The 56,795-nt window shown below is 71.4% G+C and carries 50 protein-coding genes (1 of these 50 running past the window's edge); 2 read left to right on the top strand and 48 right to left on the bottom strand.

All coding sequences use genetic code 11. The features are described 5' to 3' along the window. The 5 genes from IH26_RS0145285 to IH26_RS0145265 all read right to left on the bottom strand — a co-directional run. Positions 1-1,952 carry the 5' portion of a GAP1-N2 domain-containing protein gene (locus tag IH26_RS0145285; protein ID WP_157437734.1) on the bottom strand. 283 nt of this gene lie to the left of the window's left edge, so 1,952 of the gene's 2,235 nt are visible here — the first part of the coding sequence; its start codon is at positions 1,950-1,952; its stop codon lies beyond the left edge, outside the window. Positions 1,953-1,956: 4 nt separating this feature from the next. Continuing rightward, entirely contained in the window at positions 1,957-3,111 is a 1,155-nt protein-coding gene (locus IH26_RS0145280; protein ID WP_157437733.1) for a TRAFAC clade GTPase domain-containing protein, read from the bottom strand. Positions 3,112-3,255: 144 nt separating this feature from the next. Continuing rightward, on the bottom strand, positions 3,256-4,128 hold the full coding sequence (locus IH26_RS0145275) for a hypothetical protein (protein ID WP_157437732.1): 873 nt from the start codon (positions 4,126-4,128) through the stop codon (positions 3,256-3,258). Between the two features lie 397 nt (positions 4,129-4,525). Continuing rightward, positions 4,526-5,326: a hypothetical protein gene (locus tag IH26_RS0145270; protein WP_245665978.1), complete on the bottom strand. Its 801-nt coding sequence runs from the start codon at positions 5,324-5,326 to the stop codon at positions 4,526-4,528. Between the two features lie 116 nt (positions 5,327-5,442). After that, positions 5,443-5,787, bottom strand: a complete 345-nt coding sequence (locus IH26_RS0145265; protein WP_030442493.1) for a histone-like nucleoid-structuring protein Lsr2 — start codon at positions 5,785-5,787, stop codon at positions 5,443-5,445. An 837-nt stretch (positions 5,788-6,624) separates the two neighbouring features. On the opposite strand from IH26_RS0145265, the gene IH26_RS0145260 reads away from it, so the two are divergent. Continuing rightward, complete coding sequence (locus IH26_RS0145260) at positions 6,625-7,341, top strand: hypothetical protein (RefSeq protein WP_157437731.1); 717 nt, start codon at positions 6,625-6,627, stop codon at positions 7,339-7,341. A 166-nt stretch (positions 7,342-7,507) separates the two neighbouring features. On the opposite strand, the gene IH26_RS0145255 is transcribed toward IH26_RS0145260, so the two are convergent. From IH26_RS0145255 to IH26_RS0145140, 24 genes are all read right to left on the bottom strand, one after another. Then, on the bottom strand, positions 7,508-8,098 hold the full coding sequence (locus tag IH26_RS0145255; RefSeq protein WP_030442491.1) for a hypothetical protein: 591 nt from the start codon (positions 8,096-8,098) through the stop codon (positions 7,508-7,510). Between the two features lie 511 nt (positions 8,099-8,609). Next, positions 8,610-9,440, bottom strand: a complete 831-nt coding sequence (locus IH26_RS0145250) for a hypothetical protein (RefSeq protein WP_030442490.1) — start codon at positions 9,438-9,440, stop codon at positions 8,610-8,612. Positions 9,441-9,800: 360 nt separating this feature from the next. Beyond that, entirely contained in the window at positions 9,801-10,469 is a 669-nt protein-coding gene (locus tag IH26_RS54830) for a prepilin peptidase (protein WP_051809708.1), read from the bottom strand. 43 nt (positions 10,470-10,512) lie between these two features. Further along, entirely contained in the window at positions 10,513-11,637 is a 1,125-nt protein-coding gene (locus IH26_RS58965) for a DUF2637 domain-containing protein (protein ID WP_084599699.1), read from the bottom strand. Next, positions 11,634-14,822, bottom strand: coding sequence for a BTAD domain-containing putative transcriptional regulator (locus IH26_RS0145235; protein ID WP_030442487.1), 3,189 nt, complete (start codon positions 14,820-14,822; stop codon positions 11,634-11,636). Before IH26_RS0145235 ends, IH26_RS58965 begins: the two co-directional genes overlap by 4 nt. Before the next feature lie 31 nt (positions 14,823-14,853). Further along, positions 14,854-15,348, bottom strand: coding sequence for a pilus assembly protein TadG-related protein (locus IH26_RS0145230; RefSeq protein WP_425394460.1), 495 nt, complete (start codon positions 15,346-15,348; stop codon positions 14,854-14,856). Then, the gene (locus IH26_RS0145225; protein WP_030442485.1) at positions 15,345-15,791 is read right to left on the bottom strand and encodes a TadE/TadG family type IV pilus assembly protein; all 447 of its coding nucleotides are present in this window, start codon (positions 15,789-15,791) and stop codon (positions 15,345-15,347) included. The genes IH26_RS0145230 and IH26_RS0145225 overlap by 4 nt, the downstream gene beginning before the upstream one ends. Beyond that, positions 15,788-16,297 carry a TadE family protein gene (locus tag IH26_RS0145220; protein WP_342668360.1) on the bottom strand — a complete coding sequence of 170 codons (510 nt, stop codon included), beginning with the start codon at positions 16,295-16,297 and terminating at the stop codon, positions 15,788-15,790. The genes IH26_RS0145225 and IH26_RS0145220 overlap by 4 nt, the downstream gene beginning before the upstream one ends. A gap of 6 nt (positions 16,298-16,303) precedes the next feature. Further along, positions 16,304-16,519: a hypothetical protein gene (locus tag IH26_RS0145215; RefSeq protein WP_030442483.1), complete on the bottom strand. Its 216-nt coding sequence runs from the start codon at positions 16,517-16,519 to the stop codon at positions 16,304-16,306. 139 nt (positions 16,520-16,658) lie between these two features. Continuing rightward, positions 16,659-17,531 (bottom strand): type II secretion system F family protein, encoded by an 873-nt coding sequence (locus IH26_RS0145210; RefSeq protein ID WP_030442482.1) that lies wholly within the window; start codon positions 17,529-17,531, stop codon positions 16,659-16,661. Next, positions 17,528-18,385, bottom strand: coding sequence for a type II secretion system F family protein (locus IH26_RS0145205; protein ID WP_030442481.1), 858 nt, complete (start codon positions 18,383-18,385; stop codon positions 17,528-17,530). Before IH26_RS0145205 ends, IH26_RS0145210 begins: the two co-directional genes overlap by 4 nt. A gap of 3 nt (positions 18,386-18,388) precedes the next feature. Further along, a complete protein-coding gene (locus IH26_RS0145200; RefSeq protein WP_030442480.1) occupies positions 18,389-19,735 on the bottom strand; it encodes a TadA family conjugal transfer-associated ATPase in 1,347 nt (448 codons plus the stop codon). After that, positions 19,732-20,463 carry a CpaE/TadZ family protein gene (locus tag IH26_RS0145195; protein WP_030442479.1) on the bottom strand — a complete coding sequence of 244 codons (732 nt, stop codon included), beginning with the start codon at positions 20,461-20,463 and terminating at the stop codon, positions 19,732-19,734. The genes IH26_RS0145200 and IH26_RS0145195 overlap by 4 nt, the downstream gene beginning before the upstream one ends. A 23-nt stretch (positions 20,464-20,486) precedes the next feature. Further along, entirely contained in the window at positions 20,487-21,185 is a 699-nt protein-coding gene (locus IH26_RS0145190) for an SAF domain-containing protein (protein WP_034217432.1), read from the bottom strand. Continuing rightward, positions 21,182-22,036 carry a hypothetical protein gene (locus tag IH26_RS60610; protein WP_030442477.1) on the bottom strand — a complete coding sequence of 285 codons (855 nt, stop codon included), beginning with the start codon at positions 22,034-22,036 and terminating at the stop codon, positions 21,182-21,184. The genes IH26_RS0145190 and IH26_RS60610 overlap by 4 nt, the downstream gene beginning before the upstream one ends. Further along, positions 22,030-22,398: a hypothetical protein gene (locus IH26_RS0145180; RefSeq protein ID WP_030442476.1), complete on the bottom strand. Its 369-nt coding sequence runs from the start codon at positions 22,396-22,398 to the stop codon at positions 22,030-22,032. Before IH26_RS0145180 ends, IH26_RS60610 begins: the two co-directional genes overlap by 7 nt. Before the next feature lie 368 nt (positions 22,399-22,766). Continuing rightward, on the bottom strand, positions 22,767-24,209 hold the full coding sequence (locus IH26_RS0145175; RefSeq protein ID WP_063763869.1) for an MFS transporter: 1,443 nt from the start codon (positions 24,207-24,209) through the stop codon (positions 22,767-22,769). Between the two features lie 278 nt (positions 24,210-24,487). Then, the gene (locus IH26_RS0145170; RefSeq protein WP_157437729.1) at positions 24,488-25,108 is read right to left on the bottom strand and encodes a hypothetical protein; all 621 of its coding nucleotides are present in this window, start codon (positions 25,106-25,108) and stop codon (positions 24,488-24,490) included. After that, positions 25,105-26,256, bottom strand: a complete 1,152-nt coding sequence (locus IH26_RS0145165; RefSeq protein WP_157437728.1) for a histidine decarboxylase — start codon at positions 26,254-26,256, stop codon at positions 25,105-25,107. Before IH26_RS0145165 ends, IH26_RS0145170 begins: the two co-directional genes overlap by 4 nt. Beyond that, a complete protein-coding gene (locus IH26_RS0145160) occupies positions 26,253-27,515 on the bottom strand; it encodes a cytochrome P450 (RefSeq protein WP_169789915.1) in 1,263 nt (420 codons plus the stop codon). Before IH26_RS0145160 ends, IH26_RS0145165 begins: the two co-directional genes overlap by 4 nt. 575 nt (positions 27,516-28,090) lie before the next feature. Next, positions 28,091-28,363 (bottom strand): hypothetical protein, encoded by a 273-nt coding sequence (locus tag IH26_RS60605; protein ID WP_157437726.1) that lies wholly within the window; start codon positions 28,361-28,363, stop codon positions 28,091-28,093. Positions 28,364-29,954: 1,591 nt separating this feature from the next. Beyond that, positions 29,955-30,296, bottom strand: coding sequence for a helix-turn-helix domain-containing protein (locus IH26_RS0145150; protein WP_157437724.1), 342 nt, complete (start codon positions 30,294-30,296; stop codon positions 29,955-29,957). A gap of 168 nt (positions 30,297-30,464) precedes the next feature. After that, a complete protein-coding gene (locus tag IH26_RS0145145; protein WP_030442469.1) occupies positions 30,465-31,730 on the bottom strand; it encodes a styrene monooxygenase/indole monooxygenase family protein in 1,266 nt (421 codons plus the stop codon). 78 nt (positions 31,731-31,808) lie between these two features. After that, the gene (locus tag IH26_RS0145140) at positions 31,809-32,756 is read right to left on the bottom strand and encodes an SAM-dependent methyltransferase (protein ID WP_030442468.1); all 948 of its coding nucleotides are present in this window, start codon (positions 32,754-32,756) and stop codon (positions 31,809-31,811) included. 163 nt (positions 32,757-32,919) lie between these two features. Between IH26_RS0145140 and IH26_RS0145135 the strand changes: the two genes are divergently transcribed. After that, a complete protein-coding gene (locus tag IH26_RS0145135) occupies positions 32,920-35,256 on the top strand; it encodes a LuxR C-terminal-related transcriptional regulator (RefSeq protein ID WP_030442467.1) in 2,337 nt (778 codons plus the stop codon). A gap of 728 nt (positions 35,257-35,984) precedes the next feature. Here IH26_RS0145135 and IH26_RS0145125 read toward each other — a convergent pair. The 19 genes from IH26_RS0145125 to IH26_RS0145030 all read right to left on the bottom strand — a co-directional run bounded on the left by IH26_RS0145125 (position 35,985) and on the right by IH26_RS0145030 (position 56,398). After that, a complete protein-coding gene (locus IH26_RS0145125; protein WP_030442465.1) occupies positions 35,985-37,583 on the bottom strand; it encodes a vWA domain-containing protein in 1,599 nt (532 codons plus the stop codon). 24 nt (positions 37,584-37,607) lie between these two features. Further along, a complete protein-coding gene (locus tag IH26_RS0145120; RefSeq protein ID WP_051809705.1) occupies positions 37,608-38,753 on the bottom strand; it encodes an AAA family ATPase in 1,146 nt (381 codons plus the stop codon). Between the two features lie 417 nt (positions 38,754-39,170). Continuing rightward, positions 39,171-41,468, bottom strand: a complete 2,298-nt coding sequence (locus tag IH26_RS64130) for a DEAD/DEAH box helicase (RefSeq protein WP_030442463.1) — start codon at positions 41,466-41,468, stop codon at positions 39,171-39,173. A 475-nt stretch (positions 41,469-41,943) separates the two neighbouring features. Further along, positions 41,944-42,933: a DUF4192 domain-containing protein gene (locus IH26_RS61710; protein WP_030442462.1), complete on the bottom strand. Its 990-nt coding sequence runs from the start codon at positions 42,931-42,933 to the stop codon at positions 41,944-41,946. Further along, positions 42,933-43,373 (bottom strand): hypothetical protein, encoded by a 441-nt coding sequence (locus IH26_RS61705; protein ID WP_030442461.1) that lies wholly within the window; start codon positions 43,371-43,373, stop codon positions 42,933-42,935. The genes IH26_RS61710 and IH26_RS61705 overlap by 1 nt, the downstream gene beginning before the upstream one ends. 48 nt (positions 43,374-43,421) lie before the next feature. Further along, the gene (locus IH26_RS56715; RefSeq protein WP_051809703.1) at positions 43,422-44,918 is read right to left on the bottom strand and encodes a hypothetical protein; all 1,497 of its coding nucleotides are present in this window, start codon (positions 44,916-44,918) and stop codon (positions 43,422-43,424) included. Positions 44,919-45,184: 266 nt separating this feature from the next. Beyond that, positions 45,185-45,643: a hypothetical protein gene (locus IH26_RS0145095; protein WP_030442459.1), complete on the bottom strand. Its 459-nt coding sequence runs from the start codon at positions 45,641-45,643 to the stop codon at positions 45,185-45,187. 142 nt (positions 45,644-45,785) lie between these two features. Continuing rightward, a complete protein-coding gene (locus tag IH26_RS0145090) occupies positions 45,786-46,064 on the bottom strand; it encodes a hypothetical protein (RefSeq protein ID WP_030442458.1) in 279 nt (92 codons plus the stop codon). 305 nt (positions 46,065-46,369) lie between these two features. After that, a complete protein-coding gene (locus tag IH26_RS0145080; RefSeq protein WP_030442457.1) occupies positions 46,370-46,939 on the bottom strand; it encodes a DUF262 domain-containing protein in 570 nt (189 codons plus the stop codon). Between the two features lie 190 nt (positions 46,940-47,129). Further along, entirely contained in the window at positions 47,130-47,618 is a 489-nt protein-coding gene (locus IH26_RS0145075) for a restriction system modified-DNA reader domain-containing protein (protein ID WP_030442456.1), read from the bottom strand. A gap of 632 nt (positions 47,619-48,250) precedes the next feature. Further along, complete coding sequence (locus tag IH26_RS0145070) at positions 48,251-48,862, bottom strand: hypothetical protein (RefSeq protein ID WP_157437720.1); 612 nt, start codon at positions 48,860-48,862, stop codon at positions 48,251-48,253. Between the two features lie 416 nt (positions 48,863-49,278). Continuing rightward, positions 49,279-49,662 carry a hypothetical protein gene (locus IH26_RS0145065; protein WP_030442454.1) on the bottom strand — a complete coding sequence of 128 codons (384 nt, stop codon included), beginning with the start codon at positions 49,660-49,662 and terminating at the stop codon, positions 49,279-49,281. A gap of 146 nt (positions 49,663-49,808) precedes the next feature. After that, the gene (locus tag IH26_RS62420; protein ID WP_063763868.1) at positions 49,809-50,504 is read right to left on the bottom strand and encodes a DUF4314 domain-containing protein; all 696 of its coding nucleotides are present in this window, start codon (positions 50,502-50,504) and stop codon (positions 49,809-49,811) included. Next, on the bottom strand, positions 50,501-50,917 hold the full coding sequence (locus IH26_RS56705; RefSeq protein ID WP_051809701.1) for a hypothetical protein: 417 nt from the start codon (positions 50,915-50,917) through the stop codon (positions 50,501-50,503). Before IH26_RS56705 ends, IH26_RS62420 begins: the two co-directional genes overlap by 4 nt. Before the next feature lie 107 nt (positions 50,918-51,024). Then, entirely contained in the window at positions 51,025-51,765 is a 741-nt protein-coding gene (locus IH26_RS0145050; RefSeq protein WP_030442451.1) for a hypothetical protein, read from the bottom strand. A 455-nt stretch (positions 51,766-52,220) separates the two neighbouring features. Further along, positions 52,221-53,834 carry a DUF4314 domain-containing protein gene (locus IH26_RS0145045; protein ID WP_051809699.1) on the bottom strand — a complete coding sequence of 538 codons (1,614 nt, stop codon included), beginning with the start codon at positions 53,832-53,834 and terminating at the stop codon, positions 52,221-52,223. A gap of 351 nt (positions 53,835-54,185) precedes the next feature. Continuing rightward, entirely contained in the window at positions 54,186-54,587 is a 402-nt protein-coding gene (locus IH26_RS0145040; RefSeq protein ID WP_051809697.1) for a hypothetical protein, read from the bottom strand. 454 nt (positions 54,588-55,041) lie between these two features. After that, positions 55,042-55,599 (bottom strand): hypothetical protein, encoded by a 558-nt coding sequence (locus tag IH26_RS0145035; RefSeq protein ID WP_157437718.1) that lies wholly within the window; start codon positions 55,597-55,599, stop codon positions 55,042-55,044. Positions 55,600-56,077: 478 nt separating this feature from the next. Beyond that, the gene (locus IH26_RS0145030) at positions 56,078-56,398 is read right to left on the bottom strand and encodes a hypothetical protein (RefSeq protein WP_030442447.1); all 321 of its coding nucleotides are present in this window, start codon (positions 56,396-56,398) and stop codon (positions 56,078-56,080) included. Between the last annotated feature and the right edge of the window lie 397 nt (positions 56,399-56,795).

Raw genomic sequence — 56,795 nt, 5'->3', positions numbered from 1 at the left:
ATCTGCTCCGAGTCGGCCTTCAGCGTCGAGGCCAGCGTATTGGCCGCGAACGCCACGTCCGTGGGCCGGACCGCCTGCGCCACCAGGGTGTACAACGCGAATCGACTGGCCAGTTCGCGGTCTTCCGGCGGTAGCCGGTGCACACCGGCGGCGATGTCGGCCCCACCGGCGGAGAGCATCCGGAAATAGCCGTGCCAGGCGTGGTCGGGCGGGCCCAGCTCCGGCCGGCAGATCTCGGTCAGAGGGCACGGCCGCGCTCGCGGATCGTCGATCTGATGGACCAATTGACGCCGTAGGGCCGTGTCGCGCAGCGATGACCAGCCGGCGGCGACCGGTCGGCGCAGGACGGGCGCGACGGTGGCCGCGGCTCGCCAAGCCTGGCTGTCGTCTAGCCGTGACGCCACCCGTCCGGCCAGGTCGATCCACCGGTCGGCTCGTGCGGCATCGACCCACATCGAGAGCAGCCCGAGCGCCTTCTCGGCGGGGAGGGAGTCGAGGAGCAGTTCCAGTACGGAGGCCGGCGAAGTGTCGCGGACCGCGCGGGCATAGGCTGCCCTCGCGTGGACCGCCTCGGCCGCCGGGCCGCGTTCGACCTGGCCCGTGTTCAAGGCCTCGAGCAGCAGGCGCGACCACAGATCGGCCGGCATCGAGGCCTGTCCCGCGAGGACGAGGACGTCCGGCGCGCCGGCGCGGACCATCGCCGCCTCCAGGCTCGTCCGATCGTGGGCCTGGGGCTCCGCCCAGATGGCCGCGAGCAACTCGGGCGGCCAGCTTGCGATTCGCGACAGGTCGGCGCGCGCTAGCTGGATTAGTTCGCGGATCAGAGCCGTAGCACCCGGGCCGGACGAGGCCCGGATGATGTCGGCCGCCACGGCGAGTCCGCGTTTCGTAGTGCCCGCACGTGCCGTGAGCTCGCCGAGCGAGGCCCACGTCTCAGCTTCGAGGCTTCGCCCGACGGTGCGCATCGCGGCGACGACCGAGGCATCGCCCGCGCCGAGGGCATGGGCGACCATCGTGCGCACCGAGATCTCGTCCAGGAGGTCGGCGGCGGTTCCCGGGTACTGCAGGGCAGGCAGCACGTCATCGAGTCGCACGGTGCCCCCGGCTCGGACGGCCAGGAAGGCGGCGCAAAGACGGAGGAAGATGTCGGTGCGGCCCGCCTCCTGCCAGGAGGTCCGGACGTACGCCTGCGAGCGCGCGTCTCCGTTCATCATGAGCTGGGCGACGGCGCGATGACCGGCGAGCCCGGGTGCCGCGGCCAGCGCATCGACGGTGATCGCGACCGGGTCCTCGTCCGGGGGTTGGACCGCGGTCAACCCGTACGATGCACGGGTGTCCGGCGGCTCGTAGGTCGACACGCTAAGCCGGTCGAGAGCTCCCGGTAGCAGCGCGGCGGCCCTGCCGAGCGCGTTGCGGAAGGCCGACGCGTCCATTCCCAACCGGACCGGCCGCCCCTTGTGCGCCAGGAGCGCGGTCAACACGGCTTCGATATCGGCTGTTTCGGCGGTCCCGACGATGTCGTCTGGGCCGCCGGGGAAGTCGTCGAGCGTCACCCCGGGCAGCCATTCGCCATCGTCCGCCGGCCGTGGTTCCCCCGACCACCAGGCCGGGGAGCACGCGGCGTCGAGCAGGCGGTCCGCGGGCAGCCGGTCCGGCGTGTCGACGAGCACGTGGGCGGCGAAGACGCCGGGGCGCCCGAACGCGTCGCTGCCGCGATAGACGCGCCGGAAAGCGAAGCGCATGCCGCGGATGTCCCGCCAGCCGAATGAGACCGGGGTCTTCGCCTGATCCTGCCAGTGCAAGGGATAGGTGAACTCGACGCACAGGTTGCGGGCCAGGTGCAGGGCGCGGGGAAGGCGGCGGTATAGATGCTCACTGGCGGCTACCACCTGCCACATTCCGCGGCCTTCGAGGCCGCGGTCGGCCCATGTGAACAGTAATTGCTCGCTCATAGGCCTAGGCCAGCGCGTTGGAGAGCCGCCACAGCACGAGAGCCAACGGGTCGAGCACCCGGCGCGGATTCGGCCGGGCCGGCCCGCCCGGACGCGGCTGCCCGCCGAGCGCCGAGACCGCGTGGAAGCTCACCGGTCCGTACGACTCCGCTGCCCGGACGAGCCGATCCTGACCCATCTTGATCAGGACTTCGCGGACCGCGACGCTGGTCTGTTGAAGCTCGCGGAGCCACTCCTGCAGCGTCTGTTCGCGATGACGAGGCGGCAGTCCCAGGAACTGGGCGTTCGCCGGCAGGAACGGCTCGAGCAGGTCCGCCTTGGAGACGACCACGGCGACCGGCACCTTCTGCCGGCCGAGCTCGAATTCGAGCTCGCGCAGGGTCGCCGCAAGCAGGTCTCGCTGGTGGATGGTGCGGCCTTGGATGTGCTCGTTCGACTGCTCGCGAATCGGGTCGAACTCGAGCGGGTCGACAAGGAAGATCACCGCGGAGGAGTGCCGCAGGAAGCCTGCGTCCCGGGCCCGCTTGGCGTAGTTCATCAGCGTCTCGCCCGAGATGTCATGGGTCATCACCAGCATTGGGCGGCCGCCATCGATACGAGCCCGGAAGTTGAGCGACTTCTGGCCGGCCGAGCCCGCCTCCGGCGTCGACCGCAGCGCTTGATTGTCCCGGTACACCGGGCTGTAGTAGTTGACGAAGAATCGCTGAGCGGTCTCCTCGTCCGGCTCGAACTCCCGGAACCCGGCGATGTCCAGACCCGGCCCGTTGAGCGCCTCGGTCAGTGCGGTGGCAAGGTAGTAAGTTTTGCCGGCCGCGTTGAGGCCGACGACCGACACAATGTGCGCCTGACGTTCGTCGAGGTCCGGCGGGAGTGGCTGCCGGCAGTCTTCGAGGTAGCAGAAACGGCGCGGCAGAAGTCCGGGTGGGAACGCCGTCAACGGCACGAGGCCCTGCTCCGGTGGGCGCGCAGGCGTCGGACTGAACCAGCTGCCCCGCCGCACCTGCTCGGGTGGCCCGGGCGGCGTCCACGACCAGAGCGGACCGGAGGACGACCGGCCGCTCCGCGCCGGACGCGGTGTGGCCCGCACCTCGCCGGTCAGGTCGTCGTCCGACGGATCGCCGGGAACGTCGGACAGCAGGGCGTCAACCGGCTCCGGCACCGGGGCCTCCCGCCGCGCGGGCTGCCCGGCCGTCGCATAGATCGGACAGCGGTTCAGCACGATGTTGTTTCCGCAGCACGGGCATACACGACGCACCGCATTTCCCATGTCGTTCGATTCCCCTCGTGAAGAGATGCGTCGCCGTTATTGGGCGTCCGAGAACGGGTCCCGGAGGCGCCGCGTCGGCGACTCAGCGGCCACGGACGGGTCCGGGCCGATGGTGGCCGACGCCGTCCGTCGGCCTCCGCCCAGAAGCACGCGGATCTGCGTCTTCCGGCCACCACCATGCGGGAGATCGGGGTCGAACGTGAAGATGATCGTGAGGATGACGCCCACCACGAACGAGACGTTCGGCAGCGCGGTCGCGCCCAGCATGACCCCATTGGTCTGGGTTGCCCGCGCATAGATGGCGACGAAGCCCGACGCGGCGAGCATGCCGATGAAGGCGAAGACTCGCGCGCCGATGCGGGTGCTGCGCCGGTAGGTCCGTACCAGGAACCAGCCGAGGCCGACTCCGCCGATCGCCGGCACGGTCGCGGCGGCCACGGCCGCCGCGGCACTTGGGCCGTGGCCGTTGGCCAGCGCGTCGACGACGAACGAGGCGTAGCTGACGCCGGCCACCTGAGCGCCGACCGCGACGAGTGCGCCGGCGGCGAGCGCGGCGATCCGCAAGACCCGTTCCCGGCGGTCGGGGTCGGCGATCGCATCCGCGATGACCGCAACGATGAAGCAACCCATCGATCCGATCAGGAGGATGTGCAGAACGATGTTGAAGACGAGCGCCATGTCGGCCCCTTCCCTGTCGCAGCCGGTCTCCCGGTCGGCTGAACGGGTCTGACGGACCAGGCGGTGTCGTTTCGGGGATGCATAGTGCCGTCGCAGGACGCGCCGCAATTCACTAGGGACGATTTGCGGGGCATTGGGTAAGAAATCATCCGGAAGGACTAATCCGTTCGGTGTGCGGTACTGGCCGATCTGCAGGCCGGGAAGGATGCCATCCGGCGGCTCGGTGAACATCCTCATTTGCCGCGCAGAGTGCGCGCCATCTTTAACGTTGCGTAAGATGAAGAGGTCGCCTCGGCCGTTAGCCTGACGGGCGGTCCAGGTACGGAGGCGCGCCAGCCAGACGCCAAGGCCTCGCGGATTCTCCTGGCGACCATCCGTGGCAGAACCGGTTCGCTTGGCAGGCTCAGCCAATTGCCCGGGTCATCATGCCCTCCGCTGCGGACGCCCCGTCGGGAACCTTTCGGAACTGCGGTCAACCCCATGACCTTCGAGGCCGGGGTAACGGCATCCGCAGCGGGCCACGCGCCGGCACACTCTGTAAGCCGATAGCCGGGGTACGCGGAACAGAGGCGTGCGGGGTGGGGACGAGCGCCCGCGGGGCTTCGTCCCTGCGCCCATGACGGGTGTTTCAGGCTTTCTTCTGCCGGCCGACCGGGATGTCGAACCCTTGTTCGCGGAGCTGGTTCGCCCAGTTGCCGATGGTGCCGATCGACTTGCCGTATTTCTCGGCGAGGGCCTTGAACGAGCCGACGGCGGCGAGGTCGGCGATGAACTGGTCACCTGCGGGCCGGTCGCCGCGGGGATCCGGGGCTGCCGGTGCCGGCTTCGCGGTCGCGGCGGATCTGGCCGCCTTGGGGGCACGCCGACCGGCCGCTTTGACAGACCGGCCTCGCCGAGGCCGCGGCTCCGGCACCGGCTCGGCCACCGGCTCCGGGCCCGGGCCCGGGCCCGGGCCCGGTTCGAGGCTGCCCTCGGGTTCGGCCGGGGCGGCAAGCTCGGCGACGCGCACCGCCGGCACTGTGGTCTCTGTTTCCGGCGCGGCCGCTTCGTGGTCAGTCATGCCCTGCGCGACGCTGTCCCCGAGTGCGACGTCCGCTGGCACTTCCGCGGCTGGGTTCACCGCAGCGGCCGGCTCGGCCATGGCGGTGAGAGCGCCGTTGGTGTCCGCGAGCGCCGCCGACAGCCAGGTCATGGCGCGTTGTTGCGCACTCGGGTCGAGGGGAGCCAGCAGCTCGTACGCGACCTGCATCGCCTGGAGTTCTCGGAAAGTCATGCTTTCTCCGTCTTCAATTCTGCGATCATCAGGGGAACGGCGGCATCGTAAACACAGCGGCGAGAGGTATTGAACGCGGATGACGACCGCGATCGCGCCGCGGACAGGTGCCGACATCTTTGCGTCCAAAAGCCGTGTCGCGGCGCGGGACGTCATGTCGGCAGCGATGTGGCCGTCATGATCTTCGCCGGCCGAACCGGCCTTAACTGATCGCCGTTTGCCGGGTCCGCCGGCCGGGTCGAGCTCGTCTGGGCGGTCCGGTCGGGCCGGGGTTACCGTTTCGCGTGGAACGCCTCGACGATGGAGCTGGGGATACGGCCCCGTTCGGATACCTCGTAGCCGTTCTTCGTCGCCCATTCCCGGATGGCCTGATTCTGGTCACGGTTGGACCGGACCGGCGCTGCCGTTTTCCTTGAGGCGATCCGGCTGTGGCCGTTGGTACGGGCGACCTTCGCGGCGACCGTCAGATACGGCTCGAGCGCCTTGCGAAGTTTCCCGACGTTCTTGTCGGACAAGTCGATGGTGTAGTTGACCCCGTCGAGCCCGAACTCGATCGTCCGGTCGGCGTCACCGCCGTCGAGGTCATCGGTCAGCACCGTGATGACTTGCTTGGCCATGATGTCCCACTCCCGTAGGCGCGGCACAAGCCGCGGCAGGAAAACGATTCAGGCAATCATAGCCATTGCGATTCTCCGGCCGTCGCGCGCATTGATAGCTTGCGAATCTGACCGTAAGCACGCATCCAAACTGAGGCCGATCATCGGCTCTCGATCGGGTCGCCTGGCTGCGACCATTGGTCACGTTGCGTTGTCGTCGGTGCCCTGGTCAACCTCCGGCCGTGCCGATGCGCGCACGCCTACATGGGATGAATCACGAGCCTCGATCGGCGGCCGGCAAACGCGCGCCGCAGCAGTCGAAACTCGCTGTTCCGCCGTGGGAAGAAGCCTGTCCGGTTGACGTAGACGATCAGTACGTCGTGAGAGTCGATGAGGTCGGATGTTCCCCTCGTCTGGAGAGTGTCCCGCCAGGCGTCGGCAAGGGCTTTCGCCGCTGCACAGCCGCCGTCGACAACCTGCCGTGCCGTCGAGCGACCCTGCTCCCCACGGCACCTCGACGGTCAATTCGTCGACGGCCATGAGAGTGTCCGTCGCGTCACGGTGACGGCATGCCGATCCCCTTTCGCGGCCGTCGATTCCTGCAGCCTTGGTCGCGGCGCGGCGACGGGCACACGCCTGCTTTGGACGCCAAGCCGTCGCAGTTAGGTCCGGTGACATGCCCGCTGGACGGCGTCAGCGTTCATGAACGGTGACCTGGCGAGAGACCGTCCGGCCGAGGGCCTGCCGATCGGTCACCGTGGGACGACGCGGGCACCCGGGTAATGGACTGGCTGCGCGGCTGGTACCGCACGTAGCCTGCCTATGGTCGGTGTGCAACGTCGACAGACGGGGGCGATCATGCCGTCGAGCAAGGAGCGCGCCAAGCCGCCACGACGGGTGGGCTACCCGTGGATGGACTGGGCGCCAGTGCTCATCGTGCTGGCAGGATATGGCCTGGTTCGTGTCGGAGTCGTGGTGTGGGTGCTGAGCCGTGGCGGGTTACCCGCCTCGGCGCTGGGGTGGAGCGGCGCTGTCGCCGGTCTCGCCGCTGCGGGTCAAGCGTTCGCCGGGGCACTGCTGTTGGCGGTCGTTCGGTGGCGCCGGCCGGTCGCCGCGTGGCTGATCGCGGCAATCGGAGTCGGTACGGCCGTGGTCGATGCCGTGTTGTGGGTTGCCCTTGGCAGCGCGGCCGGGACTGGCGGGTATGCCTGGCAGATTGTCCTGGCGGTGGTCTTCGGTGTGGCGGCGGTGGTGTTGTGCCGCGCCGGCTTCGGGTGGGTACGGCGCGGTGTGGACGGTTACGACCTGCGGCGGATCAACGGTGTGCTGCGCCGTGTCGCCGGTGCTGAAGTCGTGGCGGCGGTTGTGGCGGGTGTCGCCGTGCTGGTGGTGGATCGGCCCGCGGTGGTTGATCGGCTGCTGCACCTGGTTGCGCTGGTGAGTGCGGCGGCTGCGGCCAGCGCCGTCGTGGTCTTGCTCGTGGTGATCGGTGAACAACGCCGCGAAGCCCACGAAGCCGCGATGGCCGACTTCTATCGACGCCTGTACGGGGCTGATGACTCCGCCGATCGATGACGGCGGAGGGGCAGAAGGCGCACACGCGAATCGTCGACGGTCGATCTTCGGGACGGTTTGCCCGCGCTCACGCTGCCTTCGCGGTTAAGCGCCGGCCGCGGGTGGCCGTCCTGGAGTTGCAGGACTGTTGGGCGAGCATGCGTGGCACGAGCGCGGAACGGGCCGTTCAGTCTTCGTCGTCTTCGTCGTGGAGGTCGTTGAGTGCGGTGACGCCGAGTGCGAGCCGGGGCACGGGGAATTGTTCGAAGACGCCGTAGCGTGCCGGTGACTCGGGTGGGTCGGTGTCCGCGAGGTCGATCCAGGTCATCGTCACCGGGTCATCGGAGTAGCGGTCCAGGCTGCGTAGGTCGGCGTCGGGTATCGCGTGACCGGCGCGGCGCAGCAGCTCGGCCAGGTCCTGGCGGACGCGTTCGACGGCCCGGTCGAGGTCGTGCCGCCATCGGCGGTCGGCGTCGACCCATTGCGTGTCGCTCAGCGGTCCGTCGGGGTGCGGTGGTAGCGGCAACATGCGGTCGGCAGCCCAGTTGGTCACGGCGAGCGGGGAGACCTCGGCGGGGTGCCGGCTGTCGCTGGCGGCGAGGCCGTAGAGGATCAACGCGTTCGTCTGCAGCAGGATCTGCGTGAGCGGGAGGCGTCGGCTCAGGTCGACCGTCGGGTGACGGTGGCGGATCAACTCCACGGCGCGGCGCGTCGCGGCACCCCACTGTCCCTGGTCGTCGGCGGCCACTTCGTCGGCGTAGTCCTGGATGGTCCGCATCCGACGATGCGATCAGAGCGACCGATGAGCGTCAATGGGGGCGCCGGCATTCACTCGTTCGTGTCACCTGCTCCCGGATACCCGCAGTGCAGTGATCTCCCACGACGGTGAGCAGCCTGTTCGTCCTCGCGTTCGCCTTCCTCGACCGCGCGGTGAGCCGGGCGGGAAAGAATTCGCTCACGCGTCGGCGTCCTCCATCGACTCCCATCGCTGGGACGCCGAGCTTTGCGTGTGCAACCACCTGGAAAACATGGCGCATCACTCGACCGCCACCGCGCCGGGCGGGTTCCGCGCGATCGGCCCGCCGCCACGACCGGAACGGTCTTGCGGTGCCGTCACCTCGTGACCCGTACCGTTGCGCAGGCAGTGTTCCGCTGACGGAGCGCACCGGCGACCTGTCGTCCCGTGCCCTCGCGCCAGCTACCTGAACTGATGACCGGCTCACGGCCCCGGCGCCCGACGCAGGCGGTCACTTCTGTGGGTGCTGGGGCTTGGCCTGCAGGGCGCCGCGCTAGTTTGGCAGGATTGCGCCGCTGGCCCGGTACGGGGCGCACAGCAGGCCGACGGCAGCCGGCGGGAGCTTGCGCGGCAGAAGTTGGACCACGGCCGCCCCCCACAGCGCGTCGACCAGCTCACGGTCGGTGGGGCACTGCTGGGTGGCCTGCTCGGCGACCGGGACGCCTTCCCAGTACAGGCTGCGCGTGCGGTATGGGTAGCCGGCGTCCATGCCCGCGGTGTCGACCTCGACGCGGGCGTCCTGCCAGACCTGCTCGTCGATCCCGCAGCGTGCCTCGACCATGCGTGCGAGGGCGGCCGTGGGCATGCCGACGGCGAAGCGCAGCACGGACAAGGCCGCCTGGGTATGGGGTCCGTACGCGGTGGCCGGCGTGTACGAGGTGGGCAGGCACACCCGCCGCCACGGCGCGGTCAGAGCAGCGCAGTCGTCGTCGCCTTGCCGGTCGCACGCGGCGGCGAGGATACCCAACGCCGCATCGAACAGCGGCATCAATGAGTCCAGATACGCCTGCCGTTGGGCGGTGGCCGCCGGCTGGTACGGATAGGCCAGCTGCTCGGAATGTGCCGCGTCCGGGTCGGGCGTGGGCAGCCCGAACGTGTCCGCCCAGCGGACCCAACGGGACGCGAGCCGTCCGCCGATTTCGCCCGAGACTGCGGCCAGGACTCTGCTGCGGGCCTGTTCCCGGCTGCCGTCCTGCGGTGCGGCATCGGCCAGGCCGAACGTCTGCTCGAAGGTCAGGTTCGCCACCGTGACTTCGAGCTGTTGCCACTGGGCGGCACGCGGATGGCGGCGCAACAGCGCCGCGCCGAGGTCGTCCTGCGCCATACCGTCTCCTCCAATGACCCGCACCCTGCCATCCCGGCTCAGTGTGCCAGTGCCAGAACCCCGACGCGATGCGCGCCCACGCCCGAGGGACGCCGCAGCCCGACGGGGGCTGGCGTTGAGCTCGCCCGTCGAGCTGCGCTCCTCGCTGCGAAGCAGGCCGCGTGCAGGTCCATGCACGTGTCCGGGTGACGCCGGTGTAGTCGCTCGACAGCGTGTCAGTCACCTCACGCAGCAGCTGATCGCCCAGATTGATCAAGCGTCGGGGCGTGGCCTCGAACCGCAAGCGGTCACGGTTCCTCGTTGCGGTTTGTGGTTGTGGCGACGCGACTTCGTCGGTTATCGCTGTAAGGGGCGACCTACCTACCTCGGGTCGCCGGTGAGCAGATCGGCGATGATCGTCGCGGCGATGAGAAACGGTCCGAAGGGGAACGGCTTCTGTTCGCCTGTCTGACGTTGCTGGAACAGGATGGCAACGGCGATAGGCAGAGACAGCACGTAGGGCAGCACGGCTCCGAGCAGGAGCGTCGCCCATCCCCCGGTGCCGAGCATGACCCCGGTGAGGGCTGCGAGTCGTACGTCGCCCATGCCCATCCGGCTCGCGCCGACGGCAACGAATGCTGTGTAGCCGGAGCCGAGGACAGCGCCGGCCAGCACAGGGACGAGCAACTGAGCCGGCTGGCCGGCGAGGGCCGCGGCGAGGCTCAGGACGACGGCGACGGCGGCCGCGGCGACGGCGATCAGGCGAGTGGGTAGCCGTTGAAGGACGATGTCGATCCACGCCAACGACAGGCCGGCGACGGTGAACAGCAGCCAGGCCGTGAGCAGGAGGGTTTCGTGCGATCCATGGGGTGGATGCCGCCACGCCAGTGCAGCTGCCACGGGCGCGGCGCAGGCGCCGGCCAGCGTCCTGCTGAGCCATCGGTTCGGCGTTCTTCCGGTCGGCTCCATGGTCCAGATGGCGGCGGTTCGGGGTACCGCTATTGCTGCGAGCACCCCGACGGCCGCGCCGAGGATCAGCTGGTCGCGCACGGTGGCCCCACGGAGATGGGCGGGGACCCGATGATGTGGGCAGTCATGTGTCGGTGGGGAGCTTTCTCTGCTCGCCGTTGATGCGACGCCGGTCGCCCGCTGGGTCAGCTGCCATGTATCGGCGGACTTGGCGGCTGGATTTGCCGATGCGCGCGGCAATGTCGTTGGGGTGCATGTTCGGGTCGCGCTGCAGCCAGTAGGCGACGGCTGCGCCGGTCTCGGTGGGGACGATGTCACGGTCGTCGTGTGGTGGCGTCTGCTGTGGTGCTTGGGGTGGGTCCGCCGGGATGTCGTCGGCCCGGTCGACGGGGGTCTCGGGCACGGCGGTGGCGGGTGCAGTGCCCGCATCGGCAGATGCGGTGGTGGCGCCGTCCTCGGCGAAGGCTTCGGCTGGCTTCGACGGCTCGCGCTGGGCCCGTTCGCCCGCGTCGGCCGGCGGGCCGTCGTGGGCTCCGGTGGCCGGGTCGGTCCTCGGCTCGGCACCGGTGGGCTTCGCGTTGCGGGCAGCGGGCGCCGGGAAGCTCCCCGGTGCGGTGTGCGGTGTCGCGGTGGGTGCTGGCGGGGCTGCGTCTGCCGGTTGCGCGGCTGTGACGGTCCGGGTCGGGTGTGCTGGTGCTGGTGGAGGGTTCGGTGGTGTGCGGTCGTTGGCGTCGATGCGGCCGGAGAGTTCGACCAGACAGATGCTGGCCACGACGATGAGGCCGTCGACGGAGAGCGGCAGCAGGTAGGGGGAGGCGGCGGTTTCGCCGTATCGGGCGGCGACCGCGGTCATGTGCCAGTAGGAGACCCAGGCGGCGATGCCGGCGATGACGGTGGTCGCGAGCAGCCGGACGGCGGCCAGGGAGCGCCGGTAGACGGGTACGCGGGAGATCAGTTCGACGGTGAGCAGCAGCGCGAGGGGTGGCCAGGCGGCGATGGCTTGGCTGATCGGGTTGGAGCGGGCGTGCAGCATGTTGGCCGCGACGGACGCGGCGACACCGACGACGAGCGCGCCGCGGACGCCCCAACGTAGCCGTTTCCATCGGCTGGTCTGCTCGTCGGGCGGCTCGTGGCGAGCGGGCCGCGCGGGCAGGGCCTGGGCGGCTGGGGCCGTGATCAGAGGTGGAGCTGAATGAGTGGTGTCGGTGCGGAGGGCCGGATGGTTGCCGTTGAGCGTGGTTGCGGTCATGCGGCGCCTCCGGGTCCGGGCTGCAGCGGCATGCGGGGGTTGCGGGTCTGCAGGTCGGCGACGAGTTTGTCGGCCAGGGTGAGGGTGTCGTCGCCGGGTTCGACGTCGATCTCGGCGGCGACGGCGGTGACGGCGCGGCGCAGCGCCCGGATGTCGTCGAGGTGGCCGAGTCGGGCGTGGGCGCGCATCGCGGCCTGGTAGAGGGTTTCGGCGTAGGGGTGCAGCTTGATCGCCGGGCCGAGGATGACGAGTTGTTCCTCAGGGGTTTCGGCGAGGGCGTCGATCAGGGTGGTGGTGGCGTCGAGGGCTTGCCGGCGGACGGCCTCGCGGTAGGGCTCGATCCACAGGTAGTCGTAGCCTTCGGCGAGGACTCCTCGGTAGGCGGCGACGGCGCGGCGCAGGAGGGCGATCCGCTCGTCGGGGTCGGCGACGGCGGCTTCGGTGATCGCGGCGCGGATCTGCCACAGGTCCACGCCGACGGTGGCGGGGTTGAGGCGGTAGTGCAGCCGCGGGTGGGAGAGGTACTCGCCGGGTCCGCCGTTGTGGCGAAGCACGCCGCGCAGGTCGGAGACGTAGGTATGCAGGCGGTGCCCGGCCTTGCTCCTGGGCGCGTCAGGCAGCAGGTCCTCGAGGATCGCGTCGACGGTGGCGATGCCGTCGTTGGCGGCCAGGTAGACCAGCAGTTCCAGGGACTTGGGGCGGGGCGCGCGTTGGGGGTCGGCGTCGAGGATCGCGGCGCCGCCCAGGACGGTCACCTCGACCCTGCCGGGGGCGATTCCGGTCGGCTCCGCATCGCCGGTGGTGTCGCTGCTGGCAGAGCCGGGCGACGCGTCGCCGTTTCCCGGCGTTGGGGTGTCGGGGCCCGCTGTCGCCGCCGGCTCACGGGCCAGAGTGGGCTCCGGTCCGCCGATCGGCTCGGCCGCCGCCGGTTCGGTGATCATGGCAGGGTCGTGCCGGCCGGCACCGGTGGCGGGTATCGGGGTGGCCTCGCCGGTGGCCGCACTGGCGGCTTTCCCGTGGTCGGCGTTGGGATCGGTGGCCCGGGTCGTGGGGTGCGGATCGGTGGGGGCGGGTGGCTGTGGTCGTCCGGTGTGGGATTCCGCGAGGGTGGTGATCAGGTCGGCCGCCTCGGTGGGGTCGATGACGGTGAGGCGTCCGACGTCGGCGGGGTGGGTGCCGTGGTGGGTGGCGTCGCGCTCGGCCGGGCGGGTCGTGCCGTCGGCGGCGACGTCGATGGTGTCGCCGTCGGGCCAGTCGCCGAGCAGGACGCCGTGGATGTCGAGCCGTTGTCCTTGGGTGAGCAGGGCGGCCACGCGGGTGCGTTCGTGGCGGCTGGTGGTGTCTGCGATCAGCAGGATCGACGGTAGGGGTTCTTCGTAGGGGTCGGCGAGGCGCAGCGCGGCGACGTCGTCGACTTCGTGCTGGTAGACCAGTCGGGTGCGGTGCAGGGTTTGCGTTTCGAGCAGGTCGAGGGCTTCGTCGAGGCCGGCGGTCACGGTCAGCCGTGGGGTGTGGGGCAGGCCGACGGCGGCGGCGCCGAGCAGGGTGGCGGCGGTGGTGGAGGCCATGACGACCCAGGTACGGGCGTCCGGGTCGTCGAGGCCGCCGGCGGCGAGGGCGGCGGCGAAGAATCCGCGGGCTGCTGCGGTGGCGCCCGGCCCGATCAGGCCGACTCCGGCCGGGGGCCACACCGCGGCGAGGGGGTGGGCCAGGGCCGGCACCACGGGGACCGGCGCGGGCCGTGGGCCGGCGGGTTCGTCGCCGTCGTCGCTGTCGGGGTCTGTGGTGTCCTGCTCGTGCGTGCCGGGGGCTGGGCCGGCGCCGGCGTCGCTGCCCCGATCGTCGTCGCGGTCCTGGTCGTCGGGATCAGCCAACGGGGTGGCGTGGGCGATGTCGGTCGGGCTGGGGAGGTGTTGACGCAGGCCGCGGCGGATCTGGGTGACCACCGTCGGCATGGGGGCCAGGTCGTGGTCGTCGGCGCTCGAGCGCGTCCCGGCTGGCTGGGGGATGTAGCGGCGGCGGCGGTGTTTCCAGACCAGGGCCACGGCGGCGGCGATCGCGAGGCCGAGTCCGAGGTCGATCCAGCTGCCCGTGGACAGCGCTACCCCACGGGGGCCGGTGTGGTGGTCGGTGGCCGCGTGGGTCGGGCCGGGGCTCGGCTGCGCTGTGCTGCTCGGCTCGGTGGTTCCGGGATCGGTGGTGGTGGCCGGTGAGGTTGCCGGGGCGGTGCTGTTTCCGGGTGCCATGGTGGTGGGTGGTGGGGTGGTCGGCGTGGATTCGGTCGTGGCGTGGGTGCTCGAGGGCGGGCTGGCCGCGCTGGCGGGCTGCGGCGGGTCTGGCTTCGGGTGTCCCTGGTTCGGGGGGTCGGTGGGCTTGTGGGCATTGTGGGGTGGGCTGGCGTCGTCGGGCAGGTGCAGGGTCCAGCCGGGGTAGATGAGGTTCGGGTTCTTGAGGGTGCCGCCGATGTCGGCGAAATGGGTGCCGCGGTTGAGGGCGTAGATCTCGGGCCACCGGTTCGGGTCGCCGAGGCATTGGCCGGCGATCTCGGAGAGGGTGTCGCCGTGCTTGACGATGTAGGTGTACTCGCGGTCGGCGGACACGAGCGTCAACCGGCCGAGGGTGGTGCGGGTCTGGCTGGTGTCGCGTGCCTGGGTGTGCTGCGGCCCGGCGTACAGGGGGACGGTCACGGGCACGACCGACACCGGTCCGGCCTGGCGGGGTGGCGCAAGGGTCCGATCTGGTGCGCGGTGCTGGGCGGCGGAGTGGGAGCCGGCCGAGGCGGCGGCTGCCTGCGCCGGCGGGGATAGGCCCGGGGCGGCTTGCGCGGCGGTGGCGAGCATGCCGCCGGTGATCAGCGCGACGAGCAGGGCGGCCAGTCCTCGTGCGGGCGCGAGGGCGCGGGGTTGGGGCAGGTTCAGGCCGGTGAGGGCGGCGGCGAGTTCGGCGAGCGCGGACCACGCGAACGCGGCCCAGGCGACCCACAGCAGCGCGGTGAGCAGGGCGCCGAGGGTGTGGTCGGTCATCGGCGAGGTGAGCAGGGTGCTGATGTCGGACCAGGTGGGCAGCTGGGTGGGCCAGGGCCGGTCGAGGTAGTGCAGCAGGGCCCAGGGCGGCGCGGCGAGCAGCAGCGCCAGCACCGTCGCGCCGGTGAGCCGGCGCAGGGTGGAGGTGAGCGACGCGAGCACGATGAGGCCTCTTCCGACGGGGATGCTGTGGTCAGGTGGCGGCGGTGACTCCGGTCGCCGGGGTGGCGGTGGCGGTGGCGTCGATGGGGATCGTGCGGAACCCGATCAGGTACAGCAGCTGGGTGCGCCGGACGCCGGTGACAGTGACGGTGACCGCGGTGGTGGTGGCAGTGGCGGTGCCGGTGGTGCCGGAGTCGGCGAGGAAACGCTCGGCGGCGCGGGCGGCGGCGTCGGGGTCGAGCCGGGCGACGCCGCTGGTGCGGTAGGTGGCGAGGTCGATCTGGCGGGCGCCGGCGCGGGCGGCGGCCTGGGCGCGGTCGTAGAGGCGGACCTGGTCGGCCATGGCCATGCCGGGGTCGAACACGAGCCCGGCCAGCAGGATGATCATGAGGGCGCCGGCGGCGGTCCAGGCGGTGATCATGCCGCGGTCGTCCGCGCGCAGCCGGCGGCGCAGCTGCTGCAGCCGGGCTGTACGCGACAGCGTGGGCGATACCACAGAGCTGGGTGTGGTGTTCGTGGGTGTCATGGCTGTCCCCGATAGATGTCCAGCGGCTGGGTGGACTGGCTGGTGACCGTCAGAGCGCCGGGCAGGCCCACGCCGAACAGGTCCCGCAGGGCGACGGTACAGTCGATGGTGACGGTGACCTGGCCGCCGGGAGCCATCGATCCGGCGTTGACGTTCATGGTGCGCGGGCGGCAGGTCAGGGTGCGGCCGGCCAGGGTCGCGGTGGCGGCGTCCTGGGCGCCGGCGGTGGCGGCGCCTGGGGTGTAGGCCAGGGATGCCTGGCGCGCTGCCGCGGCGGCGGCGGAGTTGACGTCCATCTGGGCGGACACGATGCGCACGACGGCGATCACGGCGACGATGGCCAGCACCATGATGGGTGCGTAGCCGAGGCCGACCTCGACGATGACCGAGCCGCGGTCGCCGGACAGCCGCCGGCGTGCGACGCGGCGGTGCGGGGCGTTCATCGGCGGTCGCCGATCGGGCCGAGGGTGAGGGTCTGGGGTCGGAACCGTTCGGTGGGGGCGCTGACGCTGGTGCGCACCGGGAGGGTGATGCCGAACAGGGCGGGGGCGTGGCCGCGGATCGTGACGGTCGCGGTGTCGGCGGTCCGGGCGACGGTGACGCTTGATTCGTCGACGAAGGTGCCGGCTAGCTGCTGCAGGATCGCGGTCGCGTCGGCCTGCCCGGCCGCGGCAGTGCCGTCGCGTACGCGGGTCGTCTGCAGCGCGTGGTTGGCGGCGTACTGCGCGCCGAGTTGGCCCAGGCCCCACATGCCGATCTGCATGCCGAGGGCGAAGACCAGCAGTAGCCACGGCCACGACGCGACCATTTCGGCGGTGACCGACCCGCGGTCGCCGCGCAGGCGTGCGCTCGCCGGTGCCCGCCCGCGGGTGGCGGGCGGCCCGGTCGTGTCCGCAGGTGTTCCGGCGCGCCGGTGTCGGCCGGTCTGGCTCTGTCGGATGGGTGGCATGAGGGCTCACAGGCCGCCGAAGGAGAGGTTGTTGAACCAGTCCGACAGTTTGCCGGTGAGGATCGGGTAGACCAGCAGCACGACGGCGATGACCGCGGAGATCCAGAGGACCTTCTCGGTGGTTTCGCTGCCGCGCTCGTCGGAGGCGCGCAGTGCGCGCAGCCGGCCGGCCAGGGCCGTGTGCAGCAGGATCAGCGTGGTCATGAAGCGGTGGCGGTCCATCATGGACTCCTTCGCGGGGCGCCGGTTTGGTGGCCGGGCGGGTGTCTCGGGCAGCGTGGTACTCCCCCGCGCAGTCGGGTGGCTGCGCAGGTCGTCGTTATCGGGTCTGGCTACGGGTCCGTACGGGTTCGGGTTTGTGTTAGAAGCGGCTGATGGCGGCGACGGCGGGGAAGAGCAGGAAGCCCATGTACGCCACCGCGAGCAGCATCACGGGCAGCGCCATGCGTTCGGTCGCGGAGTTCGCCTGGGTTTCCTGCGCGGTGCCCTGGTGGGCGCGCAGGGTGGCGGCGCGGGCGGTCAGCGACACGCGGATGCGGGCGCCTTCGGCACCGGCGAGGCTCATCGTCGCGGCGAGTTCCTGCAGGTCGATCACGCCGGTGTCCTCGCCGAGCTGGCCGAGGGTGCGCCACGGGGGAACCCGCAGCAGGCGGGAGGTGGCCACGGCCTCGTGCAGGCGGGCGGCGGCCCAGCCGTGGGTGTCGGCGCAGGCGTCGTCGAGTGCCTGTTCGAGGCCGGCGCCTGCGGCCAGGGAGATGACGACCAGGTCGAGGACGGCGGACAGGGCGTGCCGTAGTTCGGCGCGGCGGCGTTTGGCCTCGTTGCGCACCGTGGTCTCGGCCAGCCACCAGCCTCCCGCCGCCCCGGCGAGCGACACCCACACCGGGGTGGTCGGGCCGAAGGTGCTGCTGGCGTCGGTCAGGACGGCGACGGCCAGCGGGGGCAGGATGAGCCCGGCGATCACGGCGAGCATCTGATCGGCCAGGTGGGTGGCGCTCGGGCGGTCGAGCACCGCCAGGTCAGCCCGGGTGCGGGTACCAGGCAGCCCGAGCGCCCGCAACGGCGTCGACAGTGCACGGGTGCGCATGGTGGTCGGCGCGTCGATCGGGGCGGGTGGGCGGTGCAGCCCGGCGAGGGTCTCGGCCAGGGTCGGCCGGGCCGGGATCAGCCCGGCGACGACCAGCAGCAGGCCCAGACCGCAGGCGACGCCGACGAGCAACGCTGAGATGTTCATCCGAGCCTCCCGGTCGCGACGGCGTCGGTCGTGGCGAGGATGCGTGGGGGCTGCTGGATGCGGGAGCTGCGGGCCATCCAGCTGAAGCCGGCGGTGAAGATGCCGCCGATGACCAGTAGCACCAGTTGTCCGGTGACGGTGCCGTACGGGGCGAGGAAGCCGCGGTTGAGGACCAGCAGACCGACGATCATGGCGATGGTGGTGCCGGTGATCATCCGGGCGGTGGTGCGGGTGGCGGCCCGTTTCGTGGCGACCCGCATCCGGATGGACGCCTGCTCGCGGGCGGTGCTGGCGAGGCTGCTCAGGCAGTCGGTCAGCTGCCCGCCGTGGTAGCCGGCGGCCTGCAGCAGCGCCCGGACCACGAGGTCGCCGGTCGGGTCGGCCAGCCCGGCGGCGAACATGCGCAACGCGTGCGGCAGGCGGATGCCCGCTCGCGGTGACGCGGCCAGGGCGTTCACCTGGGTGCGGATCGGCAGCGGGGTGACCGGTGCGGTAGCGACGATGGCCTGCTCGAGCCCGGCCGCCGAGGAGAGGGTGTCGCGCAGCAGTTCGGTCCAGGTGGCGATCGCCTCGATGCGGGCCAGGGCCTGCTGGGATTCGCGGTCGGGGCCCAGGATGCGCGGCAGCGCCCACACGCCCGCGGCGGTGAGGATCGCCGCAACCGGCCAGCGGGTGGCCAGGGCCGCGCCGAGGCCGGCGGCGGCGGCCAGCAGTGCCCGGGTGCGGTCGGCGGGGGTGAACACGCGTCGGCGCCGTGCGGGGGCGGGTCGGGCGGGTCGCCGGCGCAGCCCGTCGAGGATCAATGCGAGTCCGGCGGCGCAGATCAGCCCGAGCAGGATCGGCATCAGCGGCATGGGTTACCACCGGTCCTGGTGCAGCAGGTTCGGGTCGAACCCGGCTGCGATCAGGTCGTCGAGGGTGTCGGTGCGCAGGGGCGCGCCGGGGACGGCGCGCCGGTCCGGGCCGGGACGGTAGATCTCGTTGGATGGGATCTGCTCGCCGGTGGTCTCCAGGACCTGCCGGATCGACGACACGACGCGGGTGCCGTCGGTGGCGCGGTCGAGGTGGATGACGAAGTCGACGGCTTGGCCGATCAGCATGTTCGACACGTCGAACTCCAACCCGTCCGCGTCGGCGGTCCTCGCGTACAGAGCCAGGCGCAGCAGAGCCTGCTTGGACGTGCTGGCGTGGATGGTGCACATGGACCCGTCGTTGCCCTGGGACATGGCGAACAGCATCGCCAGGGCCTCGGCGCCTCGGGTCTCGCCGACGATGACCCGGTCGGGGCGCATCCGCAGCCCCCACTGGACCATGGTCCCCAAGCCGATGCCGCCGACGCCTTCCAGGTTCGCTTCCCGCCGCTGCAGGGCGGGGGCGTTCGGGTGCGCGTTCTCGTCCTCGTCGAGGCCGACCTCGAAGGCGTCTTCGACCGTCACGATCCGCTCCAGCGGATCGATCTCGTAGGCGGCGGCCCGCAGCAGGGTGGTCTTGCCGATCCCGGTCCCGCCGGAGACGACGAGGTTCTTGCGGGCACGGACCATCGCACCGATCAGAGCCCGCAGCGCCGGGGTGAGTTCACCCCGGCAGACCAGGTCGTCGAGGGTCACCCTGCGCAGCGTGTTGCAGCGGATCGACACGCAGGGCCGTTTGGAGACCGCCATCACCGCGAACAGCCGCTGACCGCCGGGCAGCCGCAGCGACAGCGACGGACTGCCACGGTCGAAGCGGCGTTCCTCCTGGCCGCTGCGGGCGGCGGCGATCTGGATCAGCTCGATCAGCTCGTCGTCGCTGCCGGCCACCGGCGCGACCCGCAGCCGCTGCCCGTCGACGGTGTACACCCACACGTTGTCGCAGCCGTTGACGAAGACATCCTCGACGTTCGGATCGTCGATCAGGCGCTGCAGGGCGCCCAGCCCGGTGAACGAGTCCCGCAGGGCGCGGGCGACCGCCGCCTCCACGTGCGGCGACAGCGGGGCTCGGCCCGCGGCGATGTCGGCGCGGGCGTTGGCGTCGATCTCCTGGGCGATGAACACGGCGATCTTCTGGTCGCGTTCGGTGTCGGCCAGCGGCCCGGCGCCGGCCAGGTGGGCGCTGACCGCGGAGCGGAGCCGGGCGACGACGTCCAAGGGTGCCGTCGTCCGCTCGCCGCCGCGTACAGTGCTGTGGCCGTTGCTGGCGGGGACGGGGTGCGGGGTGGCGGTCATGACACCGTCCTGAGGCCGGCCGGCCGGGGCGTCGCGGACAGCTGCGCGGCGAGGGCCTTCAGCGTGTGAGCCAGGCGGGTCCGGAACCAGACCCGACCGGTCATCCGTCCGGTCAGGACGCCCGCGCCCCACCGGTCGCGCGGCAGGTACGCCCAGACCGGGGCGCCGAGCTGGCCGGCGATCTCCTGCGCCGTGTAGTGGGTCTTGCCGGTCACGGCGAGCCCGAGCGCGCCGGGCCGGGCCCTATCGTGCAGGTCGGGCAGCCGGGTGTAGAGGTGGTGGAGGTGCTCGTCGGTCGGGTGGGTGACCAGCACGACCGCGTCGGCGGCCGACAGCAGCCGCAGCGCGGGGCTGTCGACATAGAGGCGGCCCAGGTCGAGGACCACGACCGGCGCCAGGTGGCGCACCGCCGCCTGCGGGCGCGCGGCCAGAATGGTCACGGCGCTGGCCGCTTCCCGGGCGTCGCCGGGTCCGGCGATCACGTTGAGCCCGAGCGGGACCTGCTGCACGAACCGTGCGGCGCCGACGACCGGGGCGCCGTGACGGGCCGCCGCGGCCAGCCGGGCCAGGCCGGGTCCCTGCGGCAACCCGAATCGGGCGGCGAGCACCCCGCCGCCGGGATCCGCCTCGACCGCCAGCGCGGGACGCGGCGACCAGAGCGCGGCCATCCCGAGGGCCGCACAGGACGCCCCGGGCGCCCCGGACACGGATCCGACGGCGGTCACCAGCGGTTCGGGGTACCGGTCCGGGTTCACCGCTGGGCTCCGATCTGTACCAGGGACACGTCGCCGCTGGCCGAGGCGACGGTCTCCGCGCTGTCGGCAGCCAGCAGCAGGGTCACCAACTGCGAGCCGACCTGGTCTCCTCCGGTCAACACCGACACGACGGTGGCCACCGCCCGGAGGGTGCCGTCGCCACTGTTCGCGCCGCCGGACGAGCTGTTCTGGCCGGCGGTGCTCGGCACGACCAGCACGACGACGGTGGCGCCGGCCGTCAGCGCGGCCGGTGCCCGGCCGGGCTTGACCGGCAACGCGATGACGGCCTGCCCGCTCGGTGGCCACGCGGACGGCCCGACCTGGGCTGCGGTGAGCAGCACCCCCGCCGGTATGGGGGCGGCGGCGGAGCGGCCGACGACCTCGCTGCGGCGGCTGGCAGCGATCAGCGCCAGGCCGGAGGTGTTGGCCACGCGCACGACGGTGAGGTCGCCGTCGCTGATGGCCTTTCCCGCGGCGACCGGACGGACGGTGGACAGGAACGCTTCGTCGGCGTGCCGGCGCAAGTCCACCTGCCAGAAGACGACCACCGTGGCGATGACGATCAGCAGTCCGGCGGCGACCCTGCGGCCGCTGCGCCGGCCCGGCCGGCGGCTGCCGGGCAGCGTGCCGACGACGGGCGGATTCAGTTCGGGCCCCGTGCCCGGGGTGCGGGGTCGTTCGGTCATGGCCCTCATGCGGTTCCCCCGTTGATCGCCTGTGATTCGGCCACGTGGACGTCCACGGTGGAGGTGGTGGTCAGCGGGGCCAGAGTGCCCTCGGTCCCCGCGCCGACCCAGGAGACGCTCCAGGTCACCGTCGCCCGCACCGTGAACGCCCCGCCGGAGGCTCCGGCTGACGAGCGGCGGTAGACGTGACCGCAATCCGGTGAGGCGGCGCTCGGATCGCCGCCGGCCCGCCAGACGGTGCCCGGCCCGGTACAGGTCAGGGTGGTGCCGTCGCCCATCTCCCAGCGCACCTGCGTGGGCCGGGCGGTCGCGGTGACCGATAGGCCGGGCACGGCGGCGTTCGCGGATCGGGCACCCCAGCTCGACGGGTCGATCCACAGCCAGATCGGTACCTGGACGAGCAGGTCGTGTCCCGGATCCGGATTCGCCCGGATCCTCGGGGACGGCAGGGTGAGGTCCGCTGACGCCCGGCGGGCAAGAACGGCCGGTGCGGCGGCCGGCGGATTCGCTATCCACTGCGGCGCTGTGCCCAGTGCGCTGGTGTCGTTTCCGCAGACCTGCATGTACCAGCCGCCGCCGGCGGGATCGGCCCCGGCCGGCGGTGGCCGATCACCGGCCCTGACCCAGCGACATGCATCGTGGCCCGCGCCGGAGCCGCCACCGGAATGGTCGCCGCCACCGCCGTCGCCGCCTCGCCGCTGCGGGGTGCCCACAGTGACCGTGCACCCCGGCGACTGCGGGTGGGCGGTGCAGTCGACCGGCTCCCACGGGTCGTCGGCCGATGCGCTGGCGCCCGGCAGCAGGACGACGGCCAGGACTGCCGCGCTGGTGACGACTGTGGTGATCGGACGGCTCAGCATGTGCCCTTCTTCCGGACCGCGAAGCTGGTGACCTTCCAGACCCCGCCCAGCATCCTCACTGTCGCGCTCGTCGAACGGCGCCCGCCCGGCACGTCGTCGGCCTTCTCCCCCGAAGTCTTGTAGACCAGGAAATTGGTGCTATCGAGACAATCGGCAATGATGACCGTCGAGGGACGCGCGGCCGGCGTCGCTGCGGCGACCGACGGGTTGGATCGGTATTCGCCCCGGAACACTTGCCCCTTGGCCCGGTAGCCCGCGAGGCCGTCACGCAGCAGCTTCAGCGCGGGACCGGTCGCGTATACGGCGAGGTCCGGTTCGTCGCGGTTCGCGGTAAGGCCTGCCTTGGCGTAGGACCGCCACATCCCTTGATAGGCAGCAAGGGCCTGCTGCTGCGGTTCCTGGCTGGATCCGGTGGCTGTCGGCGGCGGCGCTGGCGGACTTGACACCGCAGGGCCCGGTGTTCGGCCTGAGCCACACGCGGTAAGCGCTACCGCCATGATCGCTGCACAAGGCCACGTCCAGGGCCGGCGCTGAAACGTCGGTATCGCGGATCTCGCCCTCGGAGGATGCGGGTCGCCGCCGGTGGCCGGGCTCGGCTCGCGTACCCGCGGGCCGGCCGGCAGGCCGCCGGGAGACCGGATCTCGACAGTGCGGCGGCCTTGACCGGGGGCCTGGAACAGCGCGGGGCTCGAGTTCCAGTGGCGACGACGTTCTGGACGATGATCGATCCTCATGAGATCCAGCCTTCGCGATCGGTGGGCATGGCGGTAGTTGTCATCGGGTGACGGGTCGTGACGGCCAATTCCCGCCCGGGGCTGCCGTGCACGGCGCAGGCCGGCACCATGAGCCGAACCTCGATGAGCACGGCGTCGGGCTCCGCGCGGACGTGTGTCCGGGTAGGGGGCTGCGGCGGGGTTGGTTCCAGCGTGCCCAGGAGGCGGCGATCGGCGGTTCCGATGCGTCGGTGCGCCGGCGTGTGTCGTGGGCCGCGTACGGCGGGCGCGGCGACGGCGATGAGCCCGGCCAGGGCGGGCAGGATCAGCAGCGCCTGGCCGAGGCCGACGTGCATGGCGGCGGCGCCGACGAGGACTGGGCCGACGACGAAGCCGGCGTAGCCGAGAGCGGCGACGCGGGACAGTCCGGAGCCGGGGTGGTCGGGGTCGAGCGTGCCGGCGGCGGTGTAGATCTGGGGAATGATGCCGGCCAGTCCGGCGCCGAGCAGTCCGTAGCCGGCGACGGCGGCCGCGGGGGTACCAGTGAGGAGGCCGGTGGTCATGCCCGCGCAGGCCAGCAGGCCGCTGGCGCGTAGCAGCGTGACCGGCTTGACGCGGGCGCTGATCCGGTCGCCGACCAGCCGGCCGACGGTCATGGCCCCGGCGAACGCAGCGTACCCGGCCCCGGCGATGGTCGAGGTGGCGCCGATCCCGTCCAGGTAAACACTGGACCAATCGGCGATCGCGCCCTCGCACAGCAGTGAGCAGGCCGCGAGCGCGCCGAGCAGCAGGATGCGTCCACGGTGCCGCGACGGCCGCGCCCCGGCCGGGGGGTCAGGTTCGGACAGCACCACCTGGACCGGCGGGGCCAGTCGGCGCGCGGCCAGGGCCGCGATCACTGTTATGGCGGCGCCGATGGCGGTGTACGTTGCCGGGCAGCTGAGCTGAAGGTGGGCGCATCCGGCTCCGGCACCGGCTCCCAGGGCGCCGCCGATGCTAAACCAGGCGTGGATGCCGCTCATGATCGGCCGCTGGTAGGCGTTCTGGCAGGTCAACGCGGCGGCGTTCATGCTCACGTTCAATAGGCCGTGCACGCTGCCGAGGAGCAGCAGCGCCGCTGCCAGCGTCGGCAATGAGGGGACGTACGCGGTGGCGGCGAGCGCGGGGCCGAGGATCAGCGCGGTCGGGATGGCCACCGCGGCGCTGCCGTAGCGGTCGACGAGCCGGCCGGCGGATCGCATGCCGGCCAGTCCGCCTGCGGCCAGGGCGAGCAGGGCGATGCTCAGTTGGCTGTGTGAGAGCTGCAGGTGGTGCTGGATGGCCGGCATCCGCGCGGTCCAGGCGCCGAGCACGGCTCCTGCGATGCCGAACAGCGCGCTGATGGCAACCCGGTACCGGCGTAACGCCCGCCGATCGTCGACGGCCGGGCCTGGGGGGTCGCGGTGCGGGGTGACGGTCATCGGGATCTCCGTGGGTGTGCGAAGGTGGCGCGGGAGCCGGCCTGCGATCCGGACCAGGGGTAGTGGGCCGCCCGGACCGTGGTGGCGCGGGGCGGCCCCGTGAAGGCGCTGGATTGGGGTGTCGACCGGGAGATGGGCCGGTCAGGCAGCAGCCGACGACTCCGTCGCAGGCGCGTTCGGCTGGACGGGTCGCGCTGCGGCTTCGCCTGGGGCGCTGGATGTCAGCGGTGGCGAGGTGGGCCTGCTGGCCGAGGTAGCCGCGGTCGGTGGTCAGCGGCCTACTGGTAGATCATGTCGCTGGTATTGGTGAGGCTGCATGCGCCGAGCTGGGGTTTGTAGGCCCGGCCGGGGGCGTTGAAGACCAGGCAGCGGTGAGCGCCGAAGGTGGTGTAGGCGCCGAAGCTTTTGAAGACGTAGCGGCTGCCGGTGGTGAAGATTTCCCAGACGTTGCGGCTGCCTTGGGGGTCGCAACTCATGTACAGGTATGGGTCGGTGCGGCTGCCGGGGGTGCCGTCGACGCCCAGACATGATCCGGCCTGGCGGTGCAGGACCCAGAGCTTGTGGTTGTTGTAGTAGCCCACGAGGGTGACCGTCCACTTGCCTCTGGTTGTGGGGGCGGAGCCGCATTTCTGGTTGCGGAAGTCCTCCAGCGGGTCGCCGAGGTTGTATGCGCAGACGCCGTACCGGACCGACCTGATGTCTCGATAGGTGGCGGCCTGTGCCGGTGGCGCGCCGGCGAGGAGGGTGGTCGCGGCGAGCAGCGCGGCGATGACCATCACGAGCGCGTGTCCGGTTCGGGTGCGGGCGATCACGCGGGTTGCGCTGGTGGGGTGCTGGGCCGGGATGGGTGCGGCGGCGTCGGCCACCGTGCTGGTGCGGGCGGGGCTGATGTTCATCATCGGATGGCTCCTTCGAGGTTGGCGACCAGGCGGTCGATGTGGGCGGTGGTGACGCCGGGCATGCAGATGAGATGGCTCCAGTCCGCCTCGGTGGGCAGGGGCCACTGCTTGGCCACCGCGTCGGGCAGGGGGCGCAGCATGACCGTGACGGCGTCGGGGTTGCGCCAGCACGCCCAGCCTTTGGCGGCCAGCCGCCGGCGGGCGTAGCCGGCGGTCGCGCGGGCTTTCTGGACGCGCAGCCGTTGACCGGCCAGGGGATGCTCGGTGAGCGCGTGCCAGAGCAGGACGGCGGCCAGGCCGGCGCGGGAGCCGGCGATGGTCGTGTCCGCGTTGCCGATGTAGGCGACCAAGCGGCTGTCGGCCAGGGGCCGGTGGGCGGCCAGGGTCACGGCGCACGGGATGGGGGTGCCCCACCATTTGTGCCCCGATACCACGATGCTGTCCGAGCCACCCGGGTGCAGGTCGAAGTCGTGGCGTCCGGTCAGCGCGGCCGGGGCGCCGCCGAGGGCGGCGTCGGCGTGGATCCAGGTCCGGGCGACCCCGGCCGCATCCAGGCTGGCTCGGATCGCCGGAACGCAGTCGATCGCCTCGGTCATCGTGGTGCCGATGGTGGCCACCACGACCGCTGCCCTCGACCGATTGCGGGCCGCCTTGGCCTGCAGGTCCGCGTAGTCCATTTCGCCGTGCGGTTCGGCGCCGACAGCAATGGCCGGCAGGCCCAGCACGCGGGCGGCCTTGGGCACGGAGTAGTGCGCGGCGCTGGAGTAGTAGACGATCGGGTCGATCAGCTTGGCCCGGGCCAGCCGCAGGCTGTGCAGGGTCCCTTCGGTGCTGCCGGTGGCCAGGTAGCCGCTCCACCCGCGCTCGGCGCGGAACAGCCGCGCGAACCAGGCCAGGACACGTCGCTCCACGTCCATGGTGTGCAGCGGGTAGAGCGGGTCGACGCGGGGGTCACCCGGGTTGTTGAGCATGTGCCCGAAGAACGGCGTCAACGGGGTGTAGTCGATGTCGGTCGCGCGCTGATAGCCGATGTTCGTGGCGTCCGCCGCCCTGATCCGGGCCAGGACCTCGCTCAGGTACGGGTCCAGCCTGGACGGCCGCGCCGGCGCGACTTCCGGCGGCGGGCAGAGCATCTCCGCGGATATCACCGGACCTCCCCGCCGTGCGTGACGGGGCAGCGGCTGCCGACGGTGACTGCCGGCATCGCGGTGTGCGCCCGGACCGCTACCGACGGCCGGAACCGGCGGACGTGGTCGGCGCTCAGCCGCAGGGCGGGAAGCCGCAGGGCCAGGACGGCCAGCGCGGTGTCCAGCTGAAGGCGGGCCAGCGCGGCGGCTGGGCACTGGTGCGGGCCGTAGCCGAAGGCCAGGTGCCGCGACAGCCGCGCCCTACCCGGGTCGAAGATCTGCGGGTCGGTGTACACCGTTTCGTCGTGACCGGCACTACCGAGCAGCACCAGGCACCGGCTGCCCGCCGGGATGGTGACTCCGCCGACGGTGGTGTCGGACAGCGCCAGCCGCAGCCAGCCGTCCACGGCCGGGCTGAACCGCAGCGACTCCTCGATCAGCGTTGCCCGCAGATGGGCGTCGCCGGCCACCCGGCTCCACCGCCGCGGATCCGCCAGGGCGTGTTCGAGCGCGTGCCCGAGGGCGGCCGTGGTGAACGCCGACCCGGCGAGCAGCAGGTCCAGCAGCAGCGAGGCGGCCTGCTCGACGGCCAGCCGCGCCTCCCGGCCGGCGCGGTAGGCAAGCAGGTCACCGAGGACGCCCGGCGCTGGCCGGGGCGTGGTGAGCCGGACGCGGATCAGTGCCCGGCAGTAATCCCGGAACTCCAGCAGCCGGTACAGCCCGGCCAGCTGCTCCGCGGCGGTGGGCCGGCCCCAGAGCAGCTCGGCCGTGCTGGCAGTCCAGTGGCCGATCATCGTGGCGTCCTCGGCCGGCAGACCGAGCACGTCGAGCATGACCAGCAGCGGCAGCCGCCGGCTGACCTGATCGACCAGATCGACGCTGCCCTGCTCGCCGAGTTCCTCGGCCACCTGTCCAGCGCGCAGCAGCAACAACGGCAGCCACCGGTCGCGCACCAGCTCGGCGGTGCCGGGCACGACCGACCGCAGGACCGACCGCAGCCCGGCGTGCCGGGGCGGATCGGCGCTGACGATGCCCGGTGTCCACTGCACACCGGCCAGCTGCGCCAGCGCCGCCCCGGACAGCGGGGCTACCGGGGTCAGCGTCGTGGCGTTGCTGAACCGGCGGCCGTCGCCGAGCACGTCGCGGACGTTGTCGTAACCGGCGATGATCCACAGGCCCAAATCCGGGTCGAAACCGACCCCCGGGCCCTCGGCGAGCAGCCGCCGCCACATGGCGGCCGGGTCCCGGTCATAGCCGATATCGAACGGGTCAAAGCGCATCATTGGCTCCTCCAGGAGAAGGTGCGCCGCGGGTCGCGGTGCACGGGTGTGGTTGGCCGGGGCCGGCGGCGACGGAGTCCGGGCACGGCACAGCCCTAAATGGGTTGGCGTTGGGTTGCTGAGCTGGCGGATGCAGTGGCCTGCGGGCCGGCCCCCGGTCAAGCGGCTCACGGCGCCGGTCGGCGGTACTGGTGGTTCAGTTCTGGCTGGGGTGGGGCCGCCGGGCAGGCCGGCACGGGGGGACCGGCCTGTACCCGGCGGCGTTCGGGAGCCTTAGCCCTGCGCTGTCAAGCGTCAGGGGCGAAGGCAGCAGCCCACCCTGCAACCGCAGGCTGACGCGGTGATCCGGGGTCTGTCCCGCACCGCTGGGCGGTTGCTGACAGTGAGCCCGTCGGACCGGCTGTGGACATCGGCGACCGGCCACCCAGCAGCGGGTAAGTCCCACTCGGACGCGGCGGCCGGCCCGTCCAGGTCGGGCATGGTCGTCGGCGTGTGCGGCTATCAGCTTCGGTTGATCGACGGCTCGCCTGTCCGGCTCCTCTGGGATCACGCCCGAATGGCAGGGCGGCATCCGGTCAGAGACAGGAACTGGGCACGGTCACGATCACCGAGGTGGTCGGGTGAGCGCGTGAATGTCCACGTGGTCCCGCGACGGCCAGCTGGTCGGGAGCGTCCTTGCGGCCGGCCGTCATGCCCGCGAGGGCCGAAGAAGTGAACTTGAACGTCTCGGCATACGCAGGCACCGCAGCGGCAGCGCACATCAGCGTCGGCGCCGCCGGGGCGGCGATCAGCGCCGCCGCAGCGGCGAGCGGAGCAACAGCGAGCAGCACAGTGGTAGTGGTCTTCACGGTCGTGTCCTTTCCTGGACCGGGGTAGTGAGGGCTGGCGTTAGCTCAGTTGAGTCAGCGGCGGATGCGGACACCCGCCCGAGGACGGGCGCGGGCGCCGGACAACGCCGCAGACGGGTGCCGCAAAACTTCCGGCAGCCCGGGGGATCGTGATGACGTCGCCGGCGTGACCGGGGTGACGAGGACGCGGCCCGGCTGCTCATCGATAGCGGGCAGGTTCACCAGTTCCGGCCGAAGCGGGTCGACGACGCCTGCGGCAGCGCCTCGACTGCTGCGGCGCGGCGCCGCGCCATCGATTCGCTCCGCGGCGGTGTCGGTGGGGTGATCTCTCATGCGATCAAGCGTGGCCTTGCAACCGCTACGAAGCTATTGTCACCTGTTGTCACGTATTGTCGCCTGTATCTACATTGCCAAGTTCTCAGATGTTCTTTCGGGCAGGGCGGCGGGCGGGATGAGGTGTACCGCAAGGCCCCCAGAGGACTCGACAATGCCTAGGCCCAGCCTGATGCGGCCCAGGCCCAGCAAGCCGACGAACGCGTCGCAGTCATCACGTGACCGCACAGCGCGCCAGTCGATGGCCATGACGACGTGCCTGCGTTTCAGGGGGTAGTGGGTGAACCGTCACCGCGAGCCCAGCGTGCGGCACGGCGAGGCACCCGGCAGCTTCGCCACCAACACCGTCGCGATCGGTGCGGCCTCAGCCGGCGCCGGCGCGCCCGCGCGGCCAGGAACGGGGACTGCGCGAGGTGGATCGTGAAGCCGGTCGGATTGTCATGGTCACGACTTTGGTGCTGGCTGGGTGGATCGCCAACGGCGGGTCCGGACGCGCAGTGGCGCACGTACAGGTATCGCTCGCCCTGCCGGGTCGGACGGTCGCGGCAGGTGGGGGGATGATCCTGACCCGTTCGCTGTCCAGCCACCCGCTTGAGCCGTTTGGCCGCGCAGGCAGCAGCAATCGCACCCATCCTCGCTGCTGATCGATGACCGGAAGGTGCACTGGCCGGCCGCTCATGATCGCGAACGGGACGCCGGCTGGCACGTCGTAGACGGGCAACCGATCCGCGACGCAGGCGATCGCTGCCGGCCCATTGCCGCGAGGATGTTCGTCGAGCGGGCCGCCGGCCAGATAGGCATCGCTGGTTACCTCAGGCAAAGCGCGCCGGGCCGCGGCGGCGTACGCGAACGGAGGCTGCGGCCGTGCCTCGCCGGGATCAGCCTGGACCGAAGGCGGCACACGGATGCCCGTCAGCGGGGCCATTAGGTACGAGAACCGCCGCGCTGCCGCGACCATCCCGGGAACCCAAGACCGCTGCGGCCCACGGAGGCCGGCCCGGCCAGTAGCCGATGGCGCCGTGGCGGAATCCGGTCGCGGCTGATCTGCGCGGACCACGGTCGTCGGCCGACAGACCGCCCGACCCATACGAGCCGTGTCGAAACGTTGATCACTCATGGGATCAGCCTCGCGACCAACACGGCATTAATCCATTGTCGCTACTTGTCACTTCTTGTCAGATGTACCGACAATAGGCCGCTTTGACGGATATCGAGTTAGTACGGAAGCTTCGGGCGCGCCAGCGCTGGGCGGCTGCCGTTAGTCGAGCGGCAGCGGCGTCGCCCGACGCGGTGGGTGCACGTAGTGCGGATCTATGGGGAATCCGAGCTGTTCGACCGGTACCTCCAGCGACTCAGCCAGGATATTCAGGTTGTAGGAGTCGGGGACGATGACGTCCTTCTCCCATTTGCTGATCATCGACACCAGCGAGCTGATCCATATCGGAGCACCCAGATACCACGCCCCGACCTCCTGAAAGCGACGCGCCAGCTGCGGCTGGGTCCATCTCATCCGCCCTCGCAGGCATTTCAGCCGCTCGCCTCCCGCAAGAGCCGCAGGCTGGCGTGCCGGCTCCTCCAGAGGGTCGTCTGCCAACTCCACGGCAGCTCCTTCTCGTGTTCGGCGGCGATGGGCTACGCGCTTGTCTCGCGTGGTCCCGTTTGGTCCGCCGGTATTGCGTCTGATCTGGTTTATGGGGGATTGCTGTGGCGGTCTTTTGCCGTGCGTATTTGCGCCTGGCTGCTGGCGATAGCGGGCATGCTGCCGCGCTCATGGGCAGGTCACCGGTCGGCCGGGCAGGGATGCAAGGTAGTGGTGGGCGGGGCCGGGGGTGGTGAACCAGTCGTCGAGGGTGACAGGGTCGGCGAAGCCTGCGGCCAGGCGCCGTGCGGTTGCCGGATTCTGGGCGGCTGCGTGCAGCAGGTGCTGAACGTGCGGTGTGGGGCGCAGCATGAGGTTCGTCCAGTTGGTGACCGACCGGCCGTGGGAGGTCCAAAACGCTTCGGCTGTCTCGGCCGCCCAGGCTGCGTCGAACGGCTGCTCGCCGCGGCCGACGATCGCGTGCAGGTAGTGGGCGGCGGCGCGCGCCGCCGTGTTGGCTCCTTGGCCGGTCGCGGGGTCGTTGGCGAGGATGACGTCACCGATGCCCAGCGCGAAGCCGCCGCCCGGAAGCGCGGCGACCGGTCGGCGGACGGTGGGGACGTAGCGGCCGTGCAGGCTGGCCCGGGCGTCAGCGAGCTCCACCGTGGTGCAGCGCTGCTGGTAGACATCCGGTAGATATGTGCGGATCAAGGCCAGGGTGCGGGCCAGATGGGTGCTTGGGTCGAGCTGGCCTGGTTCGGCCGCCCATTGGTCGAGCGGGGAGCCGGGCACGGCGCTCCAGAACAGGATGTCGCAGGGTCCCGCCGCGGCCAGGGCCGGGATGAGGAACAACTCCCCGAGCCCCGTGACCGTGTGGCTGGCGACATGACTGTCCGGCCAGCCGGGGTCGGGTTGCAGGCCGTGCACGTAGACGGCGGCCAGGGCGCGCTGCGGCTCCGTGAAGGGGGAACGGGCCGGGTCTCGCTCAAACAGGCGCGCGAATTCTCCCTTGCCGGCCGCGACCACCGTCAGGTCGTAGTCGCCCGATCGGGCCAGCCTGGCGAGATCATGTGCGTTGACTGCCCGGTAGCGGACGTTGACGCCCCGTTCCTGGCACAGTTGCAGCCAGCCGGCCATCTTGACGCGCTGGTCGGTCGAGCGGCCAGGGGACTCCAGCGGTGCGCGGATGTGCACGGTGGCTGGTTCTCCTGGCTGGCGCAGCGTCATGTGCAGCCCGGCCAGGGGTGGGGTCTGCGACTCCCACAGGTTCAGGCGGTACGCCCGTTCGAGCGCGAGGGCGGGCTCGAACATCGCCTGGGTGGACAGCGGCCACCCGTTGCGGATCTCGTCTGGGGTGCGAGCTGATATGAGGGTCACGTTGATGTCCTCAGCGTGCAGGCTGAGGGCCAGTTGGAGGCCGGCCTGGCCGGCGCCAACGATGAGAATCCTGCGCATCATGCCTCCTCAAACGGGGGTAGGCCGGGATCATGTCCCCGGCCGGAATCGCCTGGCCGGGGACACGGGGCAGGTCAGTCAGCGCCGGCCGGGAACGGCGGCGGCAGAAGGATTTTCCACGGTCAAGGAACCCAGGCTTCCCTGCTGCGACTCGACCTTGACGGCCGCCCGGCGGGTGGCAGCCCACCAGGCGACCGAGAACACGCCTGCGCCGCGAGCCCGATCGAGGGCCTGCTTGCCGTCATGGAAGAGATTCCCGGACGGCCCGTACCTCAGCCACCCTTGCTGGTCGTCCGGCGGGGTCGAGCCCCAGCACAATTCACCCTCGAACTCGTCGGCGGCGACCTCGACCTCGAAACCGGCCACCTGCATCATCTGCGCGTACTGCCGCACCGTGCCCAGCCCGGCGAGCCGGATGTACTCGCAGACCGGTCCGATGATCGGCGCGCGCTGCTCGGCGGTCTGGTAGTCGCCCCACGGCCGTTGCACCCAGTCCAGTCCGACCAACTTGCCACCGGGGCGCAACACCCGGTGGGCGGCGTGAAAAAACGCCTGTTTGTCCGGCAGATGGCAAACGCTCTCCAGGAACATCACCGCGTCGAAGCTGCCATCCGGCCACGCCTGGAGAGTCCGATAGTCAAGATCACCAATGGTCAGGAAGGTCGCCCGGTCGCTCATCGCCCGATCGGCAGCGAAGCGGCGGGCACGCCGCGACAACGACTCCGTGTTGGACACCCCGACGAAGACAGCCCCGGATATCGCGGCCATTGCGACCGAGGCTCCGCCCGGACCGCTTCCGAAGTCGAGCACGCGATCGCCCGGCCCCACCTGCGCATACCGCAGGAGCCGGCGTTGCATCGCCTCGGCCGCCTCCTGCAGCGAGCCACCGGCCTTCTCCACCTGAGCGTCGCCGTGATGCCACACCTGCCCCATCAACCGCGTGTACGCCAGGCCGGCGCCCTCCCCGGTGTCCTCGTCGTAGAAATTGGCGACCTTTGCCTCGTGCGACTCGTCCGTTGCAGTCATCGCGCCTTCCCCTCCCGGGCCCGTGTGACGATTCGGCCAGCGGCGGAGCGCACGAGCACTCCCCCGAGGTCACGTAGTGTTGCCCGGGGACCGTGCCATCCACATCGGCGCATTCACGTAAAAGGCGCTGAAGGGTCTACGTAATTCGCGGTATCGTGCAGCGATGATCGCCGATCCGCGCGGCAACCTGACGCCCGACCGCGGCACCTTCGTCGGCCGGCACGATCTCCTCAAATCCATCACACACCTTGTCCCGCACGTGCAGCTGCTGACCTTGACCGGCCCTGGGGGCGTCGGCAAGACCCGGCTGGCGATCCGGGCCGGCAACCAGCTACCGCGAGGCGTTGCCGACCGTTCGTGGCTGGTCGACTTCAGCACGATCCGGGGTGAGGTCTCCACCGCCGGTCTCTACGCGCACATGGCGCTGGCCATGGGAATCCGACACCACAGCGACGCCGGGCTCGAAGTCATCCTGACCCATCTGCGGGATCGCCGGGCCTTGCTGGTGCTGGATTCCTGCGAGCATCTCGTCCCGGAGATCCGCGTCGTGACGACCGCGCTGCTGCAGGCCACGACCCAGCTGCGGGTCATCGCGGCATCCCGGGAACGGCTCGGCGTCGACGGCGAGCGCGTCGTCAAGGTACCGCCCTTGAACCTCAGCGAAAGTGTGCAGCTGTTCCTGCAGCTCACCGCCAAGGTGGGAGTCAGCCACGATGTCCTGCGGCTGTCGGATATCGAGGCGCTGTGCCAGCGCCTCGACGGGCTCCCGCTCGCGATCGAACTCGCGGCGGGTCGAGCTGGAGCGCTCACGACCCGGGAGATCGAGGAGCGGCTCGCGGACCGCTTCGCGCTGCTCAGCGACGCCAGCGCCGCCAGCAGCGCGGACAGTGCCGATAGCCAGCACGCCCGGCTGGAGTCGGTGGTCGAGTGGTCCTACGAGCTGTGCACACCGGCCGAACAGGCGGTCTGGATCGCCTGCTCCGTCTTCCCGGAGGCCTTCACCATGGTGGCCGCGGAAGCAGTCGCCGCGGACGCCGACGTGGACACCAACGACGTGGTCGACGCCGTCACACGCCTGGTCGACAAAAGTGTCTTCACCCGTGTAGACGGCGAACCGGCACGCTTCCGGCTCCTCGAAACGCTGCGCGAATACGGCTTCGGCCAACTCGAACGGGCCGGCCGCACCCGCCGCGTCCGCGACCGGCATCGCGACTACCACCGCGACCTGCTCGCCCGCGACGTGGCCCGCTGGTTCGGCGCCGATGAGCTGATCGTGCTGGCCCGCGTACGCCGCAACCTGCCCGACATCCTCGCAGCCATCGATCACAGCATCGGCGTGGGTGACCTTCCCGCCGCCCGGGCCCTCGCCCGCGACCTGGCCCGTAGCCGGGCCCCACACTTCTGGGGCTTCCTGGACATCCTGGTTCGCCGGCTGGAGCGGGTCATCGCCTTGTCCGAGACCCAGACCGGCAACGACCTGGACACGTACGACCTGGTCGCCACCCTCGCTTCCGCCGCCTGGATCGCCGCCACACAGGGCCGACACGAGGAGGCCGAGCGCCTGCTCAATCAGGCACGCAGCTTGCTGGCCAAGCGAGACCTGCCGACGATCGCGCCGCTGGTCTTCGCCGCCGGAGGCAGCGCCGCCCTACTCAACGGATCCCGCGAGGCCATCGGCCGGCTCGCCGACGCCCGTGACCTCTTCGCCGGCAAGGCCAACCGCGGGGACCGGCACATGGCGACGATGATGTGGGCGATCGCCGCCGGGTTCGCCGACGACATCGGCGCCGCCGAGGCCGCGTGCCAGCAACTCCTCGAGGAAGCCGAGCAAGCCGGCGCGCCCTGGGCGATCTCCTGGGCGCTGTGGGCGCATGCACTGGCCGCGCTCCGCGCCGGCCGGCACGGGCCGGCAACCGAGAGCATCGATCGCGCACTGCGGCTGCAGCGCGACATGACCGACCTGTGGGGCCAGACCTGGTCCATCCACCTACGTGCCAGGATCATCGCCGCCACCGTCGACGCGAGCACCGAAGACGAGGCCCGCCGCGCGGCCTGGCTGCTCGGTGCGGCCTCGGCACGGCAGAAACGGCTCGGGGTCGTCCTGTCCGGGCTTCGCCCACTAGCGGCCGGCGACGAGCAGGCATACAACCAGATCGTCGCCGTTCTCGGCGAAGTCACCACCGCAGAGGTGTTCGCTGCCGGCGCCCGGGACAACGGCCATGCCCTGCGGATCGCCCTGGGTGAAGCCATCTCGCGGCGGGCCAGCGCATCACCGGCCACCACCCTCACTGCCCGGGAAGCAGAGATAGCCATCCTGGTAGCTGAGGGACGCATCAGCCGCGAAATAGCCAGCGCGTTGCAGATCCGCCCGCGCACCGTCGACACCCACATCAGCAACATCAGCACCAAACTCGGGCTGGCCAACCGGGCCGCACTGGCGGGCTGGGTCGCCGCCAACCGACATGAGCTCGCCACCAGCAGATCGGATCCAGAACGGTGAAGGATCGAGGGCGCACCACCGCCTGGAGCCAACGCCGAGCCTGTTGATCATGATTGGATGGGTTGAGCAGGGCTGGGATGACCACTTTGTTGGCGTGGCCGTTCACCCTGGCTGGCCGGTCCGGTGTAGTCGGTGAATCGGATCAGGGCGACGGCGAGAACAGGTACGGCTGACTCGCAGCGCACAGCCGGACCGCGGGACGCGTGAGGCGCGGTGAACGGTTGCCGGATGGCGTATGGAATCCGGGTTGTTACTGCACGCGGCTCGGAGATCTCTGGATAGGCCATGTGGCTACGGAAACCCGCGATGGGCCTTCGCTCGAGCGGCGATGACTGATCTCCGCCTCGAGGAACGCGAGGAGGAACTCGTTGTACGTCCAATGGTTCTGGTCGGCTTGGGCGACCAAGGAGCTCAGTTGGGCTGCGGCGCCGAAGAGCCCGAGATCCATGCAGGACCGGATCACGCGATCGCTGAGGGCCGGGTCATCGGGTGTATTGGCGGGAGGCCGGTGGTCAGCTGGCATGCGCTGCAGACTACCGTGCGCTGGGTCGCCGTGCCGGGCAGAAAGCGCACCGCAGCACGACCCGCCGGAGCGGGTCGAGCCCGAGGTGGTAGGACGCCAGATCACACAGGGGCCGCTGTGTTCGGGGTCGGGCTGGGCCTCGGCGAGCCGCCGCACGCGGGTCCAGCTCTCTGCGTCCAGGTGCCGGGCGGGTCGCCGGCCAGGGTCAGGCGTGAGCCAGCGCGGTGACGGCGGCGGTGCAGATTTCATCGACGGCCTGCACGGGATCGGCGACGTGGATGGTGGTGGTGTCGGCGAAGGTGTGCCCGGTGATGCCCTTGGGGCGCAGCCAGAGGACGGCGCAGCCGGCCCGGTGCAGGGTGGTGATCAGTTTCTGGGCGGCGGGTTTGTCGGGCAGGTCGCCGTCCGAGACGACGGCGACCATTCTGACGGTGTGGCGTTTGCGCAGGTCGAGGAGCTGGTCGGCGAGTTTGACCGCTTCGCAGAACGCGGTGGTACCGCCGCCGACCTGCATGTCGAGGACCTGCGCGGGACGCTGTCGCGGCGCCACGAGCAGGGTCGCCGTGTCCCCGAACGCGATCGTCGTGGTGACGGCTTCGTTGCGGCGAGCCCCGTGGGCGAGGATCCAGCCGGCCGTGGACAACGGCTTCTGGTACTTGCGCATGGACAACGACACGTCGACGAGGACGGCCAGGTGCAGGGTCGGCTTGCGCGGTGGCACGGTCGTGCGCCGCTGCCAGCGTTGAGCGGTAGGGATCATCCCGGCCGCCGTCTGTGCGTCGGCGGTGATGGCCTGCCGTGTACGCAGCCGGCCGGGCGGCACCGGCGCCGGCACGACGGCGGCCTCACGGTGCTGGGTGCGGGCCTGCCGGAGCCGGGCGGCCAGGCGCCGGGCAGCCTCAGCCTCTACTTCGGTGGGCTCGCGGCGCGTCCAGGTCGCCGGGGCGGCGTGGCGGGTGACGATCTGCGAGTCGACCAGTTCCGCAGGGGTGATGCCGAGGGCGGCGGCCAGGTACTCGATGAGCGCGGCGGCGAGGCGTCCGGCGAACACACCGAGGTCGGGCTGCGGCACGTCCGGCCGGCGGGCGGGATCGATGTCCAGCGCGTAGCACCACTGCCACGCGATCTGGATCATGGTGGCGGCGTCGCGGTCGGCGCATTCCAGCGCCTGCCGCCAGAGCTCGCGGAGCCGGCGTAGGCGTTTTCGGCCGGCGACGGCCGTGACCGCGGCGCGGATGCTACGGACGTCCTTGCTGGTCAGGATGCGGGCGTCGACGCGAGCCAGCAGCAGCGCGGCGAGTTGTCCGGCGTGCCACAGGTCGTCGACCCGGGCGGTGTCTGGGAGCAGGAGGGTGGTGACGGTGTGGCGGATCCACCGCCGGTCGCCGCGTCGTCGGCCGCGTTGCCGGTACTCGGCGCGGGCTTCCTCGAGTTGTCCGGCGACCTCGGCGACGACCGGCGGGGTGTCCTCGGGAGTTCTCCACAGGCTGTGGGCGGCGTGGGCGGCTTCGTGCACGAGCAGGCCGTAGCCGGTCGCCACGATCGCCTTGTGGCGGGCCTTGGACGGGTCGGTGACCCCAGGGTTGTCGGCGACGTGGACGGCGTCGATCTCGACGCGCCGGTAGTCGGGGTAGAAGCAGGCGGGTGCGCCGCCACCGGCGCCGGGAGCGACGACCACGCGCAAACCGCGCTGGTCGGTGAGGACCTCCAGCTGTCGGGTCCAGGCCTCGTTCCAAGCGGCCCAGGCCGAATCGATCTTGGTCAGGTCGGGGTGGCCGGTCTGCAAGTGAGCCGGATGTGTCATGAGCAGTCCTTCCGGGTGAGTGGGTCAGCGTTGGGGGCCGACGCGCAGCGGGGTGATCTCGGTGCCGAAGTGCGCGGTCAGGGCGGCGATGACCTCGGCCCGGTCGTCTTCGGGGGCGCGGCCGGCGAGGTTCGCGACGGCGGCCTTGTGGCCGAGGGCTTTGCGGACGCGGGTGAAGCCGAGCAGTTCGCGTAGCTGCGGTGCCCAGCTGAGCTTTCCGGCGTCGAGGTCGGCGTTGAGCCGGATCGCGGCCTGGACGGCGGCGGCGGGGACACCGAGGTGGCGGGCGAGGTCGAAGTCGGTGGTGACCTCGATGTGCACGTCGAAGCGGCTGGCGAGGGCTTCGGTCAGGATCGCGCCGTGCACGCCGGGGTTGTGGCCGGCGAGGATGTAGAAGCCGTCGGCGGCCTCGACGCGTTCGTTGCGGTAGCCGGTCAGGGTGATGACGCCGCGGCCGTCCATCGCCGGGTAGAGCACGGCGAGGACCTTCGGCGGGATGAGGGTGGCGTCGTCGATCAGCAGCGCCCGGCCGTCGCGCATCGCGGTCACGAGGGGGCCGTAGACGTATTCGTAGCCGCCGTCGGGCAGCGGGATGAAGTTGCCGACGAAGTCCTCGACGATGGTGTCGCCGGTCCCGGCCACGGTGAGCAGGTCGTCGAAGGCGGCTTCGGCAACGGCGGTCTTGCCGGTGCCGGGCGGCCCGAACAGCAGGACCGGGATGCGTTTGTCGCGCAGCCTGCGCAGGACGTCGACGTCGGTGGAGCCGGCCAGTTTGCGGGGGAAGTACGGGTCGCCGTTCGGGCGGGTCACCGGCTGCCGCCGGCCGGTGCGGGCCGCGGAGCTGCCGGCAGGCCGGGGTGCGGGCGGCGGCAGCGCCCCTGCGGCGTCGATGCCGGCCTGGGTGACGGTGAAGCGGTGCGGATTCGGCTGGTGGGTGGCGTACCCGGCGGCGGCCATCCGTTTCAGCGCCTCGAACACCGCCCCGGAGGAGGGGACGCCGAGCGCTTTGGTGATCTCACCGGGCGACAGCGGCTCGCCGGGGTGGTCGGCGAGGTACTTGGCGACCAGGGGGTAGAGGTGCCCGGATCGGCGGCCGGCCGTGGTGGGCTGGTCGGTGGCGTCGCCGGTGGTTGGCTGCTTCCCGGTAGCCGGGTGGGGGTCTGGGTGCATCGTGTGGCTCCTGTCCCTGGAGAGGGTTGGGAGCCCGCGCACCCGTCTCCGGGTGCGCGGGCTGAAGATCCGCGCTGCGGAGACGGGCGATCCGGCTTGGCCCGCGCGCCTTTCACGCAGGGCCTGGCCGTCACGCCGGGTGGTACATCGGAAACGGGCACGACTGCCGCACAGCGGTATCGCGCCGGTCGTTGCTCTGGCGCCGGGTGCCGTCGGGTACGCACCGCCGGGCTGACGAAGCGGCGGGGTTCCTCGCCACCGCTGGTCGGGCGTTTGGTAGGCGGGCGGTCGGGACCGGGGCCGGCGGGACGGAACGGGGTCAGCGTTCGGCGCCGCCTTGGGCGACGTCCTGTGTGTGGGTTGAGCTGTTGCTCGCCTCGGGGGTTTGGGGCCGTGGCGAGGCCGTACGCTGTGCGGTCAGTCGCGCCAGGTGGGACTGATCTCGTCCAGGGCGGTGATCCGCTGCTCGGCCAGCTTGCCCGCGCGCAGCTTGAGACGCTGGGTGGCCAGCCAATCGCCGAGCCGGTACCCGTCGAAGGTCGTCGCCTTGATCATGCGCAGCGTGTGGTGCAGCCGGTGGTACTCGCGTGCGTGGGCCAGGCCGGCCATGAACCGGTCGGTTCCGCGGTGCCAGATGATGCCGAGGTCCTCGAGGGCGTTGATCCGGTCGGCGGCCAGGGTGCCGCGCCGGTAGAGCATGCGTTGCGCGACGATGAACTGGCCGAGCCGGTAGCCGTCGGCGTCGACGTAGTCCGACGGCACCTGCAGGTCGCCGGTGCGGGTCCGGTAGGCGGCGGCGTGGGTGATGCCGCGCTGCCACATCGCGGCGTAGGGATCCCACTCGATGCCCAGCCGGTCGAGGGCGACGACGCGCGCGGCGTCCAGGCTGCCGGCCGTGTGTCGTTTGCGCTGCGACCGTACCCACTGCCCGAGCCGGTAGCCGCCGTCGGTGATGTGCTCGGGCGAGATCCTCAGGTGTCCTTCGCGGTCGCGGTATCGGGCGGCTTGCAGCAGACCGGCCTCCCACTTCGCGCCGCGGGGATCCCACAGCATGCCGAGGGTCTCAAGCGCCTGGATCCGCGCCGACGACAGCCGGCCGCCCTGACGGGTCTTGCGCTGCGAACGGACCCACTGCCCGAGCCGGTAGCCGCCGTCGGTGACGTGGTCGACGGTCACGAACAGGTGGCCGTGCTCGGCGTGGAAGCGGGCGGCGTATCCGTAGCCTTCCCACCACGGCGATGTTGTCGCGGTGATCATCCGCACGGTCAGGTGACGCAGGTAGTTCTCGATGTCGTAGCCGTCGGGCAGCCGGACGGTGATCTTGTCCGGCAGTCGTGCTGCTCCGGTGGCGATGCTCTGGCGTTGCAGATCCAGGGCGGCGGCCAGGGACTCGTCGTGCGCGCGTAACGCGCGCACGACCTGCCAGACAGTGGCGTAGCCGTCGGCGTCGGCCTGCGCGGAAGCTTCGGCGTCGTCGGTGACCAGGACCGGGATGAGGATGGTCGCGACGCCGGTGCCCGACCGGTTGCGCCGTAGAGCCCGCCCCACGGCTTGGATGACTTCGGGGGTCGAGGACTTCGGGTGGCTGAACGCGACGGAGTCCACGGCAGGCACGTCGATGCCTTCGCCGAGGCAGCGCACGTTGCACAGCACGGTCCAGCCGTCGTCGGGCGGTGCGGCGAGGTCGGCGAGGAACCGGGTGCGTTGGGTGTTGTTGTGGCGCCCGTCGACGTGGTGGCAGGTCAGCGTCCGCGCTGGTCGCGCCGGGTCACGCAGGGCGGCGGCGACAGGGGCGAGCGCGGCGGCCACGGCACGGGAGGCCACGATGCGCGGGGTGTAGACGATGGTGCGGCGCAGATCGAACTCGGCGGCGGCCCGGGCGAGCGCTGCCGCGACCATCGCCGTGCGTAGCGGCCCGTCGCGGCCGGTCCGCGGGTCGAGCGCTGGCACGGTGAGCTCGCGGATCAAAGGGAGCAGGTCGGTGCGGCTGACGCCGACGACGGCGACGCGGTAGTCGTCGAGCCAGCCGTCGGCGATGGCCTGGGCGAACGTGTACCGGTGCAGGACCGGGCCGAACACGTCGGTGTCGTCCATGGACAGGCCGGTGTCGTCGCCGGTGTCGTCGATGCGGGGTGTGGCGGTCAGGTAGAGGCGACGCCGGGCGGGAAAGGTGCGGTCGGTGTGCAGGAGGGCGAGGTCCTTCTCCTCGCTCCCGGCGCTGTGGTGGGCTTCGTCGACGACCAGGACGTCCACGGCGCGGTCGGCGCTGATCAGCGCCTGGCCGAGCAGGCCGGCGGATCGGTGGGTAGTGACGATCAGCCGTGCCCCGGCAGCGGGCCGGCGCAGCCAGGAGACGATGGTGTCGAGGTCGGTGGTGACGGTCGTGGGCAGGTCGCTGGTGTGCACGGCGGTATCGGCGACGGTGTCGTCGCTGCAGACGGCGAGGGTCGCCGTGGTGTTCGGGCCGGCCACGGCGAGGGTCTGCGCGAGCAGCGCCACCGTCGGGCAGGCGATCACGACGATCCCGCCGGGCGGGCACAGTCGGGCGGCGATGTGCGCGGCGGTGATGGTCTTCCCGGTGCCGCACGCGGCGTGAATCTGGCCCCGGCCGCCGCCGGCCAGGGCGGTGACGGCAGCGGAGACGGCGGGTTGCTGCCAGCCGGTCGGGGCGGGCAGCGCGGCGGCGCCCGCCGCGACCGATTCGGGCCGCCTCACCGGTCACGTCCGACGGCGCTGGCGGCGCGCACCCGACGGATCTCGGCCGCGCGCCGCTGGTGCGGGGATCGGACGCCGTAGGGCCGGGCCCTGCCGGGGTGCGGTGTGGTGTCGTCGTGCATGGATCAACTCCTTTGTCGGTGGTGGCACGTCGGTGCCGGGTGCGGTCACCGAGGCGTGGTGCATCCACGCTTCGGTGACCGGATGGGTCAAGTGCCCCGGGCCGAGGCCGTGCGGGCGGGCCCGGCTGTTGTCGGTTGCGCCCCCGCGCAGACCTCGTTCTTCGCGGCCCTGGGACGGTGAATCGCCAGCGGGGTATGGCGATCGGCGTCGAGGCCCCGCTGCGGATACGACAAAGGCCACACCCCGGGTCGGGGCGTGGCCGGCGGTGGATCAGCAGTTGCGACGAGATGAGCGCGGCGGCCCGTGCCAGCCGCGGTTGCCTGCGTCGTTCTGCGGGGATCTGTTGGCTGGTTCAGGTGTCGAGAGCGCGAACGACGGCTGCCGGGCCGGTGCCGGCGGCGAGCAGGCGTTGCGCCATGAGTGCGCCCTGGTGGTCCGGGTCGGCGGCCAGTGCGCGGCTGACCGCGGCCCGGGCGAGGACCTGATCGCCGGCGAGCAGGGCGTTGACGGCGAGCAGGGTCGCCGGGCCGGCGACCAGGCTGTGGTGAGCGTGGCGGACCAGCAGGGTCCAGAGGCGGATCTGTGCGTCTTGTCCGGTAGCGCGGCGCATGGCCGCGTCCAGGACGGTGGGACTGCGCAGCAGGATCGCGACCAGCGCGGCCTGGGCGGCGGACACCTGCTGGTGGCGGAGCTGGTCGGCGAGGGTCTCGTCGATCTCCTGGACTGCGGTCTGCGGCAACGTGCGGCCTGCCGCGATGGCCGACAGTGTCGCGTCCTCGATCGCGGGCAGCTGCCGGGCCATGAACGTCAGCCGCTGCCGGGCGATCGACTCAGCGGCGGCGAACGCCGCGCGGGCCGGGCCGTCGACGCCTGCGAGGTGCACGGCGTAGCGGCCGGACGGCGCCGCAGTGTCGAGCACGGCGGTGGGCGTGGGTTCGAACGCGGTGCCCTCGGGCGGGCAGCACGACGGCTCGGTGCAGGCGAGATTCCACCAGCGCCCGCCCGCGACACGCAGCGGGTCGTCGACGACGATCCCGGCCTGCTGTAGACAGTCGCGTCCGGTGGCGACCGTGGCGGCGACCGGGGTGGCGGGGCCGTAGCCGAGCAGCAGTGCCCAGCCGGTGTCCGCCCGGCTGAGGTGACTGGCGAGACGGTGCATCGCTGCCGTGGCAGTGCTGTTGTCCGTTTCCTCGCTGAGGCCGAGGTGACCGACGGCCACGATCGTCTCGTGGCGCAGTCCGATGGCCACGACGCGGTTGACGGGCCGGAATTCGATCAGATGCGGCACAGCGGCCAGCACCGGCGCGGGATCGCTGAGTCGCTGGGCCGGTCGATGCGACATCAATGCCCGTCCCGAGCGAGGGGAGGCTCGGTCGTCGACGACGGGTTCGGCTGGGACTGCCCGACGGGGTCGGCATCGGTGGGTGTGGCTTCGACGCCGTAGTTCAGCCACAGGTGCACGAGCTCGCGTAGGTGGCTGAGGCGTTCGTCGCGGATTCCGAGCAGAGCGTCGAAGCGGGGCCCGCTGTTGCCGAGCGGGGTGATGGTCGGGGTACCGGTGCCGGGTGTGGCGGCGGTGTTCGCGCGGACGACGGCGATGCTGTCGGCGAGCGTGGCGCCGATCCGGTCCAGGTCGGCGTCCACGGTGAAGACGGCGTGGCAGCAGTGGTAGAGGGCTCGGGCGAGGTCGGCGGCGAGTCCGCCGCGCCGGTGCCCGGCGCTCAGGTCGCTGTCGGTGATGCGGTGGCCGGTGTATTTGGCCGTGATGGCGTCGATCTCCATGTGGGCTCCTCGGGGTCGGTGGTTCTGCGGTCGGGTCGGGGTGGGCGGTCAGTGCGGGGTTTCCGGTACGACGCCGTCTCTGGGTGCGGGGGCCGCGAGCGGTATGTGCTGCAGGTGGTGCCATGCCGTGCCGCCCCAGACCTCCCATTGGGTGGCGTCGGGGTGCGCCGGTCGGGCCGCGACCAGGTGGCGTAGCGCTTCACGGGTGCCGTGTCCGGGGCGTACGGCGGTGACGGTGAGCAGGTCCAGCAGGGCGCCGTCGTCGTCGACGGCGCGCAGCAGGGTGTCACCGGCGGCATCGGCTGCGGCGGCCCGACGGGTCAGGTCGTACTCGGTGACCAGGGCCGCGAGGACCTGCTCGACGGTCGTCGGCGTGCCGTAGCGGCGGCATGCGTCGGCGTACCGCTGCAGCGTCGCTGTGCCGAGGCCCTCGCCCGTCGGGGTCCATACGGTCGGGTCGCCGCCGCGGTTGACGATGGTGGCCACCTGCTCGCCGTCGAGGCTGAGCTCGGCGGTGAACGCGACGCCGTCTCGGGTCCGGGTCTGCTGCAGCGTGGTGATCTGGAGCAGCTGGTGCGGGGCGTGCATCCCGGTGACGTGGGTGAACGCGACGTACTGCTGCTGCGCTGCCGGGGTGGGCAGGTCCCCGACGATCCGGTCGCAGTAGCCGGGGGCCACGGCACTCCAGCACCAGGCCCCGCCCATCACGTCGTACCGGCCGTTCTCGTCCGGGCGGAGGCGTTCGATAGCGGCGTCGCCGTGCTCGAGGTAGGTCGCGCGCTGGTCGACGATGATGTCGTCGCCGTCGAACCGCATCGGGCAGACGCGCTCGTCCACCGCGGTGTCGAGCTCGGCGCCGCGGAGGCCGGCTGCGCTGAGCCGGGCGCGTTCGGCCTCGCGCATGCTTTCCTGGTCGGCGACGATCGCCTCGGCCACCGTCCGGGAGCAGGCGAACACGGCCCAGCCGTTCACCACGTCGACGAGCACTCCGACGAAGGCGACCCGGACCCGGTCGCGGCCGTGCGCGTCGCGGATCCAGGCCCAGTCGCGGGCGAAGACACCGATGCCGCCGACCCGGAGCCGATCCGGGTGCAGATACTCCAGCGTGTCGCGATCATCGGTCCCGGACGCGGCGATCGTCGGCGCGGGCAGCACGGTGCGGTCGTCGGTCGCGGCCAGGACCTGCAGGACGGCGCGGCAACGCTCGCCGGCCCGCTGCATCAGGCCGGTGATGTAGCCGACGAGGTAGGCAGTGGTGGCCTCGGTGTGCCGCTCGGGGGACTCGGCGGTCGGCACCGGGACGTCCAGGGTCGCCGTCGTGTCTGCCGCGGGGGTGGTCCGGTCGAGGTCGTTGAGGTTCGGCGCGGGCAGGTCGAGGGCGGCGGGGTCGCCGTGCGCGAGGCCGGCGAGGATCCGGCGGGCCTCGGCGGTGACGTCGGCCGGGTGGCCGGCAAGGGCGTCCTGCGCCCACCGGTCGGCGCTGTCGCGGCCGGCGCGCAGACCGGCTTCTCGCGCGGCATCCGGCTTACGGTCGTGTCGGCTCATGTCCTCGGAATAGGTAGGTCGCTCGGGTGCGGTGCTCATTGCGGTCCTTTCGTGGGGCCAGGTGGGCATGGCGATGTCCGCCGCGCTGGGCAGACCGGCGCGGCGGACATCGGGTCAGGCAGTGGGGGTGCGGTTATCGCGCACGCGCGGTCGCGAGGTGCCGCGTCCCGGTAAGGGGTGTTCGGGCAGCTGGCGGCCCCGTCGTGAGCCGGGCCACCGGGGTCAGGGTGTCTCTGGTCGCCTTCGGCGGCGGCTCGAGACGGGTGTCAGTAGAGGCGGATTTCGGTGATTTCGTGCCAGGCGACCGTGAGGAGTTCCCCGGTGCGACGGCCGTCCGGGGTGAGGATCCAGCCGCGGACACCGGCTTCGTCGGCGTCGTGCAGCTGGACGTCGCGTGGCCCCCGGGTGCCGTCGGCGCTCGGCGTGGCGGTGCCGTCGCCGAGGAAGGCGGTCAGTCCCTGGCAGCTGTTCACGATCCTGGCGAGCGCGTCGGGGGTGTCCGAGGTGAACATGAGGCACCGATGGGTGCCGAAGTGCGCGGCGAGGCGCCGGCCGAGGGCCGCCAGTTCCTCAGGGCTGCCCCAGATGGCGGCGTTCGCGGAGGCCACCGCGCATTCACCGGGGTCGAGGCCGTTGCCGGGGCTCGATCGCGCGGTCAGGTTGTCGCCGCCTTCGGTGTAGGTGTGGAAGTCGGCGGTCGCCGCTCTTCCCCATTGCATCGACATCAGAGGTCTCCTTCTGTGACGGGCAGTCCCCGCCCGGTGGTGGGAGTCGGGTTGCCGGGTTGCCGTGGTCGCCAGGACGTGGGTCCGGTTGTCGGCTTGCGACCCGGTTCCGTGTCCTCGCGGACCAGGGCCGGCGAGCAGGTCACGCGATGAGGTAGCCGGGCGGGTCGGCCTGCTCATCGAGGACGATGCGGGCGGGGGTGACGACCGTCAGCAGCTCGCGTGGTTGGTTGGGGTACTGGAAGCCGTCGCCGCCGAGCACGGCGATGGTGTAGAGCGGCGCCTTGAAGCCGTCGATGACGACGAAGGGGCGCTCCGGTGGTTCGTCGATCCAGTCGGCGGGGGCGACGGTGACGATGGTGCCGGGATCCAGGATTCGATCCTCGCCGTCCGGGGTGGTGTTGTCCTGCAGCGGGTTCATCGATCTGCCTTTCCTGTGCGCGGTGAACTTCTTCGATGGACAGGGTTGTCGGCCGTGAGAACAGCCGGTGTGGACGTGAGCGGGGGTTGTGGTGCGCCGTAGTTCCGGAGACCGTGCGGTCACGCGGCGCGGCTGCCGCGGCCGAGCGTGGGCGGACAAGCACCGGTGGGGATGGACGTCCCGCCCGACGATCGGGTCGGCGCGATCGCCGGTCTTTGCCGCGTCGGACTCCGGTACGCCGGCATTCACCGCCAGGCCCGCCGTGTGTGACGCGTCGGACGGGCGACGGCACGCCGGTGCCGGGTCTACACCTCGGCGATGTGCTCGGCCCGGGACATGTCCTGCTCGGAGTGGGCGGTGCCCGCACGGTTGAGCAGCCGATAGATCGCCGCTTCGTGGACCACCCAGCCGAGGTGGGCGCGCACGCAGGGCAGCTCCATGCGCTGCAGGATCGTCTCGCCGCCGTGGTGCAGGCCGGAGACCCGCACGTAGGGGCCGTCGTCGGTGTCCTCGGCGGCGCGGATCCAGTCGCCGGGCAGCCAGGAGGCGGGGATGGCCAGCTCGTCGTCCTGCCACGCGATCGCGGTCTCGATGCGTTGCCGACCGTCGATGACCGCGTAGTGGACTCCCGAGGCTTCGGTGGCGCGCCAGGACGGGCCGGTGCGGGTGTTGAGGACGGCGGCGGCCACCGGGACGCCCGTCAACCATGACTTCATCAGGGCGAGTCGTTGGTCGGGGGTCCAGACGCTGCCCCGCTGGTAAGGGGCGTCGAGGATCATCCGTCCGTCGCGGATTCGCGAGGTGTACTCCTCGATGGACCACAGGCTGACCGTGGTGGGCACGAAGGTGAGAGGTGTTGTCGTCTGTCGGGTCATCGGCTGCTCCTTCGGTGGGCGAGATCGGTCGGCATCGGCGGGGTTCGCTGCGCCCGTCCGGGCGGCACGGCCGGCAACCCGGGCGCGAGGTTGCGCAGGCCCGGATGCCGGCTCACCTCGCGCTTGTCATGTGGGTTGGCAGCTGCCGTCCTGGCCTTGGCGGTGACGGTCGGTGTGGCTCAGGGACGGGTCAGCCCCCGTGACGTGCGCCGGGCGCGGGAGTCAGGTCGGCGCTGAGTTTGTCGCGAAGCTGACTCAGGGAGGTCCCGTCGCTGGTACGCCACTGCTTCCAGCCTCGGCACGGATAGCCGGCCAGGGCGGTGGCGCAGTTGCCAGGTGACAGATGCAGCGTGCCGTCACCGGTGAGCAGGTGGCCTTCGGCGGTGACGGTGGCGGTGTGGGTGTGGCCGAGGTCGCGGCGGTGCCAGGTGACGACCTGGCCGTCGTGCAGCAGACCGGCGTCGAGAAGCCGGGCGAGTTTGCCGTGGTCGGTGCGCTGCAGGCCGGAAGGGGTGGGGCGTGCGGCGGAGAACCGTGGCGCGGGATCGGCTGGTTGCGGCGGCTGCGCCGACTCGGGCAGGCGCAGTATCGCCCGCAGGGCCGCGTTGACGGTTATCCCGTACGGGATTCCGCGGATGAGCAGCGCGTACACGTCGTCATCGATGTGTATCGTCGGCATGGGTGTCGGCTCCTTGTCGCCGGGTCTGGTGGATCGTGGTTCAGGCGGCGGGCGCTGCCGCGGTCGGCCGCCGGAACGAGGCGAACGGATGGGCTGCGGTCCGGGGACGCGGCGGGGCATCGGGCGCGGTGTCGGATCGGTTGGCGGAGCGATCCGATGGGTCGCCGACGCTGGCACGTCCGCGCGCGTGAAGGCGCGGCGGCGGTGCCTCTGCCGGCCCGGATGCCGGACACGACGACGGGGTGGCTGATCGGCTGCGTGCCGTCCAGGCGGCGCGCAGCGCCCAGCACGGGCCGCGTTGACCGCGGCATTGCAGGTTGCGGCAAGCACCGTCTGGCCCCGGCTGGTGGGCGGCGGCCACATCGGTCGCGAGCGCCCACAGGAGCCGGTCGGTGACGTCGGCGGGTGGCGCGATGCGGTCGCTGGGCCGATCCCGCGGACGGTCCGGAGGGGGTTGGTGGATCATGGCTGTGGGCTGACCTCCCGTCGGCTGGTCGCGGCGTGCGCGGATCGCCGCCGGCTCGGCCCCTGCGGGGGTGCGTTGTTCTGACGGCCGGGCCGGACGACGACCAGCGTTGATCGACGCTTATCTCTTGGTGAAGGTCAAGTCGTGGCGGTGTGCCGGCCGTGCATCACCGGTCACCGCCGGTCGGCTCCAGGTCGATGTCATAAGCCCAGACGCTGACCGCTCCGCCGTGATGTGCCCGGCGGGTGATCCACGCCGTGTACGCGCGGGGCCCGAGCCCGCAGCCGGCGCCGGGGCCGACGGGGTTGATCAGGCACCGCTGCCCGGCGACGAGGATCGTCTCGCCGCGCAGCGGCACGTCGCGACGGGCCCGTCCGAACACCCAGCGGTCGAAGTGCTCCGGGCCGTACTGCGGGTACCGGCCGTTGTCGGAGGCGACCGGGGTCATCAGCGCACGGGCCTGCTGGATCGTCAGCCCCTCCAGACAGTCGTCGGCAAGCGGCGGGTGGTGGGCCGCGGCGGTGACCTCGACGTCGATGCCGGCGTACTCGACGGCTCGGCCGCCGTCTTCGGGCCGGGCCAGGACCCGTCCTGTCTGGTGGTCGACGGCGGTGACGATCACCGTGCGGCCGGTGGCCGCCACGACGACTCGATCGCCGCGGGCGATGGCGCTGCCCAACCGCCCGAAGCCGTTCAGCGATAGGCGGGCGGCTGCGCGGTCCAAGATCGGGGCGCCCGGGGAGTGCGTGTACCCGCTTACCGGGTCATTTGGCGACATGCTTGAGCTCCCTTTTGAAAGTGGTCGGGAATTGACGGCGCCGGCACGCCGGCGCCGCGATCCGACTCGTGTGGTCGGCGCGACGACGCGGACCTGGCCGGAGTCGATGGCGACAACGGCGTCGGGGGTGCGGTCGGGTGCCGCGTCCATCGCGGCTTCCTCATGCGTCGTCACGTGGGAGGCGATCCCCGGGCACGACCGTTCGGCCGTGCCCGGGCAGGTGGTGCGTGGAATGCGCGGGCGGCCGGGCAACGGCCAGATCATGCGGTGGTGGAGGGGGCCGTCTGTAGGTCGTCGACCTGTGCGTGCGATCGCCGCGGTGGTTGCCTACCCGGAACCCATCAGACGTTGTTCGTTGCGCTGGGACGGGCGTTCACCTGGCCCACTGGGCCGGCGGGGAGCTGCGAGGCCGCCGGTCAGGTGTGTTGTGGGCCGGTCCTCGGTGCCGGCAGCTGGAGCCAGAGCTGGACGAGGGCGCGCAGCTGCTGGATCCGTTCTTCGCGCACGGCGATCAGGGTGTCGAAGCGCGGGCCGTGTGCCTGCAGTTCACCGACCGGGTTCAGGCCGGGTGCAGGCTGGCCGGGTTCGGTGGTGATGGTGGTGGTCACCTTGGTGAGGCTGTGGATGATCGACGGGGTGAGGCGGGTCAGTTCGGTTTCGGCGTCGTCGAGCCTGAGGGCTGCCTGGCCGATGGCGGCGGCGAGGGCGGCGGCGACGCCGGTGACCTCGCGGGTGGCGATCAGCGCGGCCGGGTCGAGATGGTGGCCGGTGTACTTGGTGATCAGTTGGGACTCGTCCATGGTGTCGGTTGTCCTGTCGTCGGTCGGCTCTTTGCTGGGGTGGGTGTCCCGGTCCGGATCGGCCGCAGGTGCGGCGTGTCGGCGGCGAAGCGGGCCGCGGTTCACGACCGGCGCCAGCGTGGCGGGGGTTCCCGCGGGGCGGCCCGTCATGGCCTACCTGCGCGCGGCGTGGCAGGTGCCGGGCGAGCGGGTTCGGGTTCAGGGCCGGACGGGTCCGGGCTGGCAGCGGCGCGGCAGTGTTCGGTGATCCGGTCGTGGACGGCGGTGTCGGCGCTGTCGTGGTAGGCGTCGAGGGCCTCCTGCTGTTCGGCGGCGGTCAGCTCGTGCCAGCGGGGGCCGCTGTCGACCGTGGTGGTGTAGAAGTCGGGCTCGCCGTCAGCGGCGGACCGGGCGACGGTGGGCAGGACGTCCAGCACCGCGGGGTCGCCGTCGTCGATGCCGGTCAGGATCTTCCGGGCGGTGACGGCGGTGTCGCCTCCGGCGCGTCCGCCGACGCTGTCCTGCGCCCACCAGTCGGCTGCCGAGTGTCCGGCTTCGGCGCCGGTGAGGCGCAGCGCGTGCAGGACCTGTCCCCAGTGGAGGCGGCCGTGCTCGGCACCGTTGGTCGAGGGGTCGCTGGTGGACGAGGCGACGGGGCCGGGTTCGGCAGGCTCGGCGAGTACGCGGATGCGGTCGCCGGCGTCCAGGCACATCGACAGTTCGGAGCCGCTGTCCCAGGACACGGCGACCATCTGCTGGTGCGCGTCGAACGCGGTCACGGTGCCTTTGTCACCGGGACGCAGATCGGTGAACGGGTCGTCGGTGTGGACCAGCACGATGCGCTGGCCGCTGCGGTAGGTCATCGGGTCTCCGTTTCCACGGCGGCGGGTGCGTGCGCACCGGGGGCCGGCTCGGTTGCGGTGCTCGGGTCTCGCCGGGCGCCCGATGTCGGCCGCGGCGCGCGCTGCTGTTCGTGGGCTGGGGGCGGGCTCACGGTGGTGTCGTGGCTGCCGCGGGCCGAGACGCTGAGGGTCACACCGAAGCGGCTGCCGTCGGACAACTCGAGGTACACCCCGCGGTCCAGCGTCAGGACGCCGGCGTCGGCGTAGGTCTGCGCGCTGACCACGTCGATCGGGTCGCCGTCGCCGTCGACCAGGGCGGCGGTGCCGGCGTCGCAGCTCAGCGCATAAAGGTCGTCGCTGGTCAGCAGGTATCGGATGACGTCTTGCAGGACGGTCTCGTGATCGAACTCGGGTTCGTCGGCGTCGTACGCCATGGCGGAACCTCTCTTCTGATGAATGCTTCGATGGCAGGTGGATGGCGACACGCAGTAGCCGGCAGGCACACGCCGGTAGACGGCGGTGTTCACGCGAGAGGCGGTGATCAGGCCGTCCGCCGTGGGGCTGCGCTCGCGCCGTGACGCACGCGGAACATCTGCTGATGGGCGTCGGCGAGCGGATCGGCCAGGTCGGCGACCCGGGCGATGATCTGCTGCAGGTGCCGTTGCGCGTCGAGGCAGGCCCCGGCCGCGCTGGGGTCGCCGTACGGGTTGTCGGCGCCGGGCAGCGGCGTCGCAGTGAGGTCCGGGTCGGCGGCGATCTCGCGGACGGTGTCCTCGACGCCGCGCAGGACGGCGGGCAGCAGCTGGGCGCAGACGGTCAGGGACGCGAGCAGATGCGCCACGGTGCCCGGATCCATCGGTTCCCCGACCAGCTGGTGCAGTTCCAGGTAGACCGTGCGCAGCAGGTCCGCCGCGCCGGTCACGGTCCGCGACGTCGGCGGCGACTGCGGTGGACACAGCCGCCAGCAGGAGGCCAGTGCCTGCTCGCAGGTGAGGACCGGGGTGAGGTAGGGGCCGACGTCGGTGGCCAGTTCCACCGTGGGTGGTGGACCGTCGATCCACCGGGCGGGGCGGACGAGGGTCGGCACGGGTGCCTCCAGCACCCAGACCATCGTCTCGCCGCCGATGGCGTGGGCGATGACGGGGACCGCGGGCGGGTCGAGCTCCAGGGTCGCCAGCCGCAGGGCGACCCGCAGAACCGCTGTGGTGAACGCCACGAGGTCGGGTTGAAGGCGGGCAAAGTCCCCGCCGCGGGCATGGTGGTAGACGCGCAGCAATCGCATGCTGCTTCCTTTCGTGCAGGGTTGGTGTGACACGAACCGGCCCGGCCCGCGGCCCGCCGGAGGCGGCATCGGGCGAACATCGAGCCGGTCACGGGGGCGAATCAGGGCAGGTAGCCGCCGCCGGGGTTGGTGGGCGGCGGGCGCGGCGATGGCCGGCCGCCACAGCGCGGGTCGGTGACGTCCGTGGCGACAGCGGACGGCGGTGTCGCCGTTCCCTTTCGGTTGGAGGTCATGAAAGGACTGCTGGCCGGCACTGTTCCGGTCAGCGGCAGAGGTGAGGTGAGGTGACGGATGGCTACGCCGCCGCGGGGTGCACGCGGGCTGCTCCGCCTCGCGATGCCCGGCAGCTCTCCGGCCGGCTGACGCCGGCAGGTCGGCGGTGACGGGCCGAGCACCGCGAAGGTAGGTGTGCGGCAGGACCGAAGGCTCCGAGGTGGTGGGCGGGTGGGCCCGGTCTACGCGATCGTGGTGGCGTTGGTCGGCAGGGCGAGCCATCCGCTGCCTCGCCAGATCTCCCACCGGCCGTCGCCGGCCTCTCGGGCCAGGTCCGTGCCGAGTCGGGTCAACGCGGCCCAGTCGTGCGGGATCGGCCGGATCGGGCGGATGGTGCCGGTCGAGCCGTCCTCGGCGACGCGCCGCACCACGGTGGCGCCGTCCGCGGCTGCCTGGGCCAGGGCGGCGGCCAGCAGCGCCTCGTCGGCCAGGGCGGTGAGCAGCCGCTGTTGGCCGACAGGTTCATCTCGCCGGCGACAGCCGCTCAGGTAGCCGGCCATCTGCTGCGGCCCGAACACCCCGTGGGTCAACAGCAGGTCGACGTCGCCGCCCGCGCCGTCACAGCCCACGGTGCCGATCCGCCGGCCGTCCCAGGTGAGAGCGGCGACGTACGCGATGCCGTCCGCGGCAGGCCACTGGCGCAGCAGTTCCAGACTCAGCCGGGCGTGCGGCAGCCGCAGCGCCGGGGTGTGGGCCAGCGTCACGAACTCCTGGTGCTCGCCGGGGCCGGGCAGGTCACCGACGATGCGGTCGCACCGGTACGGGGCTATCGCCTCCCAGCGCCAGATGCCGCCCATCACCACATATCGACCGTCGTTATCCGGTGCGATGTACTCGATGGCCTCCGGGTCCTCGGACCGGACCCGCTGATCGACCACGAGGGTGTCACCGTCGAAGGACAACACCGCGAACTGCGCGTCGACCCAGCGGTCCAGGTCCTGCTCGGCGGCCCCGGCGGCCTGCAATCTCTCGCGTTCGTCGTCGCGTCGCTCCTGCAACTCGGCGACGATCGCCTCGGCGACCCGCCGGGTGCAGGAAAACACCGCCCACTCCTTCCAGGTGTCGATCAGGGTGCCGACGAATCCGATTCGTGCGTAGTCCGGGCCTTCACCTCCGTCGGTCCACATCCAGTCGCCGGAGAACACCCCGACACCGCCGAGACGCACCTGGCTGGGATCCATCTCGTGCAGGTCGCGTCCGCCTGCGGCGGGCGCGAGGGCGCGTCGGCAGCGCACCGGGGCTGCTTCCCAGACAACGGTGTCGAAACCGTCGCGGTACGCCCAGACGGCCTGTTCCCATTCGTCGGTGCTCACCGGCTGCCACAAGGCGGGCTGGCCGCCGCAGAGCAGGTCCGACAGTTGCCAGTCGGTCAGCGGTTGTGAGTACGTGCTGCTGTGGGAGGCCGGCAGGGTTTCCGCCTCGTCGGGGTTACCGTCGGCGACGGCGGCCAGCACCCGCCGCGCCGTCGTCCTGTGCCCCGCGACGTGCTCGTCGAGCGTCTCGGCCGTCCACTGGTCCAGAGCCCGGAGGCCGTCGAGCCTTCCTCGGCTGGTCACGGCCGCCAGCACCCGGTTCCAGGCGTCGGCGGTGATCGCGGCCGGGGCGGCGAGGACATCGAGGCGGACACCGGCGTCGAGGTGGATCTGCGAGACGGTGCCGTTGTCCCAGCCGACGGAGACGACCTGTCGGCCGGTGTCGAAGGCACGCACGACGCCGCGTTCGCCGGGCCGCAGCGGGTGGTCCGGGTCGGTGGTGTGGGTCAGCGCGACGCGCTGGCCGGGTTGGTAGTGGGTCACGGATCTCTCCTTCTGATGTCACGATTTACGGGGTGCGGCTGCACGCGGACGGGAGTCGCCGGGGCCGACGGCCGGGGCACGGCAGGTCCCCGGCGTTCGTGTGTCGTTGCGGCCCGAGAAGTTCGCGGTGATCGGCCCGGCGTGTTCTCGCACGGGCGCGTTCACGGCCGCAGACGGTCGGAATGGTGCGGGGACCGGGGAGCCCGGCCGTGGTCAGGACTTCGTTGCGCGGGGCAATGGGGCATCGCCTGGGATGCCCCTGCCTGGATGAGCGGATCGCGGCGTCCGACCCCGGCCTGTCGCAAGCAGTCCGGCGAGACAGCTGGTTCTGTACGCGATGTGCGACTCGGGTCAGATGCCGAAGCGGATGCTGCGCAAGGTCTTGCCCGTCGCGGTGACGATCCAGAAGTCCCACCCGGAGCCGTTCGGCGCCACCCCGGGATTGAGAGTGGTCACCGCGGCCCCGCGGGCACCGCTGGGACTGCGGTAGACGCGTCCCGACAGCGGCCCGTTGGTGATGGTCATGCTCTGGGTCTCCGGGTGGTAGAGGCCCTCGACACGCTGACCGGCGTAGATCCGGTGCACGGCGACGTCCGACGGCTCCGGTGAGCGCCGAGTCGGGGTGTTCTCCGCTTGGGTGAGGTAGTAGTGGTCCACCAGCCGGCCGATGACCTGCGGCGGGCTGATGTTCCATGCTGCGGCCAGCAGGAGGATCTCCCGGAACCCGGGGGTTGACGAATCCAACGTGATCATGACGTTGTTGGCCTTTCTGGTCCATCGGGCGATTTCCGGTCATCGGGACGCCCGAGCGCACGCGCGACGCGTGCACGAGGGCGCTGGTCACGCAGGGTTCGTCCGGTCCGGTCCTGTCGAAGGGCCCGGGACGCGCCGGGTTCGTGGGCGACGCGTCCCGGGCTCCGTGGATACGACGACGGCCCGCCGTTCGGCGGGCCGCATTCCTGTGTTGGGCCGCGGTACGCGGCGCTGCGGGAAGAGCCGGACCGGAGCCCAGCTCGGCTTTGGTTCCAGGTGGGGCCGGAGCCGTCAAGGCCTCCAGGTGGCCGTCGACGTAGGCCGGGCATGCGCCCGGCGCCCTGGCCCATGAGCCGCAATGCCGGCGCCGGCACGGATAGGTGAGGTAGCGCGACCGGGTCGTGCCGCACTGGTCGGCGCCCGGCCGGACGGGCGAGGGCTGGTGTCGGCCAGGTCAGGTGCGCTTGGCTGCGGTCTTGTGGTGCGCGCCGCGGTCCACGAGCTTGCGCAAGGCCTTGCGTACCGTGGCCAGGGTCGTCTCGGCGTCGTCGACGGCCTGTCCGAGGATTTGCTGGTCGTGACGGTGCGAGAGCACCTGTTCGATCTGGTGGAGGCCGGTGATGAAGATCAGCCGTGTTTGTTCGCCGCGGTCGGCGTCGTCCTGCAGGTGCTGCCACACGCGCGCGTGGTCGGCGGCGATGGTCTCGAGGTCGGGTTGGGTGGACAGGACCTCGGCGGGGACCAGGCTCATCGCCGCTTCGAGCCGCCGGCCGCCGTCGATGCGTTCGTGGTCGGCGCGGACGCGTTCCCGTCCCGCGATGTCGCGGTAGTGCTCGATGACGTCGGCGCTGGTCGGTCCCTGCACGGGCGTCACCCCGTCCCAGCCTTCGGCGAGCCACTGCGTCAGCCACGCGTGCAGGTCCTCGACCTGGGCCCGGGACAGCAGGACGGACTTGCCGTAGGTGTCGTAGACGGCGCCGCCGATGCCGATGTGGACTTCGTCGGTGCCCATGGCGACACCGCGGGGTGCCACCGCGAGCATCGTGCGGGTGCCGATCTGATGAAGTTCAAGATAGTTACTACGCTTCATTCGTGGTTTCCCTTCGTCACCTCGTACGGGATGGACTTGTCTTTCGCGCGGGCCGCTGAGGCGGGCGCCGCACGTATTTCTGCAGCGGGTGGCCGCACGAGGGCCGCGCCGCTTATTTCTGGAGCACGCCGGCGTCGAGGGACCGTGCCGCGTTCTCACCGATTCGTGCCGCAGAAGGGCAGAAGGGGATGGCCAAGACCTGTAATGGCTTGGCAGATATCGCGGTCGGCTGTCGGGATAGGACCCCGCCATCCGTCGCCGGAACGGCCTGCGATCCAGGCGGCTGGGACATTCCGCGTCGTGTCGGCTTAGTGAGGTTTCGTCGTTGTCGGCTCGCGGCGCCGCACGGCACCCGACCGGGGGCCGGCGAGGTGGGCGGTCCGCTCCGTGGACTGAACGGCTAGGCGTGCTCGTGGGGCGACCAGGGGCGATGGTCGTCTTCAGGCTCGGGCACGTCGATGATCGTCGGCGCGGTCTGCGGTGGCATCCAGGTGGTGACCGCGGTTCCGACCGCGCGGTGCCCCTCGGCGCGGATGCGTGCCGCCGACGCCGGTGTTGCGCCCACCCAGAACCAGCCGGGTCGCGTCCACGGCAGAATGTCCTTGCCGCGCTCGGCGCGGGCCTGTGCCAGGCTCAGTACGTCGCCGGTCGCCGTCCAGGTATAGCGGACCAACAGCATCTCGCGGCCCGGCTCCGCAGGGGAAATCTTCGCGTTCACCATCGATTCTCCTTTCATGCACATCTATCGCAGTCATCAAGGGACTCTCGGTTCCGGTTCGTGACGAAACCGTCCGGGCGGGCGGATACAGCTGCTCTCGGTCTGCGAGCTGACGCGGTACTCGATCGAAGATCGCGGGTCGCTGTTTACCGGTCGCGAGTTGGCTGGAACCCGTACTGCGTTCCGGAGGGGGCTATCGCGGATCGTCACGGTGCTCGCTGAGCTGTTCGAGCCTCATTCCGACGCCGCAACTCGTCCCAGGTTGCTCGTTGGCGGGGATGCGCGACGTCTCCGGTGAACGCAGGGTCGGGTCGCCCGGAGGGATTTCACCTCCGGGCTCCCACGGAACGGAGCGTGACAGTCTCCCGTCACTCCGCTCGTACCACCCTGGCCATCATCA

Source organism: Actinoplanes subtropicus (genome assembly GCF_000721705.1).
Lineage (GTDB): Bacteria > Actinomycetota > Actinomycetes > Mycobacteriales > Micromonosporaceae > Actinoplanes > Actinoplanes subtropicus.
The sequence above is the reverse complement of the archived record's forward strand: the minus strand, read 5'-3'. Positions and strand labels throughout refer to the sequence as shown.

Bases quoted from the DNA above. Each gene is read 5' to 3' on its own strand.
- IH26_RS0145170 (WP_157437729.1), bottom strand. From the start codon at position 25,108: ATGATGAACATCAGCCCCGCCCGCACCAGCACGGTGGCCGACGCCGCC.
- IH26_RS0145230 (WP_425394460.1), bottom strand. From the start codon at position 15,348: ATGACACCCACGAACACCACACCCAGCTCTGTGGTATCGCCCACGCTG.
- IH26_RS0145040 (WP_051809697.1), bottom strand. From the start codon at position 54,587: ATGATCACGTTGGATTCGTCAACCCCCGGGTTCCGGGAGATCCTCCTG.
- IH26_RS0145050 (WP_030442451.1), bottom strand. From the start codon at position 51,765: ATGCGATTGCTGCGCGTCTACCACCATGCCCGCGGCGGGGACTTTGCC.
- IH26_RS0145075 (WP_030442456.1), bottom strand. From the start codon at position 47,618: ATGCCGACGATACACATCGATGACGACGTGTACGCGCTGCTCATCCGC.
- IH26_RS0145125 (WP_030442465.1), bottom strand. From the start codon at position 37,583: ATGACACATCCGGCTCACTTGCAGACCGGCCACCCCGACCTGACCAAG.
- IH26_RS0145275 (WP_157437732.1), bottom strand. From the start codon at position 4,128: ATGTTCACCGAGCCGCCGGATGGCATCCTTCCCGGCCTGCAGATCGGC.
- IH26_RS0145160 (WP_169789915.1), bottom strand. From the start codon at position 27,515: ATGCGCTTTGACCCGTTCGATATCGGCTATGACCGGGACCCGGCCGCC.
- IH26_RS0145065 (WP_030442454.1), bottom strand. From the start codon at position 49,662: ATGGACGAGTCCCAACTGATCACCAAGTACACCGGCCACCATCTCGAC.
- IH26_RS61705 (WP_030442461.1), bottom strand. From the start codon at position 43,373: ATGGAGATCGACGCCATCACGGCCAAATACACCGGCCACCGCATCACC.
- IH26_RS0145145 (WP_030442469.1), bottom strand. From the start codon at position 31,730: ATGCGCAGGATTCTCATCGTTGGCGCCGGCCAGGCCGGCCTCCAACTG.
- IH26_RS0145030 (WP_030442447.1), bottom strand. From the start codon at position 56,398: ATGGTGAACGCGAAGATTTCCCCTGCGGAGCCGGGCCGCGAGATGCTG.
- IH26_RS61710 (WP_030442462.1), bottom strand. From the start codon at position 42,933: ATGTCGCATCGACCGGCCCAGCGACTCAGCGATCCCGCGCCGGTGCTG.
- IH26_RS0145215 (WP_030442483.1), bottom strand. From the start codon at position 16,519: ATGGACCGCCACCGCTTCATGACCACGCTGATCCTGCTGCACACGGCC.
- IH26_RS0145090 (WP_030442458.1), bottom strand. From the start codon at position 46,064: ATGAACCCGCTGCAGGACAACACCACCCCGGACGGCGAGGATCGAATC.
- IH26_RS0145270 (WP_245665978.1), bottom strand. From the start codon at position 5,326: ATGACGTCCCGCGCCGCGACACGGCTTTTGGACGCAAAGATGTCGGCA.
- IH26_RS0145180 (WP_030442476.1), bottom strand. From the start codon at position 22,398: ATGTGGCGGTCCTACGCCAAGGCAGGCCTTACCGCGAACCGCGACGAA.
- IH26_RS0145260 (WP_157437731.1), top strand. From the start codon at position 6,625: ATGCCGTCGAGCAAGGAGCGCGCCAAGCCGCCACGACGGGTGGGCTAC.
- IH26_RS58965 (WP_084599699.1), bottom strand. From the start codon at position 11,637: ATGACCGCAACCACGCTCAACGGCAACCATCCGGCCCTCCGCACCGAC.
- IH26_RS0145220 (WP_342668360.1), bottom strand. From the start codon at position 16,297: ATGCCACCCATCCGACAGAGCCAGACCGGCCGACACCGGCGCGCCGGA.
- IH26_RS0145190 (WP_034217432.1), bottom strand. From the start codon at position 21,185: ATGAGGGCCATGACCGAACGACCCCGCACCCCGGGCACGGGGCCCGAA.
- IH26_RS0145200 (WP_030442480.1), bottom strand. From the start codon at position 19,735: ATGACCGCCACCCCGCACCCCGTCCCCGCCAGCAACGGCCACAGCACT.
- IH26_RS0145120 (WP_051809705.1), bottom strand. From the start codon at position 38,753: ATGCACCCAGACCCCCACCCGGCTACCGGGAAGCAGCCAACCACCGGC.
- IH26_RS0145035 (WP_157437718.1), bottom strand. From the start codon at position 55,599: ATGGGCACCGACGAAGTCCACATCGGCATCGGCGGCGCCGTCTACGAC.
- IH26_RS0145210 (WP_030442482.1), bottom strand. From the start codon at position 17,531: ATGAACATCTCAGCGTTGCTCGTCGGCGTCGCCTGCGGTCTGGGCCTG.
- IH26_RS62420 (WP_063763868.1), bottom strand. From the start codon at position 50,504: ATGACCTACCGCAGCGGCCAGCGCATCGTGCTGGTCCACACCGACGAC.
- IH26_RS0145250 (WP_030442490.1), bottom strand. From the start codon at position 9,440: ATGGCGCAGGACGACCTCGGCGCGGCGCTGTTGCGCCGCCATCCGCGT.
- IH26_RS0145205 (WP_030442481.1), bottom strand. From the start codon at position 18,385: ATGCCGCTGATGCCGATCCTGCTCGGGCTGATCTGCGCCGCCGGACTC.
- IH26_RS56705 (WP_051809701.1), bottom strand. From the start codon at position 50,917: ATGGCGTACGACGCCGACGAACCCGAGTTCGATCACGAGACCGTCCTG.
- IH26_RS0145135 (WP_030442467.1), top strand. From the start codon at position 32,920: ATGATCGCCGATCCGCGCGGCAACCTGACGCCCGACCGCGGCACCTTC.
- IH26_RS60610 (WP_030442477.1), bottom strand. From the start codon at position 22,036: ATGCTGAGCCGTCCGATCACCACAGTCGTCACCAGCGCGGCAGTCCTG.
- IH26_RS0145070 (WP_157437720.1), bottom strand. From the start codon at position 48,862: ATGTCGCCAAATGACCCGGTAAGCGGGTACACGCACTCCCCGGGCGCC.
- IH26_RS0145175 (WP_063763869.1), bottom strand. From the start codon at position 24,209: ATGACCGTCACCCCGCACCGCGACCCCCCAGGCCCGGCCGTCGACGAT.
- IH26_RS0145255 (WP_030442491.1), bottom strand. From the start codon at position 8,098: ATGCGGACCATCCAGGACTACGCCGACGAAGTGGCCGCCGACGACCAG.
- IH26_RS0145225 (WP_030442485.1), bottom strand. From the start codon at position 15,791: ATGAACGCCCCGCACCGCCGCGTCGCACGCCGGCGGCTGTCCGGCGAC.
- IH26_RS56715 (WP_051809703.1), bottom strand. From the start codon at position 44,918: ATGAGCCGACACGACCGTAAGCCGGATGCCGCGCGAGAAGCCGGTCTG.
- IH26_RS0145265 (WP_030442493.1), bottom strand. From the start codon at position 5,787: ATGGCCAAGCAAGTCATCACGGTGCTGACCGATGACCTCGACGGCGGT.
- IH26_RS0145140 (WP_030442468.1), bottom strand. From the start codon at position 32,756: ATGACTGCAACGGACGAGTCGCACGAGGCAAAGGTCGCCAATTTCTAC.
- IH26_RS0145095 (WP_030442459.1), bottom strand. From the start codon at position 45,643: ATGTCGATGCAATGGGGAAGAGCGGCGACCGCCGACTTCCACACCTAC.
- IH26_RS0145080 (WP_030442457.1), bottom strand. From the start codon at position 46,939: ATGACCCGACAGACGACAACACCTCTCACCTTCGTGCCCACCACGGTC.